72 protein-coding genes and 1 pseudogene (1 of these 73 running past the window's edge) are annotated in these 53,264 nt (G+C 52.0%); 7 read left to right on the top strand and 66 right to left on the bottom strand.

What is annotated here, in order from left to right; genetic code table 11:
- The 60 genes and pseudogenes from EKM97_RS03740 to EKM97_RS03470 form a co-directional block, all read right to left on the bottom strand.
- Positions 1-166: the beginning of a PTS system mannose/fructose/N-acetylgalactosamine-transporter subunit IIB gene (locus tag EKM97_RS03740; protein WP_125570944.1), read on the bottom strand. 317 nt of this gene lie to the left of the window's left edge; only the first 166 of its 483 coding nucleotides appear in the window; it begins with the start codon at positions 164-166; the stop codon falls past the left edge of the window.
- Positions 167-199: 33 nt separating this feature from the next.
- Positions 200-1,039, bottom strand: a complete 840-nt coding sequence (locus EKM97_RS03735) for a PTS system mannose/fructose/sorbose family transporter subunit IID (RefSeq protein WP_125570943.1) — start codon at positions 1,037-1,039, stop codon at positions 200-202.
- Positions 1,032-1,856, bottom strand: coding sequence for a PTS mannose/fructose/sorbose/N-acetylgalactosamine transporter subunit IIC (locus tag EKM97_RS03730; RefSeq protein ID WP_125570942.1), 825 nt, complete (start codon positions 1,854-1,856; stop codon positions 1,032-1,034). The genes EKM97_RS03735 and EKM97_RS03730 overlap by 8 nt, the downstream gene beginning before the upstream one ends.
- A 275-nt stretch (positions 1,857-2,131) precedes the next feature.
- Positions 2,132-3,118 (bottom strand): choloylglycine hydrolase family protein, encoded by a 987-nt coding sequence (locus tag EKM97_RS03725; protein WP_125570941.1) that lies wholly within the window; start codon positions 3,116-3,118, stop codon positions 2,132-2,134.
- Positions 3,119-3,509: 391 nt separating this feature from the next.
- The gene (locus EKM97_RS03720) at positions 3,510-4,220 is read right to left on the bottom strand and encodes a DUF3800 domain-containing protein (protein ID WP_125570940.1); all 711 of its coding nucleotides are present in this window, start codon (positions 4,218-4,220) and stop codon (positions 3,510-3,512) included.
- Positions 4,221-4,524: 304 nt separating this feature from the next.
- Positions 4,525-5,610, bottom strand: coding sequence for a GH25 family lysozyme (locus EKM97_RS03715; protein ID WP_125570939.1), 1,086 nt, complete (start codon positions 5,608-5,610; stop codon positions 4,525-4,527).
- The gene (locus tag EKM97_RS03710; protein WP_125570938.1) at positions 5,591-5,950 is read right to left on the bottom strand and encodes a hypothetical protein; all 360 of its coding nucleotides are present in this window, start codon (positions 5,948-5,950) and stop codon (positions 5,591-5,593) included. Before EKM97_RS03710 ends, EKM97_RS03715 begins: the two co-directional genes overlap by 20 nt.
- Positions 5,919-6,134 (bottom strand): hypothetical protein, encoded by a 216-nt coding sequence (locus EKM97_RS03705; protein WP_125570937.1) that lies wholly within the window; start codon positions 6,132-6,134, stop codon positions 5,919-5,921. Before EKM97_RS03705 ends, EKM97_RS03710 begins: the two co-directional genes overlap by 32 nt.
- Positions 6,121-6,450: a hypothetical protein gene (locus EKM97_RS03700; protein WP_125570936.1), complete on the bottom strand. Its 330-nt coding sequence runs from the start codon at positions 6,448-6,450 to the stop codon at positions 6,121-6,123. The genes EKM97_RS03705 and EKM97_RS03700 overlap by 14 nt, the downstream gene beginning before the upstream one ends.
- Positions 6,451-6,594 (bottom strand): hypothetical protein, encoded by a 144-nt coding sequence (locus EKM97_RS11910; RefSeq protein WP_164507427.1) that lies wholly within the window; start codon positions 6,592-6,594, stop codon positions 6,451-6,453.
- Positions 6,594-7,019 carry a hypothetical protein gene (locus EKM97_RS03695; RefSeq protein WP_125570935.1) on the bottom strand — a complete coding sequence of 142 codons (426 nt, stop codon included), beginning with the start codon at positions 7,017-7,019 and terminating at the stop codon, positions 6,594-6,596. The genes EKM97_RS11910 and EKM97_RS03695 overlap by 1 nt, the downstream gene beginning before the upstream one ends.
- Before the next feature lie 62 nt (positions 7,020-7,081).
- A complete protein-coding gene (locus tag EKM97_RS03690; protein ID WP_125570934.1) occupies positions 7,082-7,393 on the bottom strand; it encodes a hypothetical protein in 312 nt (103 codons plus the stop codon).
- Positions 7,394-7,587: 194 nt separating this feature from the next.
- Positions 7,588-8,280: a BppU family phage baseplate upper protein gene (locus tag EKM97_RS03685; RefSeq protein WP_125570933.1), complete on the bottom strand. Its 693-nt coding sequence runs from the start codon at positions 8,278-8,280 to the stop codon at positions 7,588-7,590.
- Positions 8,192-8,557, bottom strand: coding sequence for a hypothetical protein (locus tag EKM97_RS03680; RefSeq protein ID WP_125570932.1), 366 nt, complete (start codon positions 8,555-8,557; stop codon positions 8,192-8,194). The genes EKM97_RS03685 and EKM97_RS03680 overlap by 89 nt, the downstream gene beginning before the upstream one ends.
- 18 nt (positions 8,558-8,575) lie before the next feature.
- Positions 8,576-12,427, bottom strand: coding sequence for a phage tail spike protein (locus tag EKM97_RS03675; protein WP_125570931.1), 3,852 nt, complete (start codon positions 12,425-12,427; stop codon positions 8,576-8,578).
- The gene (locus EKM97_RS03670) at positions 12,409-13,134 is read right to left on the bottom strand and encodes a hypothetical protein (RefSeq protein ID WP_125570930.1); all 726 of its coding nucleotides are present in this window, start codon (positions 13,132-13,134) and stop codon (positions 12,409-12,411) included. Before EKM97_RS03670 ends, EKM97_RS03675 begins: the two co-directional genes overlap by 19 nt.
- Positions 13,134-17,762: a tape measure protein gene (locus tag EKM97_RS03665; protein ID WP_125570929.1), complete on the bottom strand. Its 4,629-nt coding sequence runs from the start codon at positions 17,760-17,762 to the stop codon at positions 13,134-13,136. The genes EKM97_RS03670 and EKM97_RS03665 overlap by 1 nt, the downstream gene beginning before the upstream one ends.
- Before the next feature lie 18 nt (positions 17,763-17,780).
- Positions 17,781-18,395 carry a Gp15 family bacteriophage protein gene (locus EKM97_RS03660; RefSeq protein ID WP_125570928.1) on the bottom strand — a complete coding sequence of 205 codons (615 nt, stop codon included), beginning with the start codon at positions 18,393-18,395 and terminating at the stop codon, positions 17,781-17,783.
- Positions 18,388-18,801 (bottom strand): hypothetical protein, encoded by a 414-nt coding sequence (locus EKM97_RS03655; protein ID WP_125570927.1) that lies wholly within the window; start codon positions 18,799-18,801, stop codon positions 18,388-18,390. The genes EKM97_RS03660 and EKM97_RS03655 overlap by 8 nt, the downstream gene beginning before the upstream one ends.
- A gap of 117 nt (positions 18,802-18,918) precedes the next feature.
- Entirely contained in the window at positions 18,919-19,449 is a 531-nt protein-coding gene (locus EKM97_RS03650; RefSeq protein ID WP_125570926.1) for a phage tail tube protein, read from the bottom strand.
- 15 nt (positions 19,450-19,464) lie between these two features.
- Positions 19,465-19,860 carry a phage tail terminator protein gene (locus EKM97_RS03645; RefSeq protein ID WP_125570925.1) on the bottom strand — a complete coding sequence of 132 codons (396 nt, stop codon included), beginning with the start codon at positions 19,858-19,860 and terminating at the stop codon, positions 19,465-19,467.
- Positions 19,857-20,231 carry a minor capsid protein gene (locus tag EKM97_RS03640; protein ID WP_125570924.1) on the bottom strand — a complete coding sequence of 125 codons (375 nt, stop codon included), beginning with the start codon at positions 20,229-20,231 and terminating at the stop codon, positions 19,857-19,859. The genes EKM97_RS03645 and EKM97_RS03640 overlap by 4 nt, the downstream gene beginning before the upstream one ends.
- Positions 20,231-20,575, bottom strand: coding sequence for a putative minor capsid protein (locus tag EKM97_RS03635; RefSeq protein ID WP_125570923.1), 345 nt, complete (start codon positions 20,573-20,575; stop codon positions 20,231-20,233). Before EKM97_RS03635 ends, EKM97_RS03640 begins: the two co-directional genes overlap by 1 nt.
- The gene (locus tag EKM97_RS03630) at positions 20,562-20,975 is read right to left on the bottom strand and encodes a head-tail connector protein (RefSeq protein ID WP_125570922.1); all 414 of its coding nucleotides are present in this window, start codon (positions 20,973-20,975) and stop codon (positions 20,562-20,564) included. The genes EKM97_RS03635 and EKM97_RS03630 overlap by 14 nt, the downstream gene beginning before the upstream one ends.
- 13 nt (positions 20,976-20,988) lie before the next feature.
- Complete coding sequence (locus EKM97_RS03625) at positions 20,989-21,273, bottom strand: hypothetical protein (protein ID WP_125570921.1); 285 nt, start codon at positions 21,271-21,273, stop codon at positions 20,989-20,991.
- 55 nt (positions 21,274-21,328) lie between these two features.
- Complete coding sequence (locus EKM97_RS03620) at positions 21,329-22,207, bottom strand: N4-gp56 family major capsid protein (protein WP_125570920.1); 879 nt, start codon at positions 22,205-22,207, stop codon at positions 21,329-21,331.
- 16 nt (positions 22,208-22,223) lie between these two features.
- Positions 22,224-22,826 (bottom strand): phage scaffolding protein, encoded by a 603-nt coding sequence (locus tag EKM97_RS03615; protein WP_125570919.1) that lies wholly within the window; start codon positions 22,824-22,826, stop codon positions 22,224-22,226.
- Positions 22,827-22,955: 129 nt separating this feature from the next.
- Positions 22,956-23,288 carry a YjcQ family protein gene (locus tag EKM97_RS03610; RefSeq protein WP_125570918.1) on the bottom strand — a complete coding sequence of 111 codons (333 nt, stop codon included), beginning with the start codon at positions 23,286-23,288 and terminating at the stop codon, positions 22,956-22,958.
- Between the two features lies 1 nt (position 23,289).
- A complete protein-coding gene (locus EKM97_RS03605; protein ID WP_125570917.1) occupies positions 23,290-23,493 on the bottom strand; it encodes a hypothetical protein in 204 nt (67 codons plus the stop codon).
- Positions 23,480-25,012: a phage minor capsid protein gene (locus EKM97_RS03600; protein WP_164507426.1), complete on the bottom strand. Its 1,533-nt coding sequence runs from the start codon at positions 25,010-25,012 to the stop codon at positions 23,480-23,482. The genes EKM97_RS03605 and EKM97_RS03600 overlap by 14 nt, the downstream gene beginning before the upstream one ends.
- On the bottom strand, positions 25,012-26,577 hold the full coding sequence (locus EKM97_RS03595) for a phage portal protein (RefSeq protein WP_191985981.1): 1,566 nt from the start codon (positions 26,575-26,577) through the stop codon (positions 25,012-25,014). The genes EKM97_RS03600 and EKM97_RS03595 overlap by 1 nt, the downstream gene beginning before the upstream one ends.
- A gap of 61 nt (positions 26,578-26,638) precedes the next feature.
- Entirely contained in the window at positions 26,639-27,988 is a 1,350-nt protein-coding gene (locus EKM97_RS03590) for a PBSX family phage terminase large subunit (RefSeq protein WP_225419204.1), read from the bottom strand.
- The gene (locus tag EKM97_RS03585; RefSeq protein WP_125570915.1) at positions 27,939-28,460 is read right to left on the bottom strand and encodes a terminase small subunit; all 522 of its coding nucleotides are present in this window, start codon (positions 28,458-28,460) and stop codon (positions 27,939-27,941) included. Before EKM97_RS03585 ends, EKM97_RS03590 begins: the two co-directional genes overlap by 50 nt.
- Positions 28,460-28,597, bottom strand: coding sequence for a hypothetical protein (locus EKM97_RS11905; RefSeq protein WP_164507425.1), 138 nt, complete (start codon positions 28,595-28,597; stop codon positions 28,460-28,462). The genes EKM97_RS03585 and EKM97_RS11905 overlap by 1 nt, the downstream gene beginning before the upstream one ends.
- 99 nt (positions 28,598-28,696) lie before the next feature.
- Positions 28,697-28,777, bottom strand: a pseudogene (locus EKM97_RS12260) (GcrA family cell cycle regulator); the annotation flags it as partial.
- 287 nt (positions 28,778-29,064) lie between these two features.
- Positions 29,065-29,598, bottom strand: a complete 534-nt coding sequence (locus tag EKM97_RS03580; RefSeq protein ID WP_125570914.1) for a hypothetical protein — start codon at positions 29,596-29,598, stop codon at positions 29,065-29,067.
- Positions 29,567-30,007: a hypothetical protein gene (locus tag EKM97_RS03575; RefSeq protein ID WP_032780193.1), complete on the bottom strand. Its 441-nt coding sequence runs from the start codon at positions 30,005-30,007 to the stop codon at positions 29,567-29,569. Before EKM97_RS03575 ends, EKM97_RS03580 begins: the two co-directional genes overlap by 32 nt.
- Positions 30,008-30,534: 527 nt before the next feature.
- Complete coding sequence (locus EKM97_RS03570; RefSeq protein ID WP_125570913.1) at positions 30,535-31,044, bottom strand: hypothetical protein; 510 nt, start codon at positions 31,042-31,044, stop codon at positions 30,535-30,537.
- Positions 31,045-31,282: 238 nt separating this feature from the next.
- Complete coding sequence (locus EKM97_RS03565; RefSeq protein ID WP_125570912.1) at positions 31,283-31,495, bottom strand: hypothetical protein; 213 nt, start codon at positions 31,493-31,495, stop codon at positions 31,283-31,285.
- The gene (locus tag EKM97_RS03560; RefSeq protein ID WP_125570911.1) at positions 31,492-31,860 is read right to left on the bottom strand and encodes a YopX family protein; all 369 of its coding nucleotides are present in this window, start codon (positions 31,858-31,860) and stop codon (positions 31,492-31,494) included. The genes EKM97_RS03565 and EKM97_RS03560 overlap by 4 nt, the downstream gene beginning before the upstream one ends.
- Positions 31,861-32,043: 183 nt before the next feature.
- The gene (locus EKM97_RS03555; RefSeq protein WP_125570910.1) at positions 32,044-32,349 is read right to left on the bottom strand and encodes a DUF3310 domain-containing protein; all 306 of its coding nucleotides are present in this window, start codon (positions 32,347-32,349) and stop codon (positions 32,044-32,046) included.
- Positions 32,339-32,836: a DUF1642 domain-containing protein gene (locus tag EKM97_RS03550; protein WP_125570909.1), complete on the bottom strand. Its 498-nt coding sequence runs from the start codon at positions 32,834-32,836 to the stop codon at positions 32,339-32,341. Before EKM97_RS03550 ends, EKM97_RS03555 begins: the two co-directional genes overlap by 11 nt.
- The gene (locus tag EKM97_RS03545) at positions 32,836-33,177 is read right to left on the bottom strand and encodes a hypothetical protein (protein ID WP_125570908.1); all 342 of its coding nucleotides are present in this window, start codon (positions 33,175-33,177) and stop codon (positions 32,836-32,838) included. Before EKM97_RS03545 ends, EKM97_RS03550 begins: the two co-directional genes overlap by 1 nt.
- Complete coding sequence (locus EKM97_RS03540; RefSeq protein WP_125570907.1) at positions 33,174-33,530, bottom strand: hypothetical protein; 357 nt, start codon at positions 33,528-33,530, stop codon at positions 33,174-33,176. The genes EKM97_RS03545 and EKM97_RS03540 overlap by 4 nt, the downstream gene beginning before the upstream one ends.
- A complete protein-coding gene (locus EKM97_RS03535) occupies positions 33,515-33,703 on the bottom strand; it encodes a DUF1311 domain-containing protein (RefSeq protein WP_125570906.1) in 189 nt (62 codons plus the stop codon). Before EKM97_RS03535 ends, EKM97_RS03540 begins: the two co-directional genes overlap by 16 nt.
- Positions 33,704-33,951: 248 nt before the next feature.
- Positions 33,952-34,665, bottom strand: coding sequence for a helix-turn-helix domain-containing protein (locus tag EKM97_RS03530; RefSeq protein WP_125570905.1), 714 nt, complete (start codon positions 34,663-34,665; stop codon positions 33,952-33,954).
- 12 nt (positions 34,666-34,677) lie between these two features.
- The gene (gene ssb / locus EKM97_RS03525; RefSeq protein WP_125570904.1) at positions 34,678-35,214 is read right to left on the bottom strand and encodes a single-stranded DNA-binding protein; all 537 of its coding nucleotides are present in this window, start codon (positions 35,212-35,214) and stop codon (positions 34,678-34,680) included.
- 3 nt (positions 35,215-35,217) lie between these two features.
- Positions 35,218-35,415 (bottom strand): hypothetical protein, encoded by a 198-nt coding sequence (locus EKM97_RS03520; protein ID WP_125570903.1) that lies wholly within the window; start codon positions 35,413-35,415, stop codon positions 35,218-35,220.
- The gene (locus EKM97_RS03515) at positions 35,408-35,596 is read right to left on the bottom strand and encodes a hypothetical protein (RefSeq protein WP_125570902.1); all 189 of its coding nucleotides are present in this window, start codon (positions 35,594-35,596) and stop codon (positions 35,408-35,410) included. The genes EKM97_RS03520 and EKM97_RS03515 overlap by 8 nt, the downstream gene beginning before the upstream one ends.
- Complete coding sequence (locus EKM97_RS03510; RefSeq protein ID WP_125570901.1) at positions 35,596-35,919, bottom strand: hypothetical protein; 324 nt, start codon at positions 35,917-35,919, stop codon at positions 35,596-35,598. Before EKM97_RS03510 ends, EKM97_RS03515 begins: the two co-directional genes overlap by 1 nt.
- Complete coding sequence (locus tag EKM97_RS03505; RefSeq protein ID WP_318530768.1) at positions 35,909-36,313, bottom strand: RusA family crossover junction endodeoxyribonuclease; 405 nt, start codon at positions 36,311-36,313, stop codon at positions 35,909-35,911. The genes EKM97_RS03510 and EKM97_RS03505 overlap by 11 nt, the downstream gene beginning before the upstream one ends.
- Positions 36,314-36,323: 10 nt before the next feature.
- Positions 36,324-37,340, bottom strand: a complete 1,017-nt coding sequence (locus EKM97_RS03500; protein ID WP_125570899.1) for a Lin1244/Lin1753 domain-containing protein — start codon at positions 37,338-37,340, stop codon at positions 36,324-36,326.
- Between the two features lie 18 nt (positions 37,341-37,358).
- Complete coding sequence (locus tag EKM97_RS03495; RefSeq protein ID WP_125570898.1) at positions 37,359-38,069, bottom strand: ERF family protein; 711 nt, start codon at positions 38,067-38,069, stop codon at positions 37,359-37,361.
- Positions 38,066-38,926: a DUF1351 domain-containing protein gene (locus EKM97_RS03490; RefSeq protein ID WP_125570897.1), complete on the bottom strand. Its 861-nt coding sequence runs from the start codon at positions 38,924-38,926 to the stop codon at positions 38,066-38,068. Before EKM97_RS03490 ends, EKM97_RS03495 begins: the two co-directional genes overlap by 4 nt.
- Complete coding sequence (locus tag EKM97_RS03485; protein ID WP_125570896.1) at positions 38,919-39,260, bottom strand: hypothetical protein; 342 nt, start codon at positions 39,258-39,260, stop codon at positions 38,919-38,921. The genes EKM97_RS03490 and EKM97_RS03485 overlap by 8 nt, the downstream gene beginning before the upstream one ends.
- Positions 39,257-39,403 carry a hypothetical protein gene (locus EKM97_RS11895; RefSeq protein WP_164507423.1) on the bottom strand — a complete coding sequence of 49 codons (147 nt, stop codon included), beginning with the start codon at positions 39,401-39,403 and terminating at the stop codon, positions 39,257-39,259. Before EKM97_RS11895 ends, EKM97_RS03485 begins: the two co-directional genes overlap by 4 nt.
- Positions 39,404-39,413: 10 nt before the next feature.
- A complete protein-coding gene (locus EKM97_RS03480; RefSeq protein WP_125570895.1) occupies positions 39,414-39,725 on the bottom strand; it encodes a hypothetical protein in 312 nt (103 codons plus the stop codon).
- Positions 39,726-40,199 (bottom strand): helix-turn-helix domain-containing protein, encoded by a 474-nt coding sequence (locus EKM97_RS03475; protein ID WP_125570894.1) that lies wholly within the window; start codon positions 40,197-40,199, stop codon positions 39,726-39,728. It abuts the gene before it with no gap.
- Positions 40,200-40,262: 63 nt separating this feature from the next.
- A complete protein-coding gene (locus EKM97_RS11890; RefSeq protein ID WP_164507422.1) occupies positions 40,263-40,430 on the bottom strand; it encodes a hypothetical protein in 168 nt (55 codons plus the stop codon).
- Entirely contained in the window at positions 40,427-40,654 is a 228-nt protein-coding gene (locus EKM97_RS03470; RefSeq protein WP_125570893.1) for a helix-turn-helix transcriptional regulator, read from the bottom strand. The genes EKM97_RS11890 and EKM97_RS03470 overlap by 4 nt, the downstream gene beginning before the upstream one ends.
- A 147-nt stretch (positions 40,655-40,801) precedes the next feature.
- Between EKM97_RS03470 and EKM97_RS03465 the strand changes: the two genes are divergently transcribed.
- The 5 genes from EKM97_RS03465 (at position 40,802) to EKM97_RS03445 (ending at position 44,237) form a co-directional block, all read left to right on the top strand.
- Complete coding sequence (locus tag EKM97_RS03465) at positions 40,802-41,218, top strand: helix-turn-helix domain-containing protein (RefSeq protein ID WP_125570892.1); 417 nt, start codon at positions 40,802-40,804, stop codon at positions 41,216-41,218.
- Positions 41,218-41,649: an ImmA/IrrE family metallo-endopeptidase gene (locus EKM97_RS03460; protein WP_125570891.1), complete on the top strand. Its 432-nt coding sequence runs from the start codon at positions 41,218-41,220 to the stop codon at positions 41,647-41,649. Before EKM97_RS03465 ends, EKM97_RS03460 begins: the two co-directional genes overlap by 1 nt.
- Positions 41,650-41,670: 21 nt before the next feature.
- Positions 41,671-42,729 (top strand): type I restriction endonuclease, encoded by a 1,059-nt coding sequence (locus EKM97_RS03455; RefSeq protein ID WP_125570890.1) that lies wholly within the window; start codon positions 41,671-41,673, stop codon positions 42,727-42,729.
- A gap of 21 nt (positions 42,730-42,750) precedes the next feature.
- A complete protein-coding gene (locus EKM97_RS03450; protein ID WP_125570889.1) occupies positions 42,751-42,954 on the top strand; it encodes a hypothetical protein in 204 nt (67 codons plus the stop codon).
- Between the two features lie 104 nt (positions 42,955-43,058).
- Complete coding sequence (locus tag EKM97_RS03445; RefSeq protein WP_125570888.1) at positions 43,059-44,237, top strand: tyrosine-type recombinase/integrase; 1,179 nt, start codon at positions 43,059-43,061, stop codon at positions 44,235-44,237.
- Between the two features lie 158 nt (positions 44,238-44,395).
- Here EKM97_RS03445 and EKM97_RS03440 read toward each other — a convergent pair whose 3' ends face one another.
- From EKM97_RS03440 to murB, 6 genes are all read right to left on the bottom strand, one after another.
- Positions 44,396-45,469, bottom strand: coding sequence for an ABC transporter substrate-binding protein (locus tag EKM97_RS03440; protein WP_125570887.1), 1,074 nt, complete (start codon positions 45,467-45,469; stop codon positions 44,396-44,398).
- Between the two features lies 1 nt (position 45,470).
- Positions 45,471-46,271: an ABC transporter permease gene (locus EKM97_RS03435; protein ID WP_125570886.1), complete on the bottom strand. Its 801-nt coding sequence runs from the start codon at positions 46,269-46,271 to the stop codon at positions 45,471-45,473.
- The gene (locus EKM97_RS03430) at positions 46,264-47,088 is read right to left on the bottom strand and encodes an ABC transporter permease (RefSeq protein WP_125570885.1); all 825 of its coding nucleotides are present in this window, start codon (positions 47,086-47,088) and stop codon (positions 46,264-46,266) included. The genes EKM97_RS03435 and EKM97_RS03430 overlap by 8 nt, the downstream gene beginning before the upstream one ends.
- 3 nt (positions 47,089-47,091) lie before the next feature.
- On the bottom strand, positions 47,092-48,183 hold the full coding sequence (locus EKM97_RS03425; RefSeq protein ID WP_125570884.1) for an ABC transporter ATP-binding protein: 1,092 nt from the start codon (positions 48,181-48,183) through the stop codon (positions 47,092-47,094).
- 463 nt (positions 48,184-48,646) lie between these two features.
- Positions 48,647-50,722 carry a cation:proton antiporter gene (locus tag EKM97_RS03420; protein ID WP_125570883.1) on the bottom strand — a complete coding sequence of 692 codons (2,076 nt, stop codon included), beginning with the start codon at positions 50,720-50,722 and terminating at the stop codon, positions 48,647-48,649.
- Positions 50,723-50,728: 6 nt separating this feature from the next.
- Entirely contained in the window at positions 50,729-51,664 is a 936-nt protein-coding gene (murB, locus tag EKM97_RS03415; RefSeq protein WP_125570882.1) for a UDP-N-acetylmuramate dehydrogenase, read from the bottom strand.
- A gap of 119 nt (positions 51,665-51,783) precedes the next feature.
- Here murB and EKM97_RS03410 point away from each other — a divergent pair, with 119 nt between their 5' ends.
- Entirely contained in the window at positions 51,784-52,551 is a 768-nt protein-coding gene (locus EKM97_RS03410; protein WP_125570881.1) for an exodeoxyribonuclease III, read from the top strand.
- Between the two features lie 2 nt (positions 52,552-52,553).
- Positions 52,554-53,087: a 3'-5' exonuclease gene (locus EKM97_RS03405; protein ID WP_125570880.1), complete on the top strand. Its 534-nt coding sequence runs from the start codon at positions 52,554-52,556 to the stop codon at positions 53,085-53,087.
- Positions 53,088-53,264: the final 177 nt, after the last annotated feature.

Raw genomic sequence — 53,264 nt, 5'->3', positions numbered from 1 at the left:
TCTTACCAGCAGGCCGCGCCATCTTCAAACCGGCAATTTCCATGTCGTCGTGAACCACCTTGTCATTTACCACCATAATCCGCTCGGCGCCAACGGTGTTGCTCCAAACCGTGGCCACCTGGCCGTGGATCATGCGTTCATCAATTCGTGCTGCTACAATCGTCACGATGAATCCCTCCTTTGTTAGGAAACTATTGGCTTAGCCAAACAGACCGCCGAGCCAGCCGAAGATTGGCTGCAAGTTGCCCAGAACCATGCCGACCGCAATCAAAACGAAAATCAAGCGGGTCGAGTTCATGTGCTTGCGGCCAAGCAGCCAGTAGGAAACCATCGCGATAGCCAGTGGAATCAGGCCCGGCATGATTTTGTCGAGCATCGCCTGGACACTCATCGTAACCTTCCCGACCTTGTAAGTGAGATCAACGTTGTAAGCAATAACGGATGGAATCATCCCGCCGACCACGGTCAGCCCGAGAATCGACGCGCCTTCAGTGAAGAGCGACATGCTGTCCGCAAAAGTCGTCGCCAAACGCTGCCCTTGCGCAATCCCCATGCCGAAGAGTTTCCAACGGACCCAGGTAATCGCACAGCACCCGATTGGTGGAATCAGCAGGCCAATCCACTGACCGGACATGCACAGGTATGCGGTAATGGAGAAGATGATGGCGTTGTAAATGGCAACGAAGACCGTGTCCCCGACACCAGCGAAGGGACCCATCAACCCAGTTTTGAGACCGGCGATGGCCTTTTCACTGTCATCGTTCATCCCCAGCTGGTCTTGCAGCGCAATGTCGGCACCGACAATCAGGTGGGCCATTTGTGGTGTGGTGTTGAAGAAGCCCATTTCCAGGCCGAGCGCTTGCTTCATCTTGTCCTTATCGTTCTTGTACAAACGCTTCAGGGCTGGCATTACCGCGTAGGCGTAACCTAGGCCCTGCATCTTTTCGTAATTCCAACCCAATTGCAGTCCGAGCCAAGTCCGGACAAACACTGAGCGGACGTCTTTTTTCGTGAGTTTGGTTAGTTTCATATCAGACATCGATCTCCACCTCCGCAAGTTCTTCCGTTTCCGCGTGACCACCATCATCGTGATGCTCGTTGTTGTCATTGTTCTTCCGGTTGCCCATTACGTTGTAAACGTGAATGACAGCCAGTGCGAGACCAAGGAGCGCGGTGCCCAGCAGTGAGAATGTCTTGGCAAAATATGCCATCAGGACAAAACCGATGATGAAGTATGGGAAGTAGCGCTTGATTGGCAGGTAGCGCAGCAGGATGGCAATCCCCATCGCTGGCAGGATAATGCCGGCGGTCTTGAGACCGTTCATAATCCACTGCGGAATCCAGTTGTTAATCGCCTTAACAACGGCGGAACCAAAGAGCAAACCGATGAAGACTGGAATACCACGGGAGAGCATCCACGGAATCGCACCGAAGATGTTCATGCGTTCAACGCCCTTGTAGTTACCTTCCGTCGCGTACTTATCAGCACGGTGCTGGAAGAAGGTGTTGGTCAAGCGGCCCAGAATATCCATCTGGGTCAGCAGTAGGCCGATAGGAATTGCAAGCCCAATCCCGTAGGCTGTGCCCCGACCGGAGAGAATCGCAAAGGCGGTCCCCATGATGGAGCCGGATAGGAAGTCGGGCACCGTTGCACCACCATAAGTCGCAACACCGAGTGTGGTCAGTTGCAAGGTCGCACCAATCACAAGCCCAGTTTTCAGATCACCCATGATGAGGCCGGTGACGGCCCCACCAAAGACGGGCGAGAACAAACCAATTTTGGCTGACAAGGCATCGAGTTGCCCGATACCAACGTAGATTGTCAGGAAAATCAAGGTGAACCAGGATATTGCCATCGAAATCTCCTCCTTCAAAACGTTCCAAATAATTGCAAAAATCTTTCAACACTGAAATTGTAGTTCAGCAATCAACCGCTTACAAGCGATTTTTGAAACATTATTTCATTAATAACCCTTATTACGTAGATTAATGAAATTCAGATTCGCAGATAATGTGTGAATTCGGTGTCCGTTATTAGTAAACAGGTGTCTGGCCGGCTTAAAATTGGTCTACATAAAAAAACAACGCCGCGGCGTTGTTTTTCTTCAATCATGTAAGTTAAGCTAACAAGTTAGTTGGCCTCAACAAATTGCTGAACGTGTGCCAAGGGGAATTCGGTTGGTTCGTCCGCATTCAATAACTCTTCAGTGAGTTGTACCTTGGTAATGGTCTGGTCGTCGTATGGCTGCATGAAGTAAGTCCGATCACTTAAGGCCGAGTAGCCGCGGTACTGAGAGTAGTCCAAACCGCCATCTTCCATCACCTTGACGCCGCGCGGAATGTCGACGCTGTTCATCAGGTGACTCAAAGTGTTAACCGCTGCGGCTTGGCCGCTCACCTTTTCACCGTTTTGACGCAAGAAGGCCATGCGCACGAAACGCGAAACCGAGGTGTAATCCCCAGGCAGACCTACGGCGCCGGTGCCGGCACCAAAACCCTGTGCGGCAAGGTTGCCGTACTGCGCACCTGCAGCCTGAGTTGGCCGCAGCTGAGCGTAGTTGTTCAGGTTCTTCACGTGCCAAGTGAAGTCGGGACTGTTGGTCATCACCCCAACCGGGTTGTCGTAGAGCTGCAGCCCGTCATTTTCCATTTCGAGCACGGCGCAATCACCACTATCGTCGGCTACAATCCAGTGCAGCGGTACAACAATGTTACCCATGAAGGCGTTCGGTACCGCCACGATGTTCAGACTGTCGAGCTGATCGCGCAGTTCGCCAACTGTGTGAAAATGACCCAGCAGGTAAGACACCAACTCGTATGATGCCAGGTTGGTTTTGCCAGCAACAGGCGCGTCGCTGTACTCGGACTCGGTGAAGTACAAGGTTGCGGCACCGAAGCCAGCCTCGTTCACGCCGTCAACCGTAAAGTACTGGCCCACGTTGCGGCCGGCCCCAACAAAGCCGAGTTCAGCATTGAACTCAACCCCGTCGACGCCGCCCTTAAAGTGCCAGCCCCGCGGAATGACAACTGGGCGTCCGCCCAATTCAAAAGTGAAATCCATTGTCCGCGAAAGGTACCACTTACCATCGGCATCCTCGTATGTAAAACTTGTGCACATGTGCGCTACGCTCCTTCGGTTTAGTTGTAGTTAATAGTGTTTATTATGGCGCTTTTTAAGGGAAAATGCATGTGTGTTTTCATCGAGGATGAAATAGAAAAGAACGGCATTCCTCGATGAAACCCGGGAATGCCGTTCTTTTCGTAAAATTTAGCGTCTGTACATTTTAAATCGTAGCCTTTACTTATATAGCAGGCTTCACGCGGCCGATGTACCGTATCTGTCCCGCATTCAGGCGGTTATCCACAGGGTGGCCATAAAAATAGCCCTATCCGAAGATAGGACTAAAAATATGTAGCAGCGAGCGCGAGGTGCCTAGCACTGACTATATATATAGCTCTTCACTCGCTTATCAGGTATAACCCGTGCCTATATAATACCATTAACGGCACTAAATGCAACCGTCCGTACGCCATTTATTTGGAAGCTTTAATGGTGGCTGAACGTTTTTCGATTTTAACAACGTTTTTAACGCTGGAAAGCTCTTATTGTGATACTCATACTTTGAGTTAGCAAAAATGTCGCAAATCTGGATGTGTGCACTTTGCTCGGAATCCTGAAATTTGGCCTTATAAGGTGCTGGTGACAAGAGAAACGACGAATTTTTGTATTCGTTGTGCATTCTCTTATTCAAGTACCTCTCAATAGAATCAAAGTTTTGTAAGGTGGTTTGTGACTGATTATCCATCACAACATTAACATCTGATACCGAAACGGTTTCTCCATCATGCCTTTTCTCTCTCACGGCTTTTTCAACCAGCCGCAATATCAAATAGTTTTTATGAAGCTGAACTGCTTGCTTGTTGTTAAAGTCTACTTGATTAATATTCGGAACGTACACGGACTCGAATATTGGGTGAATCTTTCCGTCCAGCTTGTTCAATAAGCGACGGATAATCTGCTTTTTTTGAGATTTGGTCATAGAACTAGCCTTAGTTTCCTTACTAGTGTGAAATATTTGTCGATGAACCACCTTGTACGTTTTGCCAATTGCGTCAATCGAATCAGACAAACACCAAAAACCGGCATAGACAAAGAAATTGCTTTGGGGGTAATTTGGATGAAGTTGGCCAGCATCATCAATAAAAATGTACATTTCCATGATCAAATCATCTGCTCTCAAATTAGTGTATTAATTATATCATAAGCAGCAATCTGAAAATTACACAAAAAATAGCCCCACCCTCCGCAGAGAGTGAGGCTACTAATGGGGTCGAATTCGACCCCTTTACATGTGCACTTTATATTTATCAGTGCCACTGTAATCCGAAAGGCTTATTGCCATTATATTTTGTCATCACGGTTTGGATACTTACTTCATGTATCCGAATCAACATATTGATTTAATCATGCACAACGGACCGCACAAAAAATAGCCCCACCCACCGAAGCGAGTGAGGCTACTGTTACAGCATGACCTTGACGTGGTCGGCCTGTACCCAAGCACCGCCAACGTCAATAAACGCATTGTCCGGCTTGCTTAGGTCACCATATGCGCCAAAGGTCTTCCACTTTGTGCCCTTGGTTAGCGGCGTATTGGAGCTGGCCGGTTGCTTAGGCAGCGGCTTGGCCTGTTTGTACACGTCCTTAGCGACTTCTACCACTGCCCCGGGCTTACCGTCCAGCAGCGGGTTGAGTCGTACCAGCACATCAGCGCCGCTTGCCCAGGAGTTAGTCCCGAGCTGGACTGCACCGCCCTTGACGCTGATGACGCGCCAAGCAGTCCGCTTGCCGAGCTGCTTGCCCGTTTTGTGCTTGAGCGTGGCATCGGTGTAGATTGGCACGGCACCGTCCGTGTACGCCACCCCGACAAAATCGAGGTTGCGCGGCTTAGCTTGTGGCATGTAATCATCCTCCTTCTTGGCGGCCGTCTTGGCCGCCTTTTTGCTGGCCGTGATGCCGGTGAGATCAATGTCACCATCTGTCCCCGCCTCGCGTCCATACTTGTCGGTAAACTGCCAGATGGCAATCCCGTCCATGCTTGGGAAGTAGCGCATGTCCGGCTTAGGCACGGCGTGGACAAAAGGATAGGCCGCAATCCACAGGCACGTGCCAAACTCGCGCACAATGGCCGCAGAGTTGATGTGCGCCAGTGTGTACGGCTTGTAGCTGTAGTACACCGGCGTGTACCCTGCCATTTTGATAGCGCGCATGGCAGCAATGACGGCATTGGTGTTAGCAGAGACGGAGTTAGACGCCCCGGCCTCGTAGTCCACAGCAATGATGCTACCCTTGGGCGCCGTCACATATGGCAGGCAGTAAGCCACGGTCTGGCGGGCGAGTGACACGGAGCCACCGACCTGGAGCCAGATGTACGTGTGGGCACAGCGACCACGGGACTGCACGCTGCGAATTTGGCTAGCGTAGGTGTACTGCCGGTAAAAGCGGCCGTTGTAGCCGCCTACTTGGCAGATAGCAAAGGCGTCCACAGCTGTGCCCCAGACGCCCGTGTTGCCCTGATATTTAGCCCAGTCAGTCCCCAGTATCGTCATCGTCGGTCACCTCCTGCGGATCCGTGGTGGTCACAGTAGGCTCCGCCGCTGGTTTACTGGGCGCCGTGGTGTCACTGTCCGTACCGCGCACGGACACACCCCATGCAGTTTGTGTGACTGCCTCTGTACGTGGATTAAAGCTCACACCCCACACACTGGCCAGCACGCTCACAATCGCAAAGGGATTGCTGAGCCATGCCCCAAAGGCGTGCATCAGTGCAGGCCAGGTGGCCATGCTGGTGTGGATATCCTGACCGCCATATGTCAGCACGGACAGTGCCAGCACCCCGGCCAGCGTCCACCAGTAGCTAGGCTTGCGGCTCTGGAGTAGCTTCTGCATCTGTCATCACCTCCCCACCGTCAGTAGTGCCGTCATCAATCGTGGGCAACGTCCGCCCTTGCGTGTAGATTACGACTGCTTCGGCCACCTTGGCCTGGAGTCCAGGCTCGACATTTTCGATTGTGGCGCGGCCTTCGAGCACGTCCACAGTCCGCAGCAGTACTGCTGTACTAGTCAGTTCCATTGTTTTTACCCTCCCGATTGTAAAGCGTCTTGATTTGCTCGTGGTGCCGGTCAAGCCGTCGGTCATGCTCATTGACACGCCGGTCGAGCCGGTCGTAGCCCTGCTTGATGACATCCAGAGATGCCTTGAGTCCGTCCACGCTGGCAGACAGCTCCTTGATGCTGGTCTGGATGGGCGCAAAGACCACGTAACGGAAAAACGCCCCGACCAGTGACACCACGGCGACGATGATTGCGGTGAGCGATGCCCACTCACCAATCGTCATGCCGCCCCACACGTGTGGCGGGGCTGTTTGATACACGGCTGCTGCAAGCAATTACACCGCCTCGGTTTCCGTTGGTGCTGGGGCGATAGCGGCATCGTATTCGGCCTGCGTCAAGCACAGACCTACGAAGACGTGCAGGTCATCAGCCGTGTAGATGTCAGGGTAGCAGGATAGTACAAAGTCTTTGTCAAACATTACTTAGCCTCCTCTGGTTCGGTTGCTGTGGTGTCAGTGGCGGCAACTAGTGTCGTGGTAGTATCAGCCTTAGCCTGTGCTAGGGTCATCATGGCCACCTGCTTTTTAAGCGTGGTTGTTGCAGCATTGGCTTGTGCAAGCTGGCCAGTCAGTGTGGCCACGGCGCTAGTTGCGTCAGTCAGCTGCTCGGTCAGGTCGGCAATCTTGCTGTCACGCTGAGCGTCAGCGCTCTTGGCCTCTTCCTCACTGGCATCGTACCAGCCAAGCGTCTCCGTGTTCCAACTGTAGCCGAGAATCACACCATCCTTTTGGAGTCCTTCTGGGATTGGTCGGTCAGTCATCGGGTAGGACGGATTGAAGTCCTCCGGTGCCGTCAGCGTGCTCTTGATGCGGTCACGCTCGATATAATAAATTGTTTTTGCCATTAATTGGTCCTCCTTCTAATGCCGCCACGCTGACGGCTAGTGCTTAGTAAACGATGTATCTTTTAAGAGGTTACGCCCCCAGAAATTTTGGATTCGAGGGCGGAAATTCTGTTATTTAGCGTGGCGAGGTCACTATCCATCAGCGCCCTATGCCAGCCTGACCAGGCGCTGCCATTATATACAGCTTGGTAAAACCCGGCTGCAGCGTCGTCTGGTGCAAAAATCATCATGTCACGAGCATCACCATCAGCTATCACCGCAAGACCCACAAACAGCACACCCGTGTTTGTCGTCGGCATGTTTGGGGTATTTGCATTAACGTAATATGCACCAGACGACAGCACTAACTTAGTTGGGTCAGACGTAATTTTCAAAATATCGCCAACCACCTGTGGGACTGACGTAAATTTTTTATCCCACTGATAGTCTGCTCACTGCTGGTATCCACCACCTTGTCCCACGTCGCGTACCCACTCATGTTAATATTCCCGTCCACGGGCTTCTGCCCGCCGACGGTGCGGACAACCTTGTCCTTTAAAATCCTTGCAATCATAGTAACTACGTTCATTTACTCACCCGCTTCCTGTGTAACCCACGCCGCTAAGTCGGCGTCTGTAATGATCGCGATGGACTTGTCCGTTGCGCCCGTAGCCGCTGCGTCTATCGCTGCTTTTGCCTTTGCTGCCACATCATCCACGGACTGGACGGAGGCGGTAATCTTGGATTTGCCGTCGGTAGCAGCCTGATCCACAGCCTGCTTTTGCTTGGCTACTTCGGCAGCCACTTGGGTCTTGGCATCAGAACCGAGATTTTGAGCAGACTGCACTTCGTCAGCCAGGTAGTCCAGGGACGACTGTACAGCGTCCAGGCTAGGCTTACCGACAACCTCCACAATGCCAGGTGTCGGGTCTATGTGGATGTGAAATGTGCTGGTTGTGTCGATAACCGCACCGTCTGCATTCTTAAGCAAAAAGACCGCATCAAAGCGGTCCATGCTGTTGTAGTAAAGCTGTTCTGGCCACGTGGACGTAAAGCGTCCGCCCGGTGCATCAGTAATCTTGTTATCCTCCCCGGCGATAGGACCGCCGGGGCCGCTTACCCGGAATTCGATTGTGAGGCCGGTCAGATCATACGGCTTGCTGGTCGTAGGGTCAGCAAGGACTTCCCACTCTTTACTTAGTCCGCGGCTTGCCGTGCTTAGACTTACTGTGGTTCCGGTTTGGAAGTACTGCGACTGCTGAGTCGCGATGCTTGTCGCCATTTAGGTCACCTTCCTTTTTTAGCGTTTGTACCTGAGCTTGGAGCAAGGCCACTTGCGGCTGGAGAGCCCCCAGCTTGTCAGATATGGCCCCCTTGTCCTTTTTGAGCTGGTCACGTTCATTTGTAAGGTCGGCATTTTGCTGCTCCAGCTGCTGGATACGAGCCGTGTAGGCATCTTCCTTGGCTTCAAGCGTGCCGATTGTCACCAGTGCAGACGCGATGCTGTTACCTGCCTCTGTAGCGATATGTGCATATACCCGTTGTTCGATTTGTGACATGTTAAATTCCTCCTGTGATTAGGTAGCCTTTGCGTAGGCCACATTTGTTTTGCCTTGGTAATTGACAAGACAGTATGACCCGCCACCGAATGTGACGTACAGGCCAGCCCCATCAAAGCCATTGGCAAGGTACTTAACATTGACCCCGTCACCGCCGTTAATGTCGGTGCTGGACGCAGTCTTAAAGTTGACGCCGCCGTGTATAAAGGCATCACCAAAGATGCCCAAAATACCATTTTTTTTGGATGGTGAGCCAATCTGGATGGTTGGCTTACTACCGCCGGTGACCGTCACACCAAAGCGGCTAATAGCCGTCCCGGTGCCGGTACCCGTGCCATCGTCCATGGAGAGTGAGCCGAGTGCTTGCAGGTTGTTGGCAAAGGCCTTGGCCACATTAAGAATGGCTGTTGAACCGGTCTTACCGTCACCGCCTTGGATCATCAGGCCGATGTTGCCATCCGTTCGGTCCTTGACCACAAGTGAGATGGACCCGATACCGTCTTCGACCTTTTGGTCGATAAGTGCCGTGACCTGCGACTTTGTATCCCGAATTTCGGACCCGATTTCGTTCTTCATCTGCAAGATGCGGCTGTCCACGGTGCCATCACCGACACTGCTCTCGATACCATCAACCATCTGCGCTAGCTTGCTGTACTGCCCGTTGACGCCAGTGATTTTGTCTTCGATGAGTGACTCGGTCTGCTCACGGAGACTGGTGAGATCATCACCGGTAACTTGTGTTTTGATAAGATTAGCAAGCTGCCGACTAAGACTAGATAGACCTGTCGTGGGGTCTTGGACAAGCGTCTGCACCTCACTAATGGTCTGCGTAGTTTCAGATAGACGCCCGTCCAACGCGGATACCTTGGCATCAAAGCCGGTCTTGTACGTCGTAAACTTAGCGTCAATGTCCTTGTCAAAATTGCTTAGCTCGTCGCGTAGATCTTTATCCCGCTTGTCGGCAGTCTTCTCTGCCGTGGCCACCCTATCTTCAAAGGCGTCCGCTTTGGTGTTAAAGCCGTCTACGACTTTACCGAGCTGCTCATCCATCCACTCTTGCATGGCGCTACGCGAGGCGTCCACAGCGGCCTGTGCGGCCGCTTCTGCCTGACTCGTTGCCGAATTGGCGTTGTCTTCCGCGTCCTTAGCGTACTTTTGCATGAGATTGGTTATTTGAGCTGGACGGCTGCCAATAGAGACGCTAGACGGCTTGTGCCGGTTCACGTCCCACTCAACGGCGATTACTTCGCCTGCACTGTCACCCGCCATTTGTGGCAGGTAGACGACTACTTGGTCGTACATACCCACCTCGGATAGTCCGGCAAACTCGCCGGTAAACTCTTCAAAGGTCACAGTCAGTGTGTAGGTCAAGTGACCGACTTGGTTGTCGGACATATAAGCCTTGGCCACCTCTCGCAAGGTGTCCTGGTCATACACGCCGTAACCGGATAGATCCACAGCCTCCAAATGCTGATGCTCGTACTTTTCAGCACCTGCTGCCGTCATCATGACCTCGTCCAGCGTGACCGTCTGTTCTTCTGGCTCCGCACCCGTGCCGCCGCCCGTGTTTGGTTCCACGTCCGTTGGTTTGTCAAAGGTCATGTAGTTGGCATCAATCCACTGACTGCCACCCAGGTTGTACCAGGTGCCATCCGCGGTTGTGGCTTGGCCAAAAATCTTCCACTGTGTTCCTGACTTGATCTGCTTGCCAGTCGGCTTGCCCTTGATGCCTGGGTTGTCATACACGATGGCTACGCCAGGTTCTTGCTCATCATCTTTTTTTTCAGGTGCCTTGGGCTCAACGTCCTTTTGCCCGTTAAAGCTGACGTCATCATCCTTGACCCACTGACCACGGCCCAGGTCGTACCAGGTGTTACCGTCACCACCATCAGCGACGCCAAAGACGCGCCACCGGCTTTTGACAGGTAGCACCTTACCGGTCTTTTTACCAGCAGAGCCAGGCTTTGTGTATACCTCGGCACCGACTTGCGTCTTGGTGACCTTTTTGGTGGTCTTGACCTTGCCCTTTTTCTTGCCGGACTTGTACCGGCCAGTGACGACTACGGAAGTCGTTTTGACTTGATGACCCACAATGTGCAGGTACCCGATGCGGGCATCACTTGCAATCTGAGTTTCGTAGTCGTTCGTTTTACTAAAGACTAAGTAGTTGGAGTCTATCCACTGACCACGGCCTATGTTGTACCAGATGTGGTCATTTTCGTCAGTTGCATGCTGAAATACTTTCCAGCTGCTCCCGTTGGCCTCGTACTTGATGACTTTGTGCGGCTTAAATGGGTTGTTCCAAACGGCCACCTTGCCCTTACCGGCATAATTCACCGTGCCGACAGCGCGCAGGTTAGAGATATGCCGCTTAGACTGGGCGTTATCAAGATTGTACCCGATTGTGCCCTGGCCAATGGCCTTGTTGGAGGCCAAATCAATGCTGTAATCACCCGATTTACTAAAAGTAAAGTAAGTCGCATCAATCCACTGGTTACCACCAAGGCAGTACCATGTTTTGCCGTTGACACTGCCTTCGCTGACCACCGAAAAGGTCTTAAAGTATGAGCCGTTTTGCAGCTCTTTTCCGGTCTTCTTTTGCCCCTTAAATGGGGTGTCCCAAATTGGTACTGATCCTTTGCCGACCCATTGCACCGTGCCGACACCTGAGTAGTCCGCAATGTTGGACTTGTCACCTGGTGCACCATCCTCACCCGGCGTGTAAGTCGCATAAGGGTAGATGGCAGTGACGACATCGTCCAGCGTGTTGCTGGAACTGTACGTCAGCATGTTTTTACCAGGGCGGATGAGCATCTGTGTGTTTTCACCCGCCGAGTGGTTAAAGGTCATGTTGTAGTTGTCAAAGGACCACTCACCGTCGTACAGTGTCTCCATATCGGTGCCACCAGCAGAACGGCCGAACATAATGTCCTCGATGGTCGTGCCTTTAGTCCAGTTGACGTTGGCCATGGTCATGATGTCACTGGTATAAGTCACCCGTGGCATTGGCTCGACCAGCGCGTCCAGCACCGCAGAAAATGCCTGCGTGGCCGTGGCATTGGAGAGCACCACGTCCTTTTTGAGCACGTTGTTGAGGATGTCACCAGCAACATGCGTCGCCTTGACCTCGACTGTGGCCTCACCGCTAGACGGCACGTTTGGCTCGATGGTGTCAATCCGAAAAAGCTGACGTTTGAGCTTATACCCTGCGTCAGCCATGATGATGCGGTCCATTTGGAGCTCGTTGGCATCCGGCCCATTAAGTGGGTAGGACAGCTGTAACGTATACGGTGCCGATGTAGCCTCACTGACGGTCGTTGTGGCCTCACTAAGTAGTGCCAGTCCCGTAGTCAGTAAATCAGCTGCGGACGTCTCGTAAAGCGTTGGGGCGTCCATCCAGTCCATAGAGGCGTAGTCGGGTTTATCCTCCGTCGGCGAATAATTGCCAATCGCGGCCACGTCCGTTGCGGGCGCATCCTCGTTGTCGTTTGCCTTAATTGGATCAGAGTCGATAACGACCTGAGTACTACCAGTGCTGGTAGTCTGCTTTACCAGTCCCAACCCCTTTAGCTGGTCGTCCGTCAGTGTGGCAGTGTCGATGTCAGCATAGCCGTCTGTGACCTTGCTTTTGTCGATACCCAGCCCTGCGAGCTGAGTATCAGTAAAGCCGGTCACTTTAAGGTGTACCGTGGGAATTGACCCCGGCACGACCTCGTTGAGTAAGGCACGCTGCGCGGTCGTGAGTGAGTCAATGTTGATAGAAACGTACCCATCTGTGGCCGTGCTCTTGTCGATGCCAAGCGTGGCCAACTGTTCATCGCTAAAACCGGTAATCTTGATATTAAGTGGGCTTACAGTAGCCTCCGCCATCGTGGCATCACCTCCAAACTTGTTACGCCATCGCTGTATGCAATTTTGTTGTCGCCCGGCAATAACACCGGAAAGTCGTAGTCAGGGAGCACAACCGACTTAAAACGCTGCTTGTCAGCGTCATAAGCCTCCTGTAGATCGCTATCTAGGTACACATCCCCGGCGGCATCATTAACCGTGTAGTCGATGTCGTTGATGGTCACTGTGCATGTCCCCGTACCTACTAGATGGATAAGCGGCCGCGACTCAAAAGCCTCTGGATTGACGATGAGCGGTGCACTGGTGTACACCTCACCACCATTCCGGTATGCCCAGGGCTGACAGGAGAAGTCGAGCGTGAGCTTGCCTCGCCATGCCGCCTCTCGCGTCAGGTCGCCGTTAGAGTTAGGGACTGCCATCATGTGGTAATCTGGCAGCTCCGAGAAGTCTAATCGCATATAGTCATCAACCGGCTGGAGCCAGTCGCTGATGGCCATGCGCTGTACAAAAAGAGAGCTGCCAATGCGCTGTAGCACAAATGGAAAGCTCTCCGTGATATTTTCGTATCGGTCTTCGCTATAAACGCGATCAATAGACAAATTCGGCACCTGTGTCAGGGTGCGGGTTCGCGGAGGCGACTTCCACACCATTTGATTGTCCAGGAGCCGCAGGCCGTACTCCAGGCTGGAGTGCCCGTTGTACGTAATATCGTATGGCTTACCGGTCATTAAATCTTCCCCTTCCTTTGCCGTGCCAAGAATTTTGCTAATGCTTCGCTAGTTGCCTTGGCAGTTGCCTTAGCAAAAGCCCTCCCGTCAATATTTAGTGTGCTGTAGACTTTTAGGCTACCAGCAACTGCGCCAACTGCCGAAGCAGTGTCTGTACCGTCATCATTCGACGTAGTGCCGCTTGACTTGGTACTTGTGTCACTGCCACCCCACGTAAAGCTAGGAATGGTCGCGGCAGCTTGTGTCTGCTGTGCCTGCGCACTGTGCACATCCGCCAACGTCTTGGCAAAGAAGCCGTCCTGGTCATACTTAGCGCGCTCTTCGATAGCCGCGGCCAGTAATTCGTCCGCATTTGGCTTGGTGACGTTGATAGCGTACTCGGTGCCATCTTCGCCAATGACTGCCGGTGTCGCCTTATCAAAGCGGCCACCCCATGCGAGGCGACGACCACCTTGAGGGCCAGAATGCAGCCAATCGACCTTATGTGTACCCCAGATGGTTGTCCACCCGATGGAATTGCGCCAGTCCGAGTTGTTGAAGAAGGCCAGCAGTTGGTCGTAAGGACTCCAGATGTTGGTGTGCCCCTTCGCCGCGTAATTCATGAACGTGCCGGGCACGTACTGCAAAATGCCCCGAGCCTCGTTGCCGCCCGAGTTGCGGTCGTGGATACCCTGCATGACGTTCTTGCCGCCGGATTCCGACTGGATAGTCGCTTGCAGCAGCTTGATGAAATTAGCGTCAGGACTCACGCCCATGGCCGCAGCGGCCTTTTTAATCATGCTTGGGCTGTAACTGCCCTTGGCACCTTCGGCGGAGTCCTCTTGGTCTTCCTTGGCCTTTTTAAAGAGGCCAGTAAAAGTCTTAAGAAAGCCGGACTTGATGTCTTTGACCGCGCCAGAACCAAATTCATTTTTCATCTTGGCCATCTCACCACCATTTTTGGTGATGCTGGTCAAACCGGTCTTATCCTTGACCCAGTCCCACGCGCCAGATACACCCTTGGAAATAAATTTGGCTGCCGACCCGATGCCGGACGCAATCTCGGAGCCGATGCCAGAAACGGTCTTCTTAGCCTTGTCCCATATATCTTGAATCGTGCCGAAAACACCATCCGCGTGATGCGGCAGTGCTCCGGCCATTTCCATGAATCGTTCGGACTGGGCATGTGGCAGGATACTGGTACCCTGTGGCAAGAATGTTGTCTCCATGCCGTTTACCCCGACTGGGAAGATACCCATGGACGGGTGGTGCGCCAGCTCAAAGCCTTCTTCACCGACGACTGCAAACTGGTCTTCTTTGGTGCCGCCAGTACCAACGGCATACCGTTTCCAGTGTCCCGTGGCCTTCTTGCCCCACAATTTGCCAATCCAGTTCCAGGCATCAATGAGCTTGTTCCAAATGCCAGCCACCGAGTCCACAAACTTGTCCCACAACCCCTTAACCTGTCCGGTCTCGGAGTTGACTGATTGTACATGCTCACCGGCCTGCTTGGTTGCTTGCTCCACAACCTGCTTGTGCTGCTCGTTTGCATGCTTGACGACTTTGTCCTTCTGATCCTTGGCAGCACTAACAGTATCGTTGCGTTCCTTCTTGGCATTACCGACAATCGCGTCATACTGCTTCTTGGAGATTGTGTGGTTCTCGTAGTACTCCTTATCAGCGGCGGCCACGGTGTCCTTGTACTTCTTGTTGGCCGCGTCCTTGACCTTGTCGTAGGTGTCGTTAGCAGCCTTGACGACTGCATCACGTTCCTTAGCGGAGGTAGCAATGGCTTGCGTCATCGCTTTCTGGGACAGCTTCTTCTTGGAATGAGACAAGTCATTGAGTAGGTCTTTCTGCTTACCTGCGTTCACCTTCATGGCGGCGTAGGTGTCAGAATCGGCCTGGGACTCAAGCGTCTTCATGTTCTTCTTGTAGTTCTTGGTCAGGGCAAGTAGATCCTTGTCCTTCTTTTCCTGGAATTTCTGTCTTTCAGCAGCAACCTTTTCAGCTGTCTTCTTGTCGAATGCATCACGCTCGGACTTGGTACGCAACTTGCCGATGCTGATAAGGTAGTCCTTTTCACGCTGACGCACAGACTTGATGTAGTCCACGGCCTTTTTTTCGGACTTCTGGTCTTTCTTGGAGAGCTTGTCACGGTCTTTGTAGTACTTGGCCGTTTCCTTCGACATGTTGGCGTAGGCATTTTTCATGCTCTTCGCGCCTTCGGAGTCCTTCTGCTTTTCCTTTTTGAGTTCCTTGTCAGCCTGTTGCTGGGTGATTGACCCATTCTTGACCAGCAAAGCGAGGTCTTTCTTGGACTGCAACTCCTTGCCCTTGTAGTACTTGTCCACGTTTGAAGACATGCCGGACAAGGCTTTGTTGAGATTGTTTTTCGTGGTCTCAGCGGACTTACCGGACTGACTGCCCAGCAAAATCATGTCCTTGTTGATCTCGTTAGTGCCGTCTTGGTAGGACTTTACAAAGCCCTTCATGCCGCCCTTGAGCTTGTTGGTGGACTTAGTCACACCATCATCGAGCTTGGGGTGAAATGCTTGCTGCACGCCGTCTTGAATTTGCTTGCCGAGCTTCTTGCCGACTGACGTTCCGGCCGCACTGCCGATAGCAGCACCAAGGCCGCCAACGATTGCGGTACCTATGCCAGGCAAGATGGCGGTACCGATAGCAGCACCCGCAGCACCGCCACCGTACGCGGCACCAGCACCACCAAGCACACCACCGGCGTTTTTACCAATAGTCTTTTTAGTGGAACCGAGCAATGTCGTTAGGCCAGAGAGTGCCGTAATAACCGCACCGACGCCTGCGACGCCCTTAATGGCACCACTAAATTTAGACACGCGTCCCAGCGTGCTGCTGCCTTTGGATACGTCCTCCATGAGGTCAGCACCCTCGGAAACAGCCTTGCCACTGCCACCCCGGAAAAAGCCGGTAATCTTGCTTAAAAATCCTTTGCTGGTTGCAGCACTCTCGACCACATCTTCGGCCGCCCCTTTAGCAGCACTGGTGCCCGCCTTTTTGCCAAAGCTAGGCAGGCTGATGCCGCCACCAGAGCCATCACCAAAAATCTTTGTAGCAATGCCCATCTCAGTGATAGCCTTACGTGCATCATTGACGGTCTTAATCCAGCTTAAAATTTTGCTGGTAACAAAAAATGCCAACCAAGTTTTGGTTAGCATTTCGATACCCTCGCGGTGTGCGACTAAGTTTTTGAGGATTTCGTCGATTGTCTCAAGTGGGTCTTTTGCGGACTTACCGCTCTCATCGACTAGTCCAAATGCCTTGGCCAGACTGGTGATAAATTCGTAGGCCGTGTGCCAGATGGTAGAGCCGATGATGCCGCCAATCTTAAAGAGGTTACCGATGATGTCCACCAGCACATCTTTGTTGTCAGCAACGTAGTCCAGCAACTTGATGATTGCGCTCAGCGCTATTGACATCGCCTTAGAAATGCCAGACGCATACTTTTCCATCATGTCATCTGACAGGAGCTTCTGGATGTCAGTCATTGCCGACTTCGACATTTCAAAGGCCGAGCTAGTGATTTTACCCATCAAAACGCTAAATTTTGAGTGGATAAACATCCCCATGCCCATAAATGAGGTCATCGCTTCTTTAGTACCGCTGGCGTACTTCTTACCCAGAAAATCAAGTGTTTGGGTGAACTGCTCTGCAGAGAGTTTGCCAGCTGCGGACATAGCGTAGAGTTGCTTCATGCTTTTGCCGGTCGCCTGCTGTAGAGCTTCCCCAAACATCGGGAACCGGTTAATCATGACGGCCATATCTTCCGCAGAGGCCTTGCCACCCGCAACAATCTTTGCAAATTGCTCACCAGATTCGGCCAGTGCGTCGTTTGACATGTGCAAGGTAGACCCAAGGGCTACGAAGGCGTCTGTCCAGTCCTTGGTCTCTTTAACGTTGGAATGGACATGGTAAAAACTCTGTGCCATTTCGTTAATAGTGCCTGTGGAGTAAATGGTGGACTGACCCAACTTGTTTATGTAGTCCACCAGCTGCTGGCCGTCCTTAGGAGCTTCCGTGGTCAGGGACTTCCACACGGTGCGCATGGTGTCCTGCTCCTTGTTGTAGTCCATCCCAGCTGTATAGGCTTCTTTCAGCCCCGTGGTGATTGCACCCAGCGCATTTTGGATAAGACCTGCAGCAAGTGACCCAGCCATGATCTCTTTGAGATGCTTAAAGCCGGAGCTAGTCTTGTGGGTTTCCTCGCGCACATTTCTGAGCGGAGCGGAGGCCTCGTCCTTTGCCTTGACCGTGGTTTCGGTGTGCTTGGGAATTTCGTGAATTAACTTTTTAAAGTCAACGGCCTTGCCGTCTTGCACCTTGGTCAGGAGTTCGACCTGCTTAGACTTTGGTAGACGCTTTAGCTTCTCGTCAAAGTTCTTGATGCCGGCTTCTTTGGCCTCGGTCAGGAGCTTAGTCTTAACCTCTTTGGGGATTTTGTTTAGGGCTCGAATTGCAGACTCGGCATTCTTTTTAGCGGCCTCGTCCATCTTTGCACCGGTTTGTGAGCCAAAACTTTTGAGTACTTTGTCCACCTGCTTGGCATCGCTAAGCAACTGCTGCTTATTTTTGAGTTCGACCTCAATGCTGATTTTGCCTTCATCTGCCATACGTAATGCCCCCTTTCTTTACTTTGGTTCTGCTGTCGCCGCCCACGCGGACAAGATGTCATTCATCTGCTGGTTTTGCCGTGCAACTGAGCGATACTCGTCCAGTGCAAAGTACTCTTGTGCCTGCACTAGGTTGGTGAGTTCTTCACCCTCCAGGCCAGTGCGCGAACGCTGCCGAATCGCAATGATTCGCTGGAAATACGACGAAGAAGGCAAGCCGTCCAAGAGCGCTTGAAACTTCGCCCAGTGCAGCTTGCCTTCCTCTCTTTCTAAATCTATTCCGTACTCCGCCAAAATGGACGACCAGATAGCTGGAGCGTCCTGCGTGTACGAGTAGCTGCGTTCGTCCGCATAATCGCCTGACGGGTCTGCTACGGCGTCCTCAGGCAAGTGATATGGCCGCTTGCGGATGTAGTCGCCAATTTCAACGATTGCTTTCTCACGACCCTTGGCATCCACGTCACTTGCATTGACAAACATGCGCCACATAATCACCGCGCGTTGACCATCGGTTTTGCTCTCATCATCTAGCAGCTGATACCATCGCAAAACATTGTCAAAAGTCATGTTGACCTTGTACTGCTTACCGTTGATTGACCAGTACCACGGCAGTTGGCGCGTCAGACTAATCATTGCCGTCAAACTCTGGGTAGGTTGCTTCCTGGGCGTCTTCAATGGCCTTGTCGGATTCGCGCTTAACCAGACCAAGTACAAACATCAGTCCGTTCGTGGACTTGCCGAGATCCTTATAAAGGGTTTCTGCCTTCGTCTTCCCAATCTGGGACACAAAGTATTCCATGACGATTTGATGCTGCTTGTCCATGGCGTCAGTGAGCGCGTTAACCTGCTCTTCAACTGGCTTCTTGTCCAGCTCGCCTTCGTCCTTACTAAGCTCCGTAGCATACGCGGTGGCCTTAATCCATACTTCCTGCAAAGCGCGGTCGCTGGCATCGTCAAACTTAAAAACGTATTCCTTGTCCTTGTATGTGAAGGTGGCTTCCGTCTTCAAGATGTCGTTCAAGTCAATAATTTTACTCATATGATTACCTCCTGTGTGGTATACCCGCCCGCTTGCGCGTACTGCTGTCATTGGTTAGGCGGTGTTTTGTCTGCTAGAGAGTTGCGTCCCCGACTTTAGCCGAACCGACAGTCGGGGTTACGCTTTTGGGGTCGTCTCCGTGCCGTCGCCAGCCGGTGTCACGTCCTTAGGCGTGTATACTGGCTTGCCGTTGAAGGCCATATTGAAGGACAGCGTCTGCTTAGCCCCTGGTGCACCACCAGAGGTCACAATGTCGGAGAGCGTAACCTGACCAACGATTGTGGCGCCGTCAGTCTGGGTCCAGCGGCCCAGAGTCTTGAGCTTGTCCCCGATATCGAGTACGTGACTAGCGATGTAGTCCTGCGCCGCGTTGCCTTCGAGACGGTGACCGGTGAAGGCAATCTGGAGCCGCTTGCCGGTGACGTCAGTAGAGCCGAAACCTTCGCCGTCCATGTAGACGTCATTAGTAGCCGTCTCGTTCAGAGACGGGGTGAAGTTGTTGATACCAGCAGCAAGCTTTTCCCACTTGGCATTTTCGGCCTTCGCGGGATCCTTTGTGCCGGAAACGTCAATTTCAAAGCCGTTCTGCCAGTTGAGGGCAAATCCCCCAATATTGGTTGGAGCAGCAGATGTATCTGGAGTTGCCATTTAAATCATTCCTTTCTATTTTTGGTACTTGTTGACCATGATATTGACCGCAAAATCGAAGCTGTAGACCACGTAGCCTTGCAGATCGGCCTGGCTAATCGCTGGTTCTGATGTGGCCTCCGCCCTCAAAAAGCGGAAGCTGTCAGAAGGTAGGTCAGTCAGCTGGTCGATGTAGGTTGAGACTAGCCACATAAGGATGTTGCCCAGCCCTTGCTCCTTCGTCCGGATAGCGGCCTCAAAATAAAGTCGTTTCTCCTGGTTGCCCGCAAAGTCTTCGTCCACGGTCTGCCCACTCTTAGTCGGGTAGAGACCAAAAGCGTCGTCTGCTTGCAAAAAACCCGGCTTCACCTTTTGCGGTAAGTCGGGTTGTGCGTTGATGCCGTCGACCAGCATCTTAAAAACGTCGTTCATATTCCCAGTCCTTTCAGGTAGGCTTCTTTGATGCGTGCCATCTTCTGGTCGTTTTTCTGAATGGCCTCATCCCAGTGCGGTCCCGTGCCGGGCTCCGTATAGTGGTGGAATTCGACCTTGGTGCCATTAGCGTTGGTGTAACCGCCGTTAAACTGCGCGCGGGCGTATGGCTCGTTGTACTCAATGCCGGTGTCTCCGGGTGTGGAGTGGTCACGCAAATTGCCGAGGTCTTTTGGTACGACCCCGGTGCCATTGTCATTGAGCTCAAAGGCCACCTGTGACACGGCTGCTGTCATGCCTTTACCGAACGTTTGCTCACTCAGCTTGTCCATGACACCAGCAGCATCGCTCATATCGACTGTGATGCCCATTACATCACCTCCAGCTCGTAGCTAAAGACGTCTTCCGAGTCTGTGGCCGTGTTGACGATGATATTAGTCAGGATGTGCGGCTTACCGTCATAGACGACCTGAGCATTGAGCCAGTCATCATCGAGGTACGGCACCCCTGGACAGTACTTGGGGTATACGTAGACCACAGCATTTGCAGTCTTGACTCGGCTATTACCGGAGCCGGAGTACACAGCACCCTTGTCGACCCGCACCTTTGGCAGCTCGATTGGGTCAGCGTACTTTTGACCGTCCCAGCCCTCCGAGTCCACTGTTTTAGCGATGCTGGCCATGTGGACAAGCCACTGCGGATTAATATCGAGCATACGGGATCCCCCTATACAGCAGTCCGGTGCCGCTTAGTGCGGCAATGGCGTCGGCGCTGATGACAGACATAGCTGTGGTGTCGAGGCCACCTGCAGTCTGGTAAGTTTTTGTGACGGTTGTCCGTCCCATGACCTGCTGCTCGCTGGCCTCTTGCCGTGATGCCTGGTCTTGCGACGTAATGCCGCTGGTGGCCATGTACTCAATTTGCCTCATTATCGCCCGCTTAAAGCGTGTTGCCCGCAACGGAAAACGGTCATCTGCCAGCTCATGGTAGCGGTAGTAATTGCGAGTGAGGTCATCGAGGTAGTCTTCGGCACGCGCCTCCAGCCGGTCAAAGCCATCAGGCGCGTCTACTACGTGCATTGCCTGGATGTACTCATCCTGAGTGACGTATGCCATTTAGACCGCCTCCTTAGCCCGCTGCGGCTTCTGTGACGGTGATGGCCACCGTGGACTTGTCACTGAGTGTGGCAGTTCCAGCAGTCACCTTGCCGTCCGTAGTCGTGAGTGCGATGGCAGTGATGGTTGGGGCATTCTTCCCCGCAGCACCTGGGTCGCCCTTAGCGCCTGGAGCACCATCGTCACCGTCTTTGCCTGGAGTGCCGTCCTTGACAGCACCTACGCCCTGTTCGAGCGCATTGAGCTTGTCGGCGGTGATGACGTCACCGTCTTTCCATGTGTTTGGTGTGTAAGCCATACTTACTTACCTCCTAATTTTGCTGTTCCGACCTTAGCAGCCCCGACAGTCGGGGCTAGGCTTTTGGGTCTTCTGTTCCGTCACCTGCGGCTGCTGGTTTGTTGACTACTAGTGCACGCGTGTCGTTTTGCAGCCATACGCCGTAGTACTCGTCTACGTTGACCTTGGTGGTCTTGTAGTCGATGTCGCGCTCAGTTTCGACTTGCACTCCACGCTTCATGGTGATGGATAGCGCACCCTGCTTTACGGCCAGGTACGTACCGACCGGCACCTTGCGGCTGGTCATAATCTGCCAGCCAAAGATTTCGCCGAGAACACCGCTCACCAGAATCTTGTCACCGAGTTCGCTGTTACGTGTCCAGTCGTCAGCCGCAGCCTTTCGCAGCTTTGCGTAATCCTTCTTGTTGATAATCAGGACGCCGGTGTCAGAGTTGGCACCTTCAAAGTTCTTTTCATCGGTGTCGTCTTCAAACGCAGCTTCAATCGCGTCGAAAAGGTCGAGATCAGGTTCGGGGTGGCTGATGCTAAGACGCGCATTAAGCAGTGCATCAAGGCAATCGTTGTCCACCTTGGATGCGATGGACATGGAAAGTTGGCGTGCAGCTTCGGTCTTCGGCTCACCGTAGCCAGTCAGGACAGCCATGTCAGAAACTTCGGTACCCTTACCGGCACGCTTGATTGTCGTGGTGGTGGTACCGTTCTTGAGCTTGCTGTAGTCAATCTTTTCACCTTCTGCGAAATCTACAGCATCGCCGATGTATTCCCAGTGTGGGACAGTGATTGTGCTACCTGGTACACCGACAAGCTTGTCGTCAGTTGTGGCGATGCCGGTAAACTTAATGGCCTTAGGCAACTGGGCCACAATCATTGTGGCCATGACCTCTGGGTCAATTTGAGACGTAGCATCAGTAGTATTTGCGTTTGGAAATGCCATTAAAAATCAGTCCTTTCTATTCTTCGGAACCACTTGCCAGTGCCGCTGCTACTTCTTCGTAACTGGCACTAGCAAAGTCAATTTGGTTTGAACCTGCAGGTGCAGGGTTACCGGCGGTGGTGATTGGTGGAGTGTTTGGCTGTGCTGGTTCAGCAGGCTTGGCTGGTTCTGCTGGCTTAGCTTCGGCAAACAAAAAGCTGGAGTCATCACTCGTCTTGAGTGCCTCCAGCTGGTCATCAATGCCTGTCACCTTGCCGTCATCGCCGACGTCCACCTTGCTCATGTCGAGCAGTGCACGTGCGGCCGTTGCGTTCCGTGCTCCGGACTTGGTCAAAGCAACCTCGGTAGCCGCGTCAATGCGTGTCTGCTTGAGTTCGGCGGCGCTTGACTTCTTGAGTTCAGCAATCTGCTGTTTCAAATCGTCGTTGCCTTCGTTGTCCTTCTGGAGCTTGGTCAGCTGACTGGTCGTGGATTCCACCTGCTTCTTGTAAGCATCACGGTCGCCTTCTGCGGCTGTAAGCTGCTCCTTGAGTGGGTTGATGTCTTGGCCATTCAGTGCCATCACCTTAGTAATCTGCTCGTCAGTAAGTCCTGCATCTTTGAGTTCTTGAGTCTTCATGTCTATCTCCTAAGCCGTTGGTGAGCGGGTCGGCTCCCGCATGGATTTGGGCACAAAAAAGAGCAGTTTATTAGGCTCGTGCTCAGGAGCCGATTTGGGTACAAAAAAACGCCCGCAAAATCGCAGACGCTACATATACGGAACTATGTCCTTAATATCTTTTAATGTTTTCTTCACACGTTCCATCATCGTGTTGCTAAATAGATACTCAATACCTTTCACGGTAATGCTTACACCGCTAGTATTAAGCTCCGGTCCTGAAAAGGATTCGGTATATTCGACTCCACTAATGTATCCTTCATCACTCAGCGTTCGAAGAATGAACATCCAATAGCTTGGGACGATATTAGCACCGAACTGCATTAGTTCAGCAGCCGACGCTGCGGTTTCACCTTTTTTCAGCCGTGAATATAGCCACCCCAGTAATTGATAAGCAACAACGAAATAATCATCTTTCGCCATGTTAGTTCACCTCGATACTGATAATTTCGGACTCAGTGAGTGTTAGTGGATTGTTAGGAAATTGCTTTGTGTGATAGATGTCGAGACTCGGAATTCCATCATCGGAGTCTTCCGCGCTTTCGTATACCGCAGCGACGCCCTCGAACTTTTGGCCATCTGTGGTTGCTACAACAACATTCTGTCCAAGAAATTTACTTAGATCCATTACTATCACCTCCACGATTTATCTTGATTGGAACAATGTGAGTACGAGCTTTCGAGTGATGAATTTTCATCCACTGCACTTCTTCACCTGACTCAGCATCAATGCCAAGCACGTGATTGGTTTGAACTGTTTCCACATTGCCGAGCTTGCCATCTTTCTGAACGTTTAACTGCCCCGTCCCAGAATACTCGTCCAATAGTTGCTGAGGATTCTCGGAATCAAAAAGATAACTTTTGCCGGGCAAATGTGTCGACTCCATATGTGGTGCCTGTTTCTCGGGGTTTATTAACTTGCCCCATGCGCCACTTGCAATTTGTGCACGGACATGACGAGCACTGGCTGAGAGCCGATTGCTATCTGTACTCTTATTATACCCCGGTTCAGCCTTCTCACGTGAATAATCTCGACGTAAAAAGTCATTATCTTTGACAAGCTTTCGGACTGCAGCCTGATTGCGGCGAACAAGGAGTTGATAATGCTTCTTTCCCTGCTCGTCGCCCATATCACTGGCTAGCTCCGCATTTTGCTTATACTTGCGGATTTGGCGCTCAAGTGCACGCTGTCGAGCCTGCGTCTCACCGTTGGCCACCGCTTCTTGTGGATCATACTGCGTCAGGCCATTCGTATTGACCCCCGGCACATATGCCCACTTGGTATGGCGGCAGTTAATACCGAATGTGCCCCCGGGCTCGCCGTAGCCCCAGTTGTCCAGAGCGTATACGTGCTCGTGGGTGTCAGTCTCAAAGTCTTCTGGTCGTGTTGTGACCAGGTTGCCTTGTATCGTGGCACAGGCCTCACGAGACGCGGCATGCGAGGACATCAAAAAGATGTCGATGCCGTTGTCCTCAGCCGCTTTGTCACGCACCGCCTGAAATGCACGGTTTGTAGTAGTGCCCACGACTAACCGCGCATAAGAAGCGATGCCCCAATGGTGGCCACCCTTGTCAATCAGGCCAGTGTCCAGCCCCTTTTGCTGCCACTTGAGCACTGTGTCCCAAATGGCTTGCTGCGGGGTGCGCACACCAGTGATTGCATCAGCAACCGACTCTTTGACAATTTGCTGATACGTGTTGGTCACGGCGTTTTCACCGTAATTGGTTGTCAGCAGCGTCTGATTGACGGTGTTGTCGAGCTCCAGAAAAGTCTGTTTGAGGTAACCGCCCATAAGTTGGTCAATATTAGCAGGCTCGACACCGCTACCTGTGGCGTCGCTAACGCGCTTGTACTCGCCTTGGGCATATTTGTACCCGAGGTCATTAAAAAGGTGCCTCAGCTTGCGCTCCGCGATGCCTGTGGTCTTACTGACCTCGGTCACCGCTTCCCTATTGAGCATGTGCAGCTCACTCAGGCGGCTAATCTGCCACTTGAGCACGTCCGTGGTGCTGGCGTCATCCTTGGGCACCCCGTTGCGGGTCAGATACTTGGCAAATAGCCGGAACATCTTCTGCTCCAGGTGCTCGTATAGATCTATGGCGTCACTTTGGACTAAATCGAGTTGGCGCTGGGTCGGCTTGGCCATTAGTCATCGCCTCCGCCATCCTGCTGCCCGTCTGTGCCGTTTGGACTGTCGGTGTCACCAAACATGCCAGCCTCGTGCGGGTCTACCTCAGCGGCTGTTTTATCGGCAATCTCGGCAAGCATCTCTTTAGCACGCTCCTCGCTGATACCAAGGATGCGAGCGGTGGCCACATAGTCAGGCACAATGCCCGCAGCCTTAAGCGCGATCCAGTAATCGGCTGTGGCCTTTTTGTCGGTAAAGACACCATCGTCAAAGTCCACCGACACCTGGTCAACCGTCGGCAGTGGGCCACTGTATAGCCGCTGACCGTCGATGACAGTCCCAGATGCAAGTTGGCAGATGCTGACACACAGCTCTTGGATAGCGCGCTCGACCATGGTCAGGTGCGAGTTACGAGTCTGGTACGTCTGTGAGTCCTCACTGACGACCTCTGTAGCAGTCTTGAGCCCGCCTGCACCGTCAAAGCTAAAGGTACCGACGGACAAACCAACCTGCATCTCCAGCGTCTTTAAAAAGTGATTGAGACTGGCAATGTAATCAGTCGCACGGATGTCAGACGTCAGGTCGGTAATCGTGTCGTTGTCCATGCCAAGATTGGCCTTAAGGAAGACGTTTTGGTCAGGGTCAAAGACCTGTTCGAGCTGCTCTTTGCCGTCCTTGGTCGTGGTTTGGAATGTCTGCGTTGTGGACTCAGGCACTAACACCCGCCGCTGGCCCATCTTAACCTCCCAGTTGAACTGGTCATAGGTGTCGTTGATTTGCCGTAGTGTGTTGCGCGCGTTATCAGCGATACCCACGCCAAGGGGACTGGACAAGTTGCGGTTGTTGAATCCTGCCGGTTTGAGGTACACGAAGAGCGGCCGTGTGAAGACGCTGGTGTCTAGGTTGGCCGTCTCTGCTAAGTCTGGGTAGATGTCGCCTAGTGGAACCCGCAGCCCCACACTGGCCTTGCTATCTGAGCGGTACAACTCATTAGTAATCGTGTACTGGTCAGCCTGCCATTCGTGAAACTCAAGCAGTGTGTAGTACGCCTGCGAGCCGTTTTCCGTGCGCTCACTGTGTGTGGCAATGGCGGCGCTGCTAATGTTGTTGGTGTTAGCCTTAAGCGGGTAGAAAGTTGGTGCCTGTGCCCATGCCAGCTTGATACTCTTGGTCACGGGATCTACATACGGCCGAATGGCCAAGCCCCCAAGTGCCAGACAGCTCTCCAAGTAGTACTCAAAATTTTTATTGAAGTCATTGTCGCCGAGTACCTTCTGCACGAAGTCGTTAGCGGCGTCTTTGATATCGGCTTTAGCGTCATCGCTGTCACCACTCGAATTGGAAGTGTCCACGGTGATTTTGGCCTGCTCGTTGTACAGGAGACTTGCCATGCGTCGACAGATAACCTGCAGCATGTTGAGACTCACATATGGCCGCTTTTTTAGCTGGTGCTCCGTGTTGAGGTAGTGAATCAGCTTAAAGTCGCCCTCAAAGTAACGTCGGTCGGCTGCAATACGGTCATACTCACCAGCGTCCATATCAATCTTTGGGTGGTCCAAAATGGACCCAAGTTGGTCTACCATACCTAGCTTTGCACCTCCTTTGCGCAATAGATTTTTGACAAAGCTTACAAGTCCCACGTGCTCACCCCTTTAGTCTTAGTCGGTCAGCATTGTCCATGACCATGTACTTAAAGCCATCGACCGTGTGGTCATCCTTTTTGACAACCTTGGGGTTGTCCGACTCCATAGTCTTCTCGTCCCACTGGTAGCGCCGGTGCTCGTCGATAAAGACGGCATTGTTCGGCGTGTCCAGATAGTAAAAGCGTCCCTGTGCTAGCAAGGATTGTACAAAGTCAATCATGGTGGCCTCGTCTTTCTTGGAGACGGGGTGCCAGCGAATGCCGTAATCGTGATAGTACTGGTTACGCAGCGCGCCTTCGGCCGAGTCAATCGTCATGTTGACCAGCTTGACCCGTGGATACTGCTTGAGCACGCCATCAATAAACGCGTGCACTTCGGGTGATAGCTCGCTGGGTGCCTTTTTGACTGACTGCCCTGCTGGACTGTAGTAGTACGTATCCAGCAGAATGACTTTGCCCTTAGCCGTGAGTCCGTATACGCTGCAGGCCGTAGCCGACTGCATATGTCCCACGTCAATGCTGGTAAATAAGCACGACAGCGGGTCATCACTCGGCAACTCCTTGATTGGGTGGAAGAGATCCATATTATAAATGGTCGTTCCCAGCCCAATCTCTTTGCCCAGATACAGCCACGAGTAGTAATCGTAATCGTTATCCTTGTACTTGGCGATGAGGTCAAGCTGCTGCTTAGTCGTAAAGCCAAGCGCATCATCTAGGTACGTGCTCTTGTCCACCAAATAGTCGGAGTCACCTCGCACGGAGTCAACCCACTCATTAATCCAGTCATACGGGTTCTTGGGCGGGTTGTACGTCCAGATAACTTCCACGTGATCTACGTAAGGTGACTTCTGCCGGATAAACGTCGGGTTGCTCTGGTCAAAGACTTCTGGCCCCTTAAAGTTGGCCGCCTCTTCGTACCACACCGCGATGATGTTACCAACTGTATTGGACTTGAGCTTTTCAGGCTTATCGGCACCGTAGAAGTAAAAGGTCGAGCCGGTACGCTTGTGCGTAATCGTCATCGGGCTGACACGGTAGTCAAACTCGGCTGTCATGTGCAGTTGCGTGATAGCCCAAATAATCTGGTTGTACACGGAGTCGCGCAAGTTGTTGGCATTCTCACGTACTACAATGACGTTGGCCTTGTGGCCAGCCTGTGCCATGCGCTTAACCTTACTTACAAGCTTGAGTGCTGTGGTCGATGACTTAAAAGAGCCACGACCGCCTAGTAAGATGCTGTACGGCCGCTTGGTGCGCCAGAACGTGTAAAAATGTGGCTGCACCATCGCGGAGAGTTTAAGCTCAGTCTTCGGCTGGCGTGGTGTCTGTGTCATCTGTGTCTGGGATGTCATCGACAATGGTCACGCCTCCGTCCTGGTCGTCATCGGTAGCATCAGCAGCACGAGCCTCTGCAATATCAGCTTCTGCTTTAGCCCTGCGTACCTGAGCCTCAAGTAGTTCGTCGCTGTCTGGGTACCGTTTTAGCAGTTCTTTGCCAGCTGCCATGCGATCCTTAATCGTGGGTGGATTGTCATCAATGGTAACCACACCGTCTGATGTGCCGACGTTGACGCTCTCTGTCGCCTCGCCACGAAGTACCGTGGTCAAGTACCGCAGCACCTCATCAGCCTTTGCAATCTTGGCATCCTCTATCTGCTTCATGCGGTCGGCAATCGCCGATTTAATGTCAAGTTTTGCCAAGTTTTGAGAGCCGACTGTCCGTGCAGTCCGCTTGCTGTACCCCGCGTCCAGTGCGGCCTTTGTCGCATTTCCAGACTCAACATAAGCACTGACAAACTTCTGCTGTTTTACTGTGAGAGTCATCACATATCACCACACCTCCCGCGCTTTTTCTTGTCTTCCTGAGCTTTCTTCTGAGCTTCCTCTTTTGCGAGTTTCCCGATGATTGAGGCCTCAGCCTTCGACATGTAGCCGAAATTTGTCATTACCATTTGAGCCATGAAATCACCTCACACATAGTAAATGGCACAGGTATCATGGTCGCTGTATTCGACCAACTCAAACGTTTTGTGAGCAACCACGCCAATATCATCAGTCCATTTGTCGGCTGTCTCGCGTCTGGTAAAGCCTTCAGAGGCGAGCTTCCTAATGTCACCGATCTGTTCATCTGTCCATTGCATCTACTCGCCTCCTGAAATATAATAATTGTGAGCAGTAGCTTTGATTCCCAAAATCGATCGCTACTGCTAAATTTCATTTTTCCCATTCCTTTGGCTCTCGGTCCCCCAACCGAGGGCTTTTTTATGTGCCTATTATAAGTATTGTGTTACAATGACTTAGTGAGTTCGTTCTCACACTCCAAAAAAGTGATTGGCCTTCGTTTTCCCAGAGCGAGGGCCTTTTTGTTGCACAAAAATAGCACCTCACCGTTTGGCGGAGTGCTATAAGTTTTTCTATGATTCTGTTTCTAAAACCCAAAAGCAATTTTTAACAGACTGTAAATTATAGGTGCGCCAATAGTGACTATTGCTACATTCCGTCGATCACGTTTATCTCGGTCTTTTTGTAAATCACCAATGGCATTTTTAAGATTTTCAATTGTAATGTTTTTAGTTTCATTTTCGACCCAGTCTTTTGTTGGTAGCTTATCAAGGCTTACAATTATTGAATCGATTTTCTTGTCCATTGAATCAACTCGCTGAGAAAGCCTGCCGTAATCAATGGGGTCAAAGCTATATGAATCATTGTTCCCATTCGAAGATTTAACATCCTTAGCCATCACATTCCCCTCCGGTAAAAAGCTGATTGGTTTATGCCAAGCACTATTGGTGTCTTCTATAGTAATCATCCGGCCAGTATTAGTGGTAATCTGACTCGGTTGGTTTTGCCCAATCATAATGCTCGTTGCTATGATAAGTGGTGTAGCAGCCTTCATAACTGGCATGTTCAGCCAAATTGTTCTACCAGTACTAGTCTCTCGAAATGTCTTTATTTGTTCCATTAGTTGAACCCGTGTTTGTTGTCCAGAAGGTATCTCGTGCTACTTCCTTATCATTAAGGGAAACAAGAACATCGTATGCTCCAACTTTATGAAAAACGGTGTTATGCACTCCGAAGTTAAATACCATCGTTCCAACAGGACCTGTCATCGCCGGTAAATTGCCAGCTATCGTCTGAATACTTTCAGTGGGCTTATCGTGGCTAATAATGGATAACTGAAGCTTTTGAGGTTCTGAAAAATCCATTTTATATGCCAAAACTGCTACATTGAATGAAAGAGCAGTTGGCACAACAGGCATATTAAGAGTTAACGTAGGGCCAATTATCATCGGCGGAGTGCCCGGCTGACCCGTACCTTCTACACCATCGGAAACTATAATCTTGAAAATTGCCTTTTCGTTATCTGTCATTGAATTTTCCTCCTAAAAAAATAGTACCCCAGTTGGTTCGGGAATACTACAAAAAAGGAGTACCTGTGGAATTCAGTGGCATAATATCGCTGGTCGGGATTTGCACCCGACATGACACATTGTAGATGACTTAGGAACGGATATGGCCACAATTGACTAACTCCACAGGCGAATTACTATTCATCTACTTTTTAAGGCTGGCAACTACTCAGTCCATTTATGTTCCGCCATTTACCGTTGCCTTGACACCAAGCCTTCGTCTATCACCCATAGCGTCTACCTATTCCGCCACAGCGATCCGCTCGCTCTCCCAGTGTCAGATGGGATCATCGCAAACTGTTAGTCCGGTCGCTAAACTGGACAATGTGGCATGCGGGAATCGAACCCACCTGGCTATATCGGCCAGTCCATTTGCCACGCCTTACCATCGCAATGGCCTCGGAGGAAAAACGCGGTGTCTCAGGCTCATCACCTTTGGCACGATACAATAATAACACACAATTTTAGAGTAGATGTCCACTCTTTGTCTACTCTTTGTCTACTAACAAGCCATGGCTACCAGCCGGCCATATACTGGCAAACGTATACAATGCGTCTTTTAGCGCAATATAGTATCCGGCTTTACTATATCCAGAATCAGCAATCAACAGTTCAACAGCAATTGGTCGCTTAATGTAATAGTCTATCAGTATGTTTCGCCTAGTATCATCTTCGATACACTCGATTGTCTTTTCGCATAGATCAACATACACTTCATCGTCTAAATTGTTGGTAATTTTTATTTCCATAGTGTTGTCGATTGATGATGATCTTGGCATCCCATCAAGCGATGGCGACTTGAGCAATGATTTCACCCGTGACCGCTGCTTGCGTCTGCGATAATCTTCCAAAACATGGTCGGCTTCAACCACAGAAGCGTCGTAATCCCACGGGCTCACAGTGTTAGCTGCTGTCTTTCTCACTTTCGCATCACTCCTTTCCCAGTTAGCCCAGAACCACACGCCCACCAAAGCTACGAATATCATCACTTCAATCAAAGATCATGCCACCAGTTGCGAAAATAATTGTTAAGGTTCATTCGACTTCCTCTTTACTCAAACGTTTATCTCTGTGCATCCATATAACGGCCTGTGGCTGGTTCAAACTCAACCGCGTCTAATCGTGTTGGTAACTCGACAAAACCCGCTAGGCGCTCACCTGTTGACGCTACGACGTGGTGCAGATACTCGCGACCACCGGGCGCACGACTTTCTGGGCGGTATAGGCGGTAACGGGTCAAACGATTAGCCCCCGCTGTAATGCCATCATTTTTAAGTTGTGCAGTTTTTGCTCAGATTTCATTTCAGCCACGATAAGGTCGCGGTCGGCGGGAGTGATACTAATTACGTCACCGCAACGCATCACAAGATATTGATCGTCCCCACCTTTAATTGAGTCCACTGCTTCCGTGTTGATGTAGTCCCCGCTGTCTAGCTTTACTAATGTCATTTCGACGCCCCCAGCAACTCCGGATTTTCAAAGATGTTACCGATGACCTCGCCATCTACATCTAATCGTTGCCAAATGCCGTGGCCCTCATTGTCGAGTGCGTATCCAGCGAGATATGCTTCGTAGCTTACCGGGGCCACTACCGGCTTGCCGTCCTGATCTCGGAGTCCAATATCTAAAATATCGCCCTCGTAGATTTCCCGGCCGTTCTTGTCGTGTAGGCCGGTGTATTGCATTAACGTCATCAGGTCTCTTTGGAAAATGTCTATTGCATCGTATTGTTCTAGCAACTCTTCCCACGACTTCATGCGCGGATTATCATAATATTTAGAATTTAGAAACGCTCTGAACTTAATCTCTCTCATTGCTAATATCCCATCCTTTCATACAGGGCGTCCTCATAAGCCTCTAGTGCACAATCGCTTGAGCAGTAAGCCTCACCGTTGTCTTCTTGGTAAGGCCACCCATACCTCAAGAAAAAATTGCGATTGCAAACGAGGCATTTAGTCCAGTATCCATGTCGCTTACTCATTTCTCTGCCTCCAAATTCACGATTTCGCCGGTTTCCTCAACACGCCGGACAGCTTATCGCCTGCCACCTGCCGCCCTTCGACCTGTACCTGCAAACGCCGAAGATACTCACCAGCCTTCACTAGGTCCTCAATGCCGTTTTTTCCTTGGTAACGGCTCACGTACTTCACGATGTTGCCAACCATGAAGATATCGGCGTCGGCGCCATACTGGTCGTATAAAAAGTCGATCACGTCAAATTTCGCGCCTTTGTAGTAGCTAGGCTTTGTGATAAGACTCGGTGTTCCTTTACTCATCACGTCCCGCTTCGTTTCATTGTTCATCGTCAGTCACCTCTTCTTTCTCGCAGTCTTGCAGGCCGTAATGTTCGATCTCTGCTTCAGTGAACTCGCTGCAAAGTTCTTTATCCGAAATCGTCCGCAAATCTGAATTCCAATACTTGTAATACCAAACATCTTTGGTATGTGGCACCTTTACGTTCCACCGCTTCGGATTCTCGGCCGTCCATCCGATCACGTAGGCGCGCATGAGGCGGTCTTCATTAACCGCAGTGTGCGTATGGGCGTATATATACCCATACGGGTGTCCTGACGTCTTGGCCATCCTCAGTATCTCCGCTTCCTCTTCGCTCACCTCGACCGGCTCCAATTCCGCCAGTGGGACAACGTGGCCACCCGTCTCATTGGCCCACATTTGAGCATCCCTTTCACTCAACACACAGTCTGCATTCAATTTGCCAAACACCGGCTTGTTGCCGACCAAGCTCGTTAGATATTCACTCGCTTCGTTTTTGACTACACATGGTCTCATTATTTTTCTTCCTTTCGAAATGTGAACTGCACATCGCCCCAGTCATCACGGCGATAATCGGTGTCAACGGTGTAAATCTTTTCGTCCATTTCCGTGTCGCCATACGATCTGCGAAATGCCTCCGATGTCGGCCGAAACCGGTTTAACCGATGCTTACGGATGACTACTTGACCGGCGTCGTCATATTCACCTAGCAAATCGGTGAGATGCGCATCAGATAGCCGTGAAAACGTCCCGGCCATGCCGACGGCCTTTTCGTGAGTGTCGAAAACACCGAGTGTGATTTCTTGGTAATCGGAATAGTCCCCACACGTGTAAAGAAGCTGATAAACGTCTTTCATTTCGTGTCCTCCTCGGCATACCAACCGTGAATCCAGGCCTCGGCAAACTGGTCTTGGTGGGTCGTAATCCAGAGCCCCGCGCGATAATAGAGTGGAGTGTAGCGATTATCGGCTTCTTGAAGCGTCCACGACAGGTTGCGATGTGCAGCTTGTGCTCCATCTATCGCCTTTCCCACTTCCCGCGGTACCGCCACCTTGCCAGCGACAGCGTGACGGGTGCGGTATTCTCCGGCGGTCAGAGCGTCACCGTAGTAGCCGTGGTCTACGGCACATCCAAACACTTCATCGTAGTCGCGCATCACGGCTTCAAACACATCTTGCTTACTTTCATGCTGCTCTACTTGTTTATCCATTCGACTTGCTCCTTTTGCCAGCGACGTTCTGCATCAATCATTCCCTGCCCGAATCGGCCGCTTGTCATCGTCAACAACAACTTTCCAAACGCAACGTTGAGTTCACTAACCGACCAATAGAACGTGTTAGTCAGTTCTTTCGGAGGGGTGTTTTCTGCCTGCGGCTTACTCATTGAGTTTCCTTCCACACATGGGGCAATAGTGAATCGGTACGGTTTCTACCGGCCCATATTCTGTTTCCATTTGCAGTTTTGGCGTGTCTCCGTACAAATTCACCCAGCAAAAGCAAATGCGGTCTGAACTGACCTGTCCGTCTTCGTTTGCTCCAAATACCTTAGTGTCCAGTGGGTCACTCTCCGTGCCATGACAGTACGGACAGTTGTCCTGTGCCCACCGGTGTTTTGTTTCCTGCGGTGTCAGTTCAGACATTTGCTAGCACCGCCTTCGCGACTAACAGAGTCTTCTCGCGCTCTTTGCGTTGCTCCTTGTATACACGTGACGGCGTAGGCAACGCGTCGACTTTGTCAGGCAGTGAGCCGTCTGCTGTGGTAGTTCGTGCGGCTGCTAGGTAGCGTGCTAGTGTACTTACACCGATGCCAACGGTCTTGGCTGCCTCTGACTGATTTTTGCCTTCGCGGAGCAAGCGCATAGCCCAGTTAACGTCTTCGGCTTGCTGCCGTGGCACCTCCTCCTTGGTGTGGCCGCACTTGGCTAGGTAGCTGCGCAGCGTATGCTGGGTCAAATGGTACTTTTCGGCGAGTTGCTCATTTGTCATACCGGTGTCTTTGTCATTACGTACCGCGATGACGCGGTTGCTTGCACGTGCCTTGGTGGCAGCCATCGCATGAGCGCGTGTGCGATCAATGCCCTCAAGTGGCTTGTCCTCCTTGGGAGCGTGCGGTACGCGGATGACAACCTTGTCGATTGCACGCCAGCTAACGATATAAAGCTTGTTCAGCTCGACCTCCAACCCGTGGCTCACGTCATCAACGCGGTATGAAACTGAATTAGCGTACTTTTTGACTACTTTCCAGCGATGCACGCCGTCCAAACCTTCAAACGTGCTTTGCAAAATGCGCGCTTGCACAATGTCTCCAGAACCGATTGTTTCAAAATTTTTGTGTGTGATTGGCATAAGCATTTCCTCCTAAAATGGCAGATCGTCGTCCGAAATGTCGATTTGCTTACCGTTGTTTGCGAATGGATCAGGCGCAGCACTGGCAAATGGGTCAACGGGCGCCTGCTGTGGCCGTGTCGCCGCCTGTGGTGCGCTCTGCTGCGGCTGGGCGTAATTATTCGGCTGTTGTGGTTGTGCTGCCTGTTGCGGCTGCTGGTAACCACCTTGGTTTTGGTTGCGCGGTGTCAGGTTGTCAAAACTGGCAACGTTGACGCGCGTGGTGTGAACCTTCTGGCCTTGCTGATTTTCGTAAGTACCCGTCTCAATGCGGCCGGTGACAGCAACCAAGTAGCCCTTGCGGAGCCAGTTTGCGAAGTTGCTTGCCGTGGTGCGGTTACCGTTGTCCCACAGCTCAAGCTCGATGAAATCCGTCGGCGTGTTGCCGTCGCGGTCTCGGTAGTTCCGGTCTACCGCCAATGTGGCGCGGCAAGTACCACCGCCGTTTTGCATCTGCCGATATTCTGGGTCGCGGGTGAGTCGGCCAACGGCCTGAAATGTGTTGAGCATGATCTATACCTCCAAACTTTCGTGAGCACGCATGACGAGCGACAAATGCGGGTCGTCCTCTTTCAGCGCGTAGAATTTGTTTCCGCTGCAAATGTGGACGCTGCCACCGATGTTCATCGCGACTACGCCGCTGAATCGAAGCTCCCCGTCATCGTAAGCAGCGGTGTCGCCGGGTTGTAATGGCTCCTCTTTCTTAGGCACGGGCGAGCACCTCCAACCATTTTTCGTTGACAAGGATAATTTTCCCGCCGTCAGGCCAAGGCCTAAGCCTAGCCAAGCCGTAATCAACGCGGCGCACCTCGAAAATCTCTCCCTTATGTGTTCCCTGCTTGACAATGACAATTCTCCCCCACGTGACCTTTTCCGCCTGTGCTTGCTGCATTACTCTTCCTCCTGCAGTGTTTTCGCGTACTGCGGCCGGTCATCATCATTCAGGTACACCGTGCATTGCTGAGCGACTTCCAAAGCGTCATATTGAACCATTTCAGCCGCCGTCATCTGCAGAAAATCGTGAATAGCATGTTTGTGCATCTCTACAGCCACCATGGCACGAATGTCGCCCTTCGGAATCTGGTGTTCTTCAGCCTTAATGATCTCGAGCAACCAGAGCAGTGATTCGTGGATATCAACCAAACGGAGGTTGATTTCGGTGGACTTGCTACCCGGCTTTGGTGTGCCATTTATTGTGCTTTGTTCAGTGTTCATTTGTTTTGATCTCCTCAATTTTCATTTCGATTCTTGGCGTGTCACTGTACCTTTTACTGATGACAGCGACACAAATTTGGTTATCGTCAACCCACGCAATGCCTTTGACAGCATCGGTGACGGCTTTAAAAACATTGTCGATATCAGGTTTAACAACCGGTAAAACATCGCCCGCGGCTTTGGCGGCACGCAAGGCTTTACTTCCTGATTTCTGGATAGGCCGGTAGATGTCTAATGTCACCTTGACCGGCTTTGTGTACGGTGCTTTGCACACTCGTCGGGCAGCACGTGCCACCTTTGCCTTATACAATCGTGATTTGGGCGGGTCGTAGGCATGTACAAAGCGGCCATGAGTCGTAAACTTGGGTCGTCCTTGCCCTACCGGCTCCCCCAAAACGACGATGTTAACCAAGGTGCATACCGTCGAAAGTATCCGCTCGCCCGAGGCCAGCAAAGATGTCGGTAGCTTGGTCTGGCTGTGCAGTGTCTTGCTGAACGCTAGGCTTGTGTAAGCTGGCAAGCTTGGCATCTAGAGCCGCTTGCTCAGCAGGTGTTAGCCGCTTGCTTGGCGCAGTGTGGTCTGGCTGCTCCCATGACGGCTTGTCCTCTACAACGGGCTGCTTGCCGTAGTGTGGCCGCTGATTGGCCTTACGCTGACTAGCAGCAGTCTCCATGCGTTGGCGGTGTTGCTCCGCCTCGGCTTTTGCTTGCTCCACGGTCGTGATGCCCGCGGAACGGTAGCCAGTAAGCACGCGATCAAGGTAGTTGTTAGCAGCCTTGGCTTGCACGTTGCGACGTGCGGCATAGCTGATGACGTAGGTAACAAGGTCATCACCAAACTCAGTGCACCACTCCGTTAAGTCTTGCAAGGCAACCGCGTTAGGGAAGCCCCAGAGATTTTCCCATGCCTGAATAGACTGCTGGCGAGATACACCGTGCGCGTCTGTCTGACTATCTTTATTTTTATTTACTTTACTTTCCTTTACTTTACTTTGTGCATTAATGTATACATTAACTCCCGTTGAAGTGGGGTTATTGTCTACATTTATCCAGTACAGTGTGGGTTTCTGTGATTTTCGCCTCTTTGTGGCGTCCAGATACGTCTGTTGGATACGTTGAGACGATAGAACCTCAGCCGAGTTGAACAGTCCCTTGTCAAAGGTTCCATAGGCAACCAAGCGGTCTACCACTTGCTGGACTAGCTCTCCGGTCGCGCCATCAACGCGATTTGCAAGCTGGTTTTTAGCAAGCTCTGTCCACTGTAAGAAATACCCTTTTCGGTATATCGCCGACAGCAGATATATGAATATCAACGTTCCTTTCGCTCCGAACTCTCCCATAATGGCTTCCGTTTTCTCGTTGGTGTCGAAATCCACGTCAAATGGAAAGTAGTCTAGTCCCTCTTTGGTAGGCCTAGCCATCGGTTAAGCCCCCTCTCATTACTGTGCCACCGCCTGCAACTTATTTGCCTCGGCAACGATTGCTGTAGCATCGTCCTGCGTGAGCTGATCTAAGATTGCAGGCGAGTAAGTCTTACCCGTCTTGGCGAAGACTAGCTGTGCGACTGTCGCCATTTGGTCACCGGTGCGATCTGCTGCGGCCTTGACCGACTGCACTACACGGTCGCGTGGACTTGGGCCAGCAGGTGCAGGCTGGGCGGCGGGTGCTGGTTGTGCGTACTGTTGGTTCCGCGGCCGCTGACTGCGATTCTGACGGTTACTCGGTGCTGTGGTGCGTTGGTTAGCGCTGCGGTTACCCATTCCCGCCGTGGCGCTGTTACCGTCGTCGTCTTCCTCACTGACAATGCCGTATGCTGCTGCCAGTGAGTAGCGGCGCGCATAGGTTTCGGCGCTGCCAAAGGCTTGTGCATCCGTCTTAGCAGCAGGCACCGCGAATGGGTCAAACTGCATGTACGCCCCCGAACTGTGAATGATGTAGGTTGTCACCTTTACTAGCCGGTCATCGCTGGTAACTTCTTGCAGGTGGGCAACACCGCTGCCTTTCTCGGCATTGGTGATTGCCCGTTCCATGTCGTCAAGCGTGACGAACGTCCCATAATTAGCCTTACCCGCCTTGGCCGGTTGCTCAATGGCCTCACGTACCTTGGTGAACGCCTCGAATAGTTTTGCTGGGTTTTCACTGAATTTCATCGTGCTTCCTCCTTTACCGTGACGAAGTAGCCGCTTAGCACTGCCTTAGCTGCCTGAATGGCCTGTTCAACGTCATCTGGGGTGCCGGTGAGTGTCAGTGTGCGTGTGACATTGACTATTTCGCCGGTGTCTTTGTCTACGAGTGCGGCGCGTGCCTGCTGCTCTTTTTCTTCCGCTGCTTGCTGCATCTCATTAAAAACGCGATCAGTGTCGTAGCCGTACAAGTCTAAGGTGTGTAGCCACCCGCTTGCTTCAAGGTGTAGCTTTTCAGCAAATGCGATTACTTTCTGATTCTGCTCCTCGTGGAATCGCTTGCCTTGCTCGGCATCGGCGGCAGCTTGCTCAATCGCACGCATGCGCTTCATTTCGCCAAAACTTACGTTAGACCAGCGTGGGTCAATCGTGATTTCACCAGCATCGAGGCCGTGACGTTCAGCAGCAGCCTGCACCAGCGTCTGAATCATTTGCTGACGCTCGGCTAACCGTTTGGCTGCCAGCTTTTCGAGACCGTCTTTGATGCCGCTACGTGCCTCGGTGAGCGGCTCGGTGATGCTTTTAACCTGCGCTTCAAACTTGGTCAGCGGTTGCTGGTACAGAGCCTTCATCTCTTTGCGTTTAGCGTCCAGTGACTTAATGACGCCGTTTAGCTCCTTAGATGTCGCCCTTGAACTCTTTTCTGTGGTCTCGGTGACCACTAGGCCGGAATAACGTGCTGCGAACTTGGTGGCAAGCTCCTGTAGGTCGTCCGCGTTCTCAAGGTTGATTGTGCCCGGGTCGAACGCGGTTTGAATGTCTTCAAGCTGCTCCGGGTACAGTGCTGGTAATGCTGCTTCTAAAATTTCCGTGTCATCAGTCATCCCATTCCACCTCCGGGTAACCAGCTCCAATTTCGAGCTTGTCTGTGTGGTCAAATGCCCAGCTGTACTTGCGGTTGAGTCGTTCGATCGCTTCTCGCAGTTCGGAATCTGGCAAATTGATAATAGCTGCCAGATTATCCATCATGTCCGCGGCCGCCAACGAAGTCATAAGCGCGTCACGTCCGTCTAGAATGATTGAATACCCGTCTGGTGTGCGGTATGATTTGGGGGTAGAGATTTTATCAAAATCCCGAATCGAACCACGTTTCGGTATGCTCACGAAGGACTCCACTCCTTGGTGAGCTTTTTTATTTAGGCGAAATATCGTCATCATTTCCATTCACTCCATTCAATGTCTTTTTCGTCCAGTCCAAGTTTCTTTGTCAGCCATGCACCGGCGTGGTACTTGACGTGGTGCCATACATAAATGCCTAGCGGAATCGCTAGCGCAAGGTACACAATCCAAAATGTCTTCATCTCGTGTCTCCTATTCGGAATAATTCTCAAGAAACTTGTCAACCGCTCGTCGGTCCCAGCGCCGTTCGCTGCCGATGTGGTAACTGGGCAAAACTTCGTCAGCCAGTCGGTCAAGGTCTGCCTTGGCCATGCCGCGCGTGCTGTTGCTGGTACGCAGTCGCTTGGCCAGTTCTCCGCGATTCATCGCTGGCGGCGTTGGCATCTGGTCTGCGACAGCTTGGCGAATCATCTCGCGTAGCACCGGCATCGCCTGCTTAGTCATCTCAGCAGCAATGGCTTTGGCCATGCCGTTTTCTGTTTCCGGTTCCAGTGTCATCTGCATTTAGCTCACCTCCTTCAAGGTCAGTCCCCAGTCGGTCATGATGGCCGCCTTGTAGTTGCCCTTTTCTTCTATTTCCTCGTCCAGCTCCTTGAGGTACGCAAGCACCCGGCGCCGGTCGTCCTCCGTACGCTCGTGCTTTGGCTTACCGAGCAAAATAGTAAACTCACCGTCTAAACGCTTGCGGTCGTCTTCTTCCTTGGCTTGGCTGAAATACCTAGCCTGTGGTGTGTCTTGCACGTGTGCCTCACTGTGTACCCGCACCCCGTATGTGTACTCTGCACAAGCAGTACGGAATTCATAGTCGTCCAGAATGTCAGCAACCAGCTTGAGCTTGTCGTCTGGTATTTTGTTGTCACGATGGATCCAATGCGTGATGGAACTCTTACTAATGTGAATCGCCTGGGCCAGTAGTGAGTATGTCCAGCCTGTGCGTTCACGCGCTGCCTCAAATTCAGCGATAACGTTAACTGCCATGTCTTCACCTCCCTTCAAATGGAATCGTTGCACGTCGCATGTTGACGGCGTTTAGCGGCATAATTACATCATGGCCACCTGGTCAGCAGTCTGCTGCTCAATCTGGCGACGTACCAGCTTCACCTGCAGGGCAAGGTTGGCATCGTCGAACGTCTCCCAAAAGTCCCGGTTGACGTCTGGACGTGCAACGGCCAGGAAATTCAACATCTGTGTCCGTGTCTGCTTCATCATGATGTCACCTCCTCATCTGTACGCGTATCGCGTACCTCGGTTTCAAAAAAAATCGTCCAACTAATATTCAATTCATCAGCGAGACGAGCCGCCTGTCGTACGCTCGGGGTTCGGTTGCCCTGCTCGTATCCGGCATAAGTGGTAACAGGGATCCCCAGAGTTTTTGCAAATTCCTCCTGGGTCATTCCCTTATCATGTCGAATGCCTTTTAACCACTTTCGCAAATTGTTGTCCTCCCTTCTACGCGTTTCGCGTTCCTACGAGTATTACTATACTACTCATTTCGCGTAATGCAACACTTAATTACTCAATTCGCGTATTTTTTACCAACTACGCAATTTGTGTAGTATCCTACTCGTGAGGTGTAATCAATGGAATATAAAAAACTAAGAGAGCTTCGGGACAAGCGAGGCCTCACTCAGGCCGATGCTGCCCGCCAGCTTGGCATTGCACCAACTACTTACGCATCGTATGAGCAAGGAAAGCGTGAGCCTGACGATGCTACAAAGATGAACATCGCTAAACTCTATGGTGTGACGGTCGATTACTTGCTGGGAATTAACCGGACGCCAGAATGGGCTACTGAAAAGCAGGTCACCGACCTTAAAGAGTGGCTTAATGATCCCGACGCGAATGTTGGCTTGTCATTTGGTGGTGCCGAACTTACTAAAGAAGAAAAAGAAAAGCTCAAGATGAGCGTCACACAGATTTTTTGGGATCGTCTCAAACTTGAGCGGATGCCATTGCCTAATGCACGTTACATGCGAAAAGATGGTGATGACAAGTAATGGAAGAAGAATCAATGCCGGAAGTCCCAATCAAGCCGGAGCACATGGCCATGTACATGTCCAAACTGCACGGCACATCGAACCCTTGGCAAATCATCGAAGACCTAGGCATGGACATTGATTGGACGGACGAATTGCACGGCGACAAGCTGGGCCGCACGAGCTACATGCCATTTGGGATGCCAATCATTCACATGGCGGCAGAAATTAGACACGAGCCAATCAACACTAGAGTGCTGGCGCATGAGCTTGGCCACGCACTGCTGCATGACGGTGTAGCTAATTTCTACCGTCTGTCTGACCACGGCTATGATAAATCGGAGCGCGAGGCAGAACGCTTTGCGGCACAGTTGCTTACTCAATACTATGTTGAGGAATATGGGCGATTGCCAGAAACGTTGGAAGATATTCACATGCAATATGGATTATAAAAACTACTTGGGGGAAATATTATGGATAAAGCAGATTTTGCCAGCAAAATGCAGGCGCTTGGCAAACGCATAGACCAGTTAGCACCAAATCTCACAACCGAGGAAGCAACCAAAAATGCGCTCATCATGCCGTTTTTCCAAGCGCTCGGTTTTGACATCTTTAATCCGCTTGAATTTGTTCCTGAATACACCGCGGACGTCGGCATCAAAAAAGGTGAAAAAGTAGATTACGGTATTGTACTTAATGACAAACTCAGTATCTTGGTTGAATGCAAAGAAATAAGCGAAGATTTGAAGAAACATGATTCGCAGTTGTTCCGATACTTCGGAACAACTGAAGCACGCTTCGGCATTCTTACTAATGGTCGCATCTACAAATTCTTCACCGACCTGGATGAGCAAAACAAAATGGACTCGACTCCGTTCCTCACCATTGACTTGAGCAGCTTAAGAGATGCGCAAATCACCGAACTATTCCGCTTCACTAAAGACAACTTTGATGTGGACAAAATTTCAAGTACTGCGTCCAACCTGAAATATGTGGGTCTCGTCAAAGAGTATCTAAACAAGGAAATGGTCAATCCAAGTGACGATCTTATTCGACTTGCTCTTGATGACTTTTTCGACGGTATGAAAACGAAGAAGGTTATTGAAAAGTTCCGTCCAATTTTTGTAAAGGGCTTCAACCAGCTCATTTCGGAATCTGTGAATGACAAGCTTTCGCACGCTCTCAATTCATCTGTCTCATCCAAAGTTGAAGACGACGAAGACGTTGAGGACGATCCAGATGACGGAATAATCACAACGCCGGCCGAACTCGAAACATATACCACAGCAAAAGTTATCTTGTCCAAAACGGTAGATATTACTCGTATTTTCTACCGTGATAACAAGTCCTACTTCAATATTTTGCTGGATGACAATATTCGTAAGTGGCTTTTCCGTGTCTACTTCACAAATTCAAAAAACTGGATTGAACTGAACGATGACAACCATTCAAAAATCGAATTTGTTTCACCAATCGATTTGGTTGACCACTCACAAGATATTATCAACGCAGTAATGCCTTTTATTGAGTAACTCGCCACGGAGGACAACAAAATGAGTAAAAAAGATTCAGATATAGCTTCTCAAGTAGCTGACGGAGTACGTAAGCAAAAGGCACGGGAAGGACATGCGGGCTGGATTGTACTGCTGGGATTGGTGGCTGGTGTAGGCGCACTAGTATTTTTCAACAGTTTGCTACTCGGCATCATCATTTTTATCGCGTCCATCGTTTGGGCACGTATTGGCTACTGGAAGTAATAGTATCGCGGCCCCTTTTGGGGCTTTTATTTAACGGTTGCTCCGAACGTCAGTTTGTAAATTTCCCAACAATTTGTTGACAAAATCAGAAAGGACTTGATGCCATGCGAAAGTGGTCACCCGTGGATAAGCACCCGAACGTTTTTTTATACGAAACCAAAAAAGGCAAGCGCTACGGCGTCCGTCGTAGCTTTACCAACGCCTCCGGAACATACGAAGAATTTAGCCGTTCTGGCTTCGTTAGTTGGCGTGACGCAGAGTCTGTACTAAAAAGGTTTGAGGACGATTTAGTAAACGGGAGCATTACTGCGTTGACTGGCAGCAAGATTAGGCTTGGCGATTACTTCGACAAGATGTCAGCCCGCAAGCTTAAATATCACCGCTGGCGAGACTCCACCTACGACACTAATAAGCGCAATTTTGACAACCACATTCGCCCTGCTTTTGGCACAAAGCGCATGGCCGACATCAAACGCAATCAGTGGCAGGCGTTTCTGGATAAGCTGGCCGACGAAGGACACGCGGCGTCCTTTAATCGTACAATTCACCGCCTGATGATGACCACGCTAAATGCCGCCGTCAACGAAGACGTTATCGACAAGAACCGTCTTCGCGATATGGACATACACGGCACAGATCCAAAACCTGTTGATATCTCGCCTGAGCAATACAGCCTGTGGATGGACACCGCAGAAAGAATGCTGACGCGGTATGACCTTACTCTTTTTATGGTACTTGGACTTGGCCTACGCCGTGGTGAGTTGATGGGGCTACGCACCACCTCCATCACTTTTAAAACAGCTAAGGGCGGCCGCGAACTGGCAGCTCTCAAAATTGACCTGCAGCGTAATGCCGACTACCCGAATGGTGGCCCATTAAAAAACGAGCCATCATATCGTACTATCTGGGTTGATGGTGACATTGTGGACAACCTACACTTTGCGATTAAGTATGCAGACAACATCCGCATGATGAATGGCATAAAACCTGACGGAAAAATTAGCAAGCCCTGGCTGTGGGTGTCCCGTACTGGCGCCGGTGCTTGCTATACTTACCTGGACAACAAATTAAAGGACGTCAACACTGCAACCGGCTTGGCTCTCCGTCCACACATGTTTAGGCACTACTTCGCCACGGAAGCAACAATGAAGTCAGCACCGCAAAGTGAGATCATGCACTGGCTAGGTCACAAGAATGTGCAGATGACCCACGACTATACCCGGCCGACTGAGCCAGGCATGCTGACCGTATTTGATTCATTTGGCGGTGGCACACAAAACTAGATAGTTTCGGCACAAATTCCGGTACAAAACTATGTACCGGAATTTTTACCGGAATTCTGACGAAAATCAACTAAATTCAGCGTAAATCGGACCACGTAAAAACGGCGCCGGCGGAGGCTTTTACTCCGTCTGACGCCGTTTATTTACGCTCTAAAATCTCATCGCCTGTACATTTTAAACTCAAGGAACAGATCGTTGTACACCCCGACAATCCGTGGATTCAAATCCTTATAAACTTCCAGGTGATCCATGGTCGTCTTGTCTGGATAAAACTGCTTGTCGTTTTTGACGCTCTTTGGCAGCAGCTTGCGCGCCGCGTCGTTAGGCGTTGCGTAACCTACGTACTCGGCGTTCTTGGCCGCGTTCTTAGGTCGCGTCATGAAGTTCAAGAAGGCGTAGATGGCCTTGTAATGCTTGGCCGTGCGCGGAATCACGAAGTTGTCGAACCAGAGGTTACTGCCTTCGCTCGGCACCACGTAATGCAGATGACTGTTCTCAGCCAGCATTTCGCTAGCTTCACCGGACCAGTCAACAGCTAGCGGCGCTTCGTTGTTTTCCATGTACATCTTGATTTCGTCGGCAACCACCGCCTTGACGTTGCCGGACATGGCATCAAGTTTGGCCTTGGCGGCTTCCAATGTGGCGGTGTCAGTCGTGTTCATGGATTTGTCGAGGGACACGAGGCCCATCCCCATGATGTCGCGCGCCGAGTCAATCAGCATGATGGAACCCTTGTATTTCTTGTTCCAAAGATCATTCCAGTGCGCCACGCTACCGGGCTTCACAAACTTGTCATTGTAGATAATCCCCAGCGTGCCCCAGAAGTACGGGAGCGAGTATTTGTTGCCGGGGTCAAAACTTTTGTTCATGAAGTAGTGACCGTAATTATTCAAACCGTGCAACTTGCTCTTGTCGAGCGGCACGAGCAGGTGCGCCTTGGTCATCTTCTCGACCATGTATTCACTCGGCACGGTCAGGTCGTAGTGCGTCCCGCCCTGCTTAATCTTCGTGAACATGGCTTCGTTGCTGTCAAAAGTTTCCAGATTAACGTGGTAACCCGACTCTTTTTCAAACTGCTTCACTAAGGACGGGTCGATATAGTCCCCCCAGTTGGCAAGGTTGAGCACCTTATCACCGCCGGCACCCTGGGAGGCAGCCAGCTGGTGGCTGGTTGCCCCGAGCCCCAAGCAGATGACGAGAATGACCGCCACGTAAGCAATTAACTTCTTCATCTTAGCGGCCCCCCTTCTTCTGCTTGCGGGCAGATTGGCCCTGCTGAATGAAGTAGTAACCCACCACCAGCAGCAGTGCGAACAGGAACATCACGCCTGACAGCGCGTTAATTTCCAGGCTAATCCCCTGGCGCGCCCGTGCGTAGATTTCCACGGCCAGCGTCTGGAAGCCGTTCCCGGTCACGAAGAAGGTGACCGCGAAGTCGTCCAGCGAGTAAGTAAACGCCATGAAGAAACCGGAGAAAATACCGGGTGTGATAAAGGGCAAAATGACATCGCGCAGCACCTGGAAGTTCGTCGCACCCAAGTCTTGCGCTGCATCCAGCATGGTGCCCGGCAATTCCTTTAGTCTTGGCAGCACCATCAGCACCACAATCGGAATTTCAAAGGCAATATGACTGAGTAGCACCGACAGAAAACCCAGCGGCACGTTCAGCGCGGTGAAGAAGATGAGAAAGCTGGCCCCGATGATGACGTCGGGACTCACCATCAGGATGTTGTTCAGTGACAGTACCGTGTTGCGCACCACCGGCTTGACCGTTCGGTTAATGGCCATTGCCCCGAACGAACCAACGATGGTAGCAATGAGTGCTGATAGCAGTGCCAGCAGCAAGGTATCCAACACAATTTGAATCATGCGCGGATCGTTGAACAGTTCGCCGTAATGGCGGAAGGTGAAACCGGTAAAGTGGCTCATCCGCTCGCCATCGCTGAAAGAGTAACCCACTAGGTAGAAAATTGGCAGGTAGAGCATGATGAACACGAGCACGAGGTAAAGGTGCCCCCACTTGAATTTACGCATGGTGCTTGCCCCCCTTCTTCAGCTTGTTACGCTCACCGGTCAGGAACATGATGATGACCATGGCCACAATGAGGACAACCCCAATGGTGGAACCCATCCCCCAGTTCATAGTGGTCAGGAAGTGTTCCTCAATGGCAGTCCCGAGCGTGATCACTCGGTTTCCGCCAATCAGACGGGTCAGCATGAAGAGACTCAAGCTGGGAATGAAGACGGCTTGCACCCCACTTTTGACCCCGCTAATCGTTAGCGGCCAGGTGACCTTGGTAAACGTCTGCCATGGACTGGCGCCGAGGTCGCGGCTGGCGTTGATGAGCCCTTCATCCAGTTCCTCAATGCCGTTGAAGATTGGCAGAATCATGAACGGAATTTCGATGTAGGCCGCCACGAAAATGAAGGCCGCATCGGTGAAAAGCAGTTGTTGCGGTACGATGCCAAACAGCCCGAGGAAGTTGTTGAGCCCGCCGTCACGGCCAAAAATCCCGATGAACGCGTAGGCCTTGAGCAGCAGGTTAATCCAGGTTGGCAGAATAATCAGCAGCAACCACAACTGTTTGTGCTTCATGTAGTGCAGGATGTACGCCGCTGGGTAAGAAATCAGCAGCGTCACTGCGGTAATCAGGAAAGCATACCAGACCGAGTTGAAAGTCATGGCTAGGTAAGTTCCCGACTGAAAATAAGTCACATAATTGCCAAGTGTGAAGTGGCCGTTAATATCAAAAAAACTTTGGTAAAATATCAGTAGCATCGGGGCAATGACAAAGAGCGCGAGCCACAGTACGTAGGGGACGTAGAAGGCGACGTTACTATTTTTGCGCATGGCCTATTCCCCCTCGTAACTCTCAAGTCGGGCATCGAAGTCCTCTTCGGATTCGCCAAAACGCATGACGTGAATGTCCTCAGGGTCAAAGTACAGACCAACGAGCGTGCCGTCCTCTGGTGCTGGGTTGGTGGAGTGAATCAGCCACTCATTTTGCCCGTCATCGTAAGCGACGATTTCGTAAAAATCACCGCGGAATAATTGCGTATCAATCGAAACCGTCACTTTGCCCTTTTCGGCAGGCACGACGTCCAGATCTTCCGGCCGCAGCACAACTTCGACATGCTCGTCGGGCTTCATGCCGGCGTCGGAACATTCAAAAATTTTGCCATTAAACTTTACCTGGTAATCTTCAACCATGCGGCCGTCGATGATGTTACTCTCGCCGATGAAGTCGGCAACGAAGTGGTTAATCGGTTCGTCGTAAATATCAACGGGTGTGCCAGACTGCTGAACGACCGCGTCGTTCATGATGAAGATTTCGTCGGATAGTGCCAGTGCTTCTTCCTGATCATGCGTGACAAACAGGAAGGTGATGCCCAGTCGCTGCTGCAAGTCGCGTAATTCGTACTGCATGTCCTTGCGCAACTTCGCATCCAGCGCGGACAAAGGCTCGTCCAGCAGGAGCACTTTTGGCTCCAGCACGATGGCTCGGGCAATGGCGACCCGCTGCTTCTGGCCACCAGAGAGTTCACTAATTTCGCGATTGGCGAGGTTATCCAGACGCACCATTTTGAGGGCGTCGATAACGCGCGTTTCGATGCTGGCCTTATCGACCTTGCGAATCCGCAGGCCGTAAGCCACATTTTCAAACACATTCATGTGTGGGAACAGGGCGTAGTCTTGGAAAACCGTGTTGACTTCACGCAGATTGGCGGGAATATCGTTGACCCGCTTACCGGCGATGAAAATGTCACCGCCACTGACGTTCAGGAAGCCAGCAATTGCCCGCAGAATAGTGGTTTTACCACTACCTGAGGGCCCCAGTAAGGTATAGAACTTCCCCTCTTCCAGTGTGATGTTGATGTCTTTAAGGACGGTGGTATCACCGTAGCTCTTATTCACATGCCGCAATTCAACAATTGCTTCGCTCAATCCTGTCGCCTCCTCATAATTTTTAGGCCGCTGCGACTACACAGATCCGCAAATCTGCAATCGCGGCCTCACAAAAAGGACCACTTGCAACCAAGTGGTCCAGTCAAAATTATACGCATGTGCAGTGGTGATTTCCAGTGCAGCGGCTGGCAGTTTCCTGCAAAAAGGCAATCGGGTTAACGCCTTGCCCTGCAATCTAAGTACAGCCGGCAAGCCGCGGTAATGACTAACAGGGAGGGGCTGGTGTGATTGAGCGGAGCAGCTGGGGGTGGCCTGGCGAAAAGAAAAATACGGTGCACGCCCGGCGTTTTTCCGGGCATGCACCGTATTTTTCTCGGGAGCGCGCATTTTGACGCGATTTTAGCGGCAAAATCGCCAGTGAGGAACTCCGGAGGAGGTCCGAACGGTCCTCGCCAGGCCACGCCCAGCGGCGGAGCTCATTCACACCGGCCCCGGTCTCACGTTAAATCTCCGCGTCGGAATCCGCCGCCCGCAGGCTCACGGCATTCTCGCTGTATGAAATGTCCGCGCTCAGCCGTTGCGCGGTAATCGGCGTGATGTAGGACTGCTCCATCAACTCATGCACCGCACTCCGTTGTGCCGCGTACGCAATCATGCGCAGCCGCTGCATCTCGGCTTCGTACACCCGCCGCTTACCGCTACCAAAAGACTTCACGGTGGCGATGCGGTTGCGGTAGTGCACAATCTGGGTGCTGATAACTTGTTTGTTGAACTTGCGGTGCTTGTACGCTGGACTTTTGAGGGTGGCGTTGATGTTGGCCAGTGCGCCCTTGGCCGTCACCTTAGCCACAAAGCGGTACTCATCCCCACGTTCTGGTCGGCCCAGAATCTGCAGGAATTCCACCCGGTGGCGAATGCGGCCGTGCAACTGTTGCCAGCGCATCCGCCAAGTGCGTTTGCCGGCGTGAGCAAGCATGTAATCCAGGTCGGTGAGTTTGCTGCGGTAGCGGCGGCTCAGCTTATCAAAAAGTCGCGTGCTTATTTTGCCGTCCGCGCGGAGTTTCTGGACCGCTTCGAGTTCACCCTGCGTGCCCATCTTTTTAATCTCCAGTTCGTCGCGCAGCATCGGTGCCATCACAACGTCGCCGCTAACGCTGCTCAGTTGCAAACGCCGCGACTGCTGCTGGAGTTCACCGATGAGGTCTAGTGCTGGTTTTTGCAGGCTTTCTTTCTGTGCGGTCTTCACCTGCGTCATGGCGCTCCGCAGCAGATAGTCTTCTGCCTGCACCAACGTCAGGTGGGTGTTTTCGCCGTTCTTAACCTCGGTCTTGGCGTTCGGCAACAGGCGCACGAGCAGCGGCAAGGTGACACTGGCCACCACCAGACTGAGCACCGTTACCCCCGCCGCAATGAACAGCATCAGACTGCGCTGCGGAAACAGATTCCCGGCCAAGGTCACCGTTGGTACACCGAGTACCCCGACCACGGTAATGGCCCCGCGCGCGCCGGCAACCGCCGTCAACATGGCGGATACGACGCGCGGCTTGTGCACATGGTGCTGGCGTTGCGAAATGAGGTCGTTCACGTACACCCACACAAAACGCAGGCCAATTAGGACAACGTAGATGATGACCACGTACATCAGCGCGGACCATGTGCCGACTTTTGTATCGTGAATCGTGCCGCGCATCGCCACTGGCAATTCAATGCCCAGCAGGATGAAAATCAGGCCGTTGAGGACGTACACCAAAATGTCCCAGGCGTGGCTACTGACGAGCTTTAACCGGGGCAGTGCGGTCATGTAGGCGTTGTTCTTGGAGTTACTCATCAGCCCCGCAATGACCACGGCAATGACGCCGGACGCGTGCACGAGCTCATCCGCGAACAGGTAAATGATAAATGGTGTCACCAGCTGCAAGACAGTGTGGACGATGGTATCGCCAATCCCCTGACTCAGGAGCAGCTTGCGGATGGCATTGATCAGCATCATCAATCCCGCACCGGCAATAGCCCCGACGACCGCAACGTAGAAGAAGTCCGCCGCGGCGTCTTTGATGATAAAGGTCCCCGACAGTGCGGCAGCGATGCCGTACTTAAAGCCAATCAGCCCGCTAGCGTCGTTGATGAGACTCTCGCCGGCAACCAGGTGCAGTACCCGTTTGGGCATCCGCACGCGCTTGGCAATGCCTTCAACCGCGATTGGGTCCGTTGGTGCAAGCAGAGCCGCCAGCGCCACGGCGGCCGCAAAGGAAATCTGTGGCACTAGCGCGTGAATCAGGAAGCCGCCCAGAAACATCGTGGCAAACACGAGAAAGACGGCATTGCTGACAATTTGCCCGCGCAACGCCCAAAGCGCTCGCCGCGGAAAATGGCGGCCATCGTTGTAAAGCAATGGCGCAATGAACAGCAACATGAACCAGTCGGTATCTACCGGCACGTTGATGTGCACCACGAGTGCCAGCAAAAGTCCGAGCACAATTTGAATCAAGGCGTCCGGCACCATGGGAATGAAGTGGCCAATCACGTTCCCCAGCAGAACGATGCTGACCAGCAGGATTGCCCCTTGAATTAAAGCCATGGACGATTAATCGAAGGCGCCGTCGTGGTGAACAACGGCACTTTCATCAGGTTCTGCACCGATGATGCGCACTTCTGGATGCAGTTCGACATCGAACTTTGCCTTGATGTGCCGCTGGACGTAATGAATCATGTCCACGTAGTCGGTGGCGGTGGCGTGGTTAATGTTGACGATAAAGCCCGCGTGCTTCATCGAAATCTGGGCACCACCAATAATGTGACCCTGGAGTCCTGCCTCCTGGATCATGGGGCCAACGTAATGACCCTTTGGCCGCTGGAAAACACTGCCGCAAGATGGCAGTTCGAGTGGCTGTTTTGCGGCCCGTCGCGCGTTGAGGTCGTCCATTTTGGCCCGAATCGCGTGCTTATCCCCAGGCGTCAGGTCAAAGCTAGCGCTCAAAACGATTTCGCCAGTTTCCTGCACAACGGAGTGGCGGTAGGCAAACTGCATCCCCGCATTCTCGTAGGTGTGCATCTGGCCGGAGCGGCTGATGACGTTAATGCGGCTCACGCAGTCCTTGATTTCACCATCGTACGCACCGGCGTTCATGAACACGGCACCACCAACGGAGCCGGGAATCCCGGCGGCGAACTCCAGGCCGGACAATCCTGCAGCCCCCGCGGCATCGGACGTGTCGATAATGCGGGCACCGGCATCCGCCGTCACGGTGTTGCCTTCGACCTTAATACTGCGCATGTGGGTCAGAATAATCACGAGGCCGCGAATGCCGCCGTCCCGGACGATGAGATTGCTGGCATTCCCGACAACAGTCAGCGGCACCTTGTTTTCGTTAGCATAATCCACGAAAGTTTGGACCTGCTCGACGCTTTCAGGGAAGGCAAGCAGATCAGCTGGACCGCCCGTCTTGGTGAAGGTGTAGTTTGATAAGGGTTCGTTCTTTAATGCTGGCAAACCCGCCAGTGTGGTCTTTTCTGAAGCCACAATATCACGTCCATTCTTCCAAAAATTAGATAGCTTTATTTTAACACAGATGTCGCCCCGCGCACGGGTGGCACCCCGCCGGTCGCTAATGTACAATCGACATAAAAGGAGCTGATTTTTTGAAATTCATCTCGTGGAACGTTAACGGCCTGCGTGCCGTTCTCAAAAAGAATTTTTACGATGTCGTCAAAGACACAGATGCCGATTGGTTCTGCATTCAGGAAACCAAAATGCAGGCGGGTCAGGCCACACTCGATCTTCCCGGCTACTATCAATACTTCAACTATGCTGAGCGCAAAGGTTACTCCGGCACCGCCATCTTCACCAAGCATGAGCCCCTCAGCGTGCACTACGGCATTGATGTGCCCGAGTACGACACAGAAGGTCGCGTCATCACGCTCGAGTACCCGAACTTCTACGTCATTACAGTCTATGTGCCTAATTCGGGCGGTGAACTGAAACGCCTCGAGTTCCGGCAGGGTTTCGACAAGGCCTTCCGCGCCTACACCAGCGGCCTTTCCGCCAATAAACCCGTGATTTACTGCGGTGATCTGAACGTCGCGCACGAAGAAATCGACTTGAAGAATCCGAAGACCAACCACCACAGCGCAGGCTTCACGGATGAAGAACGTAGCGGCTTCACGCAGCAGCTGGCGGCCGGCTTCACCGATACTTTCCGCCACTTCTACCCAGACCAGACTGGCATTTACTCCTGGTGGAGCTACCGCGGCGGTGCTCGCAGTCGCAACGCTGGGTGGCGCATCGACTACTTCGTCACGAGCACAGCCCTCGATGGCAAGTTGCAGGACGCGGTGATTCACGATGACATCATGGGTTCTGACCACTGCCCTGTCGAACTGACGACAAGCAACCTGCTGGAGGATTAAGCATGAATTTTATCGCGATGGATTACGAAACCGCCGCCGGCCAGCGGGCTTCTGCATGTTCAGTAGCCCTGGTCGTGGTGCGCGACAGTAAGGTTGTGGATTCCTTCTACAGCCTGATTAACCCCGAAACCAAATTCAACCCGTACAACATCCGCATCCACCACATCACGCCAGACATGGTCGCGGATGCCCCAACCTGGCCGGAAGTTTGGTCGCACATCAACCAGTTCTTCACGCCGAACCAGCTGGTGGCAGCACACAACGCGCCCTTTGACGTCTCCGTCGTGCGCAAAAGTCTTGAGCGTTACAACCTGCCGGCTGCATCTTTCCAGTATGTAGACACGGTTAAGACGACCAAGCGGCTGATTACAGACCTGCCGAACTACAAGCTCGACACCGTCAGCGACGTACTTGGCATCACGCTCAAGAATCACCACAATGCGCTGGCCGACTCCTACGCCTGCGCGCGGATTCTGATTGAAGAGGAGCAGCGTTTCTCCGCCAACAGCATCAAACCGCTGGTGCAGATTGCGTAACGCTGTCCGTCAGCGTAAGTTGTGAAGCTTCCAATCAAATCATCCGCAAGGATGAAAATAGTGGTTAGACCGAAGGTCGGAACTGGGCCGGATTAGCTTTGCTCCCGGGAAGGGTGTGCGTGGGACCGTTCCAGCCAGCCCTACGGTGTCCGTCTCACTACGCGCTAAAGCGCGAGG

This window comes from Lacticaseibacillus songhuajiangensis (genome assembly GCF_003946025.1).
Classification (GTDB): Bacteria; Bacillota; Bacilli; order Lactobacillales; family Lactobacillaceae; genus Lacticaseibacillus; species Lacticaseibacillus songhuajiangensis.
Note: the sequence above shows the minus strand (reverse complement) of the source record. Positions and strands in the feature narration are given on the sequence as shown.

What these genes read in the sequence shown, in the direction of transcription:
- EKM97_RS03735 (WP_125570943.1), bottom strand. Translation starts at nt 1,039, where the DNA reads ATGTCTGATATGAAACTAACCAAACTCACGAAAAAAGACGTCCGCTCA.
- EKM97_RS03730 (WP_125570942.1), bottom strand. Translation starts at nt 1,856, where the DNA reads ATGGCAATATCCTGGTTCACCTTGATTTTCCTGACAATCTACGTTGGT.
- EKM97_RS03725 (WP_125570941.1), bottom strand. Translation starts at nt 3,118, where the DNA reads ATGTGCACAAGTTTTACATACGAGGATGCCGATGGTAAGTGGTACCTT.
- EKM97_RS03720 (WP_125570940.1), bottom strand. Translation starts at nt 4,220, where the DNA reads ATGGAAATGTACATTTTTATTGATGATGCTGGCCAACTTCATCCAAAT.
- EKM97_RS03715 (WP_125570939.1), bottom strand. Translation starts at nt 5,610, where the DNA reads ATGACGATACTGGGGACTGACTGGGCTAAATATCAGGGCAACACGGGC.
- EKM97_RS03710 (WP_125570938.1), bottom strand. Translation starts at nt 5,950, where the DNA reads ATGCAGAAGCTACTCCAGAGCCGCAAGCCTAGCTACTGGTGGACGCTG.
- EKM97_RS03705 (WP_125570937.1), bottom strand. Translation starts at nt 6,134, where the DNA reads ATGGAACTGACTAGTACAGCAGTACTGCTGCGGACTGTGGACGTGCTC.
- EKM97_RS11910 (WP_164507427.1), bottom strand. Translation starts at nt 6,594, where the DNA reads ATGTTTGACAAAGACTTTGTACTATCCTGCTACCCTGACATCTACACG.
- EKM97_RS03695 (WP_125570935.1), bottom strand. Translation starts at nt 7,019, where the DNA reads ATGGCAAAAACAATTTATTATATCGAGCGTGACCGCATCAAGAGCACG.
- EKM97_RS03685 (WP_125570933.1), bottom strand. Translation starts at nt 8,280, where the DNA reads ATGGCGACAAGCATCGCGACTCAGCAGTCGCAGTACTTCCAAACCGGA.
- EKM97_RS03680 (WP_125570932.1), bottom strand. Translation starts at nt 8,557, where the DNA reads ATGTCACAAATCGAACAACGGGTATATGCACATATCGCTACAGAGGCA.
- EKM97_RS03675 (WP_125570931.1), bottom strand. Translation starts at nt 12,427, where the DNA reads ATGGCGGAGGCTACTGTAAGCCCACTTAATATCAAGATTACCGGTTTT.
- EKM97_RS03670 (WP_125570930.1), bottom strand. Translation starts at nt 13,134, where the DNA reads ATGACCGGTAAGCCATACGATATTACGTACAACGGGCACTCCAGCCTG.
- EKM97_RS03665 (WP_125570929.1), bottom strand. Translation starts at nt 17,762, where the DNA reads ATGGCAGATGAAGGCAAAATCAGCATTGAGGTCGAACTCAAAAATAAG.
- EKM97_RS03660 (WP_125570928.1), bottom strand. Translation starts at nt 18,395, where the DNA reads ATGATTAGTCTGACGCGCCAACTGCCGTGGTACTGGTCAATCAACGGT.
- EKM97_RS03655 (WP_125570927.1), bottom strand. Translation starts at nt 18,801, where the DNA reads ATGAGTAAAATTATTGACTTGAACGACATCTTGAAGACGGAAGCCACC.
- EKM97_RS03650 (WP_125570926.1), bottom strand. Translation starts at nt 19,449, where the DNA reads ATGGCAACTCCAGATACATCTGCTGCTCCAACCAATATTGGGGGATTT.
- EKM97_RS03645 (WP_125570925.1), bottom strand. Translation starts at nt 19,860, where the DNA reads ATGAACGACGTTTTTAAGATGCTGGTCGACGGCATCAACGCACAACCC.
- EKM97_RS03640 (WP_125570924.1), bottom strand. Translation starts at nt 20,231, where the DNA reads ATGGGCATCACAGTCGATATGAGCGATGCTGCTGGTGTCATGGACAAG.
- EKM97_RS03635 (WP_125570923.1), bottom strand. Translation starts at nt 20,575, where the DNA reads ATGCTCGATATTAATCCGCAGTGGCTTGTCCACATGGCCAGCATCGCT.
- EKM97_RS03630 (WP_125570922.1), bottom strand. Translation starts at nt 20,975, where the DNA reads ATGGCATACGTCACTCAGGATGAGTACATCCAGGCAATGCACGTAGTA.
- EKM97_RS03625 (WP_125570921.1), bottom strand. Translation starts at nt 21,273, where the DNA reads ATGGCTTACACACCAAACACATGGAAAGACGGTGACGTCATCACCGCC.
- EKM97_RS03620 (WP_125570920.1), bottom strand. Translation starts at nt 22,207, where the DNA reads ATGGCATTTCCAAACGCAAATACTACTGATGCTACGTCTCAAATTGAC.
- EKM97_RS03615 (WP_125570919.1), bottom strand. Translation starts at nt 22,826, where the DNA reads ATGAAGACTCAAGAACTCAAAGATGCAGGACTTACTGACGAGCAGATT.
- EKM97_RS03610 (WP_125570918.1), bottom strand. Translation starts at nt 23,288, where the DNA reads ATGGCGAAAGATGATTATTTCGTTGTTGCTTATCAATTACTGGGGTGG.
- EKM97_RS03605 (WP_125570917.1), bottom strand. Translation starts at nt 23,493, where the DNA reads ATGGATCTAAGTAAATTTCTTGGACAGAATGTTGTTGTAGCAACCACA.
- EKM97_RS03600 (WP_164507426.1), bottom strand. Translation starts at nt 25,012, where the DNA reads ATGGCCAAGCCGACCCAGCGCCAACTCGATTTAGTCCAAAGTGACGCC.
- EKM97_RS03595 (WP_191985981.1), bottom strand. Translation starts at nt 26,577, where the DNA reads ATGGTAGACCAACTTGGGTCCATTTTGGACCACCCAAAGATTGATATG.
- EKM97_RS03590 (WP_225419204.1), bottom strand. Translation starts at nt 27,988, where the DNA reads ATGACATCCCAGACACAGATGACACAGACACCACGCCAGCCGAAGACT.
- EKM97_RS03585 (WP_125570915.1), bottom strand. Translation starts at nt 28,460, where the DNA reads ATGACTCTCACAGTAAAACAGCAGAAGTTTGTCAGTGCTTATGTTGAG.
- EKM97_RS11905 (WP_164507425.1), bottom strand. Translation starts at nt 28,597, where the DNA reads ATGGCTCAAATGGTAATGACAAATTTCGGCTACATGTCGAAGGCTGAG.
- EKM97_RS03580 (WP_125570914.1), bottom strand. Translation starts at nt 29,598, where the DNA reads ATGGAACAAATAAAGACATTTCGAGAGACTAGTACTGGTAGAACAATT.
- EKM97_RS03575 (WP_032780193.1), bottom strand. Translation starts at nt 30,007, where the DNA reads ATGACAGATAACGAAAAGGCAATTTTCAAGATTATAGTTTCCGATGGT.
- EKM97_RS03565 (WP_125570912.1), bottom strand. Translation starts at nt 31,495, where the DNA reads ATGACATTAGTAAAGCTAGACAGCGGGGACTACATCAACACGGAAGCA.
- EKM97_RS03560 (WP_125570911.1), bottom strand. Translation starts at nt 31,860, where the DNA reads ATGAGAGAGATTAAGTTCAGAGCGTTTCTAAATTCTAAATATTATGAT.
- EKM97_RS03555 (WP_125570910.1), bottom strand. Translation starts at nt 32,349, where the DNA reads ATGAACAATGAAACGAAGCGGGACGTGATGAGTAAAGGAACACCGAGT.
- EKM97_RS03550 (WP_125570909.1), bottom strand. Translation starts at nt 32,836, where the DNA reads ATGAGACCATGTGTAGTCAAAAACGAAGCGAGTGAATATCTAACGAGC.
- EKM97_RS03545 (WP_125570908.1), bottom strand. Translation starts at nt 33,177, where the DNA reads ATGAAAGACGTTTATCAGCTTCTTTACACGTGTGGGGACTATTCCGAT.
- EKM97_RS03540 (WP_125570907.1), bottom strand. Translation starts at nt 33,530, where the DNA reads ATGGATAAACAAGTAGAGCAGCATGAAAGTAAGCAAGATGTGTTTGAA.
- EKM97_RS03535 (WP_125570906.1), bottom strand. Translation starts at nt 33,703, where the DNA reads ATGAGTAAGCCGCAGGCAGAAAACACCCCTCCGAAAGAACTGACTAAC.
- EKM97_RS03530 (WP_125570905.1), bottom strand. Translation starts at nt 34,665, where the DNA reads ATGCCAATCACACACAAAAATTTTGAAACAATCGGTTCTGGAGACATT.
- ssb (WP_125570904.1), bottom strand. Translation starts at nt 35,214, where the DNA reads ATGCTCAACACATTTCAGGCCGTTGGCCGACTCACCCGCGACCCAGAA.
- EKM97_RS03515 (WP_125570902.1), bottom strand. Translation starts at nt 35,596, where the DNA reads ATGCAGCAAGCACAGGCGGAAAAGGTCACGTGGGGGAGAATTGTCATT.
- EKM97_RS03510 (WP_125570901.1), bottom strand. Translation starts at nt 35,919, where the DNA reads ATGAACACTGAACAAAGCACAATAAATGGCACACCAAAGCCGGGTAGC.
- EKM97_RS03500 (WP_125570899.1), bottom strand. Translation starts at nt 37,340, where the DNA reads ATGGCTAGGCCTACCAAAGAGGGACTAGACTACTTTCCATTTGACGTG.
- EKM97_RS03495 (WP_125570898.1), bottom strand. Translation starts at nt 38,069, where the DNA reads ATGAAATTCAGTGAAAACCCAGCAAAACTATTCGAGGCGTTCACCAAG.
- EKM97_RS03490 (WP_125570897.1), bottom strand. Translation starts at nt 38,926, where the DNA reads ATGACTGATGACACGGAAATTTTAGAAGCAGCATTACCAGCACTGTAC.
- EKM97_RS03485 (WP_125570896.1), bottom strand. Translation starts at nt 39,260, where the DNA reads ATGATGACGATATTTCGCCTAAATAAAAAAGCTCACCAAGGAGTGGAG.
- EKM97_RS11895 (WP_164507423.1), bottom strand. Translation starts at nt 39,403, where the DNA reads ATGAAGACATTTTGGATTGTGTACCTTGCGCTAGCGATTCCGCTAGGC.
- EKM97_RS03480 (WP_125570895.1), bottom strand. Translation starts at nt 39,725, where the DNA reads ATGCAGATGACACTGGAACCGGAAACAGAAAACGGCATGGCCAAAGCC.
- EKM97_RS03475 (WP_125570894.1), bottom strand. Translation starts at nt 40,199, where the DNA reads ATGGCAGTTAACGTTATCGCTGAATTTGAGGCAGCGCGTGAACGCACA.
- EKM97_RS11890 (WP_164507422.1), bottom strand. Translation starts at nt 40,430, where the DNA reads ATGATGAAGCAGACACGGACACAGATGTTGAATTTCCTGGCCGTTGCA.
- EKM97_RS03465 (WP_125570892.1), top strand. Translation starts at nt 40,802, where the DNA reads ATGGAATATAAAAAACTAAGAGAGCTTCGGGACAAGCGAGGCCTCACT.
- EKM97_RS03460 (WP_125570891.1), top strand. Translation starts at nt 41,218, where the DNA reads ATGGAAGAAGAATCAATGCCGGAAGTCCCAATCAAGCCGGAGCACATG.
- EKM97_RS03455 (WP_125570890.1), top strand. Translation starts at nt 41,671, where the DNA reads ATGGATAAAGCAGATTTTGCCAGCAAAATGCAGGCGCTTGGCAAACGC.
- EKM97_RS03450 (WP_125570889.1), top strand. Translation starts at nt 42,751, where the DNA reads ATGAGTAAAAAAGATTCAGATATAGCTTCTCAAGTAGCTGACGGAGTA.
- EKM97_RS03445 (WP_125570888.1), top strand. Translation starts at nt 43,059, where the DNA reads ATGCGAAAGTGGTCACCCGTGGATAAGCACCCGAACGTTTTTTTATAC.
- EKM97_RS03440 (WP_125570887.1), bottom strand. Translation starts at nt 45,469, where the DNA reads ATGAAGAAGTTAATTGCTTACGTGGCGGTCATTCTCGTCATCTGCTTG.
- EKM97_RS03435 (WP_125570886.1), bottom strand. Translation starts at nt 46,271, where the DNA reads ATGCGTAAATTCAAGTGGGGGCACCTTTACCTCGTGCTCGTGTTCATC.
- EKM97_RS03430 (WP_125570885.1), bottom strand. Translation starts at nt 47,088, where the DNA reads ATGCGCAAAAATAGTAACGTCGCCTTCTACGTCCCCTACGTACTGTGG.
- EKM97_RS03420 (WP_125570883.1), bottom strand. Translation starts at nt 50,722, where the DNA reads ATGGCTTTAATTCAAGGGGCAATCCTGCTGGTCAGCATCGTTCTGCTG.
- EKM97_RS03405 (WP_125570880.1), top strand. Translation starts at nt 52,554, where the DNA reads ATGAATTTTATCGCGATGGATTACGAAACCGCCGCCGGCCAGCGGGCT.